The sequence below is a fragment of the Nonomuraea sp. NPDC049637 genome (assembly GCF_040675235.1).
Lineage (GTDB): Bacteria > Actinomycetota > Actinomycetes > Streptosporangiales > Streptosporangiaceae > Nonomuraea.
The window spans coordinates 1-54,993 of the sequence record NZ_JBFAOM010000012.1; the positions used below are offsets into that span (position 1 = coordinate 1).

Consider the following 54,993-nt stretch of genomic DNA (forward strand, 5'->3'; position numbering starts at 1 on the left):
CCGGTGGGCCCGCGCCGCGGGCCCACCGCCCGGTCACATGTCGGCGCCCGCCGAGAACATGATCGGCCGGACCTCGATCGCCAGGCCCTCGATCTGGCTGTCGGGGATCATCCCGGCCAGCTCGATCGCGCGCTCGCGGCTCTCGCAGTCGACGATGTAGTAGCCGCCCATGTACTCCTTGGCCTCCAGGAAGGGGCCGTCGGTCACGGCCGGCAGGCCGTTGCGGGTGCGGACGACGGCGCTGGTGGACGGGTCGCCGAGCGCCTGCGTGCCGATCATCTCGCCCGACTCCTGGATCGTCTTCATGAACGCGCCGTGGCCGCTCATGATCAGCTCGCGCTGCTCCTCGCTCAGGGTGTCCATGACCTGCTGGTTCACCTGCATGATCAACAGAAACTTCATCGTCTCTCCTCGTGGTCCGGCGGGTTCCGTCGTGCTGGGGTCGGAGCCGGTGCGTCCCTCTCGACATGCCCAGCGAAACTTTTCCGGAAAGCACGTCGAGCGCGCGAGCCGGGCTCCGACCTCCTGGTGAAACGGACGACACCAGGAGGCTCCCGACATGCCGCATCTCACCGAGACCGCCGCCGAGCCCAGGGCCGGGCGGCGCGAATGGGCCGGGCTGGCGGTGCTCGCCCTGCCCACTCTGCTCGTCGCGGTCGACATCAACGCGCTGTTCCTGGCGCTGCCCCGGCTGAGCGTGGAGCTGGGGGCGAGCGCCGTCCAGCAGTTGTGGATCATCGACATCTACGGGTTCATGGTCGCCGGGCTGGTGATCACGATGGGCGGGCTCGGCGACCGCATCGGCCGCCGCCGGCTCCTGCTGACCGGCGCGGCGGCCTTCGGCGTCGCCTCCCTCGTGGCGGCGTACGCGGTCAGCCCGGCCATGCTGATCGCCGCCCGTACGGTGCTGGGCGTCGCCGGCGCCACGCTCATGCCCTCCACGCTCGCGCTCATCACCAACATGTTCCGCGACGCCCGGCAGCGCGGCACGGCCATCGCCGTCTGGGCCACCTGCCAGTTCGCCGGGGCGGCGCTCGGGCCGGTCGTCGGCGGGCTGCTGCTGGAGCACTTCTGGTGGGGGTCGGTGTTCCTGATGGCCGTCCCCGTGATCGCGGTGCTGCTCGTGGGCGGCGTGCTGCTGCTGCCGGAGTTCCGCGACCCGGACGGCGGGCGCATGGACCTGGCCAGCGTCGCGCTGTCGTTGCTGGCGATCCTGCCGGTGGTCTGGGGCGTCAAGGAGCTGGCCGCCTCGTCGGCGTCGGCCGGGCCGGGCGTGCCGCTCGCGGCGATCGCGGTCGGTCTCGCGTTCGGGGCGGCGTTCGTACGGCGGCAGCTCACGCTCGACGCTCCCCTGCTCAACCTGCGCCTGTTCGCCCAGCGTCCGCTCACCCTGATCCTGACCGCGCTCGTGCTGGCGGGCATCGCCATGGCGGGCGCCGGGCTCCTGGTCACCCAGTACCTGCAGTCGGTGCTGGGGTACACCCCGGCGCAGTCGGCGCTGTGGTTCGCGCCCATGGGGCTCGGCGTCGCGCTGGGGACCACGCTGACCCCGGCCCTGACCCGCCGCGTCGCCCCCCGCGCCGCCGTCATGGGCGGCCTGGCGCTGTCGGCCGCCGGGGCGGCGCTGCTCACGCAGGCCGAGGCCGGGCTGCCGGTGGTGATCACCGCCATCACCGTGCTGGCGCTGGGCACCGGCCCGCTGTTCGCCCTGGGGACGGGGATCGTGGTCGGTTCGGTGCCGCCGGAGAAGGCCGGGTCGGCGGCCTCGCTGGCCGAGTCGGGCAACTTCCTGGGCGGGACGCTCGGCCTGGCCCTGCTCGGCACGGTCGCCGCGGCCGTCTACCACCACGCCCTGCCCGCGCACGTGCCCGACGCGGCCAGGGAGACCCTGGCGGGCGCGGCGGCCGTGGCCGGAAGGCTCGCCCCGGCGCAGGCCGCCGAGCTGCTGGCGGCCAGTCACGCCGCGTTCTTCAACGGGATCGTGGCGATCGGCCTGGCGGGCGCGGCCCTGTTCGTGCTGGCCGCGCTGCTGACCTCGCTGCTGCCCCGCGCGAACGCGGCGTGAGGGCCGGCTCAGGCCAGGCGGAACTGCAGGTCGATGTCCCAGTTGTTGAGGTCGGGCTCGACCCGCGGGTCCGTCTGGTAGAGCTCCAGCCGGCAGCCCCAGTGCTCGGTGCCGTCCTTCTCGGTCATGTCCCAGGTCAGGCCCTGTTCGGCGGCCCACGTCAGCACCGACTCGATGACGCCGGAGAGCTGGTCGGGGTGGCCGTGGTGGGACTCGGTGACGAAACGGCCCGCGGGCAGCGTGCCCGCGTGGAACTCGCCCTCGCCTTCCACCGGCTCGGTGACGGGCACGCCCGCCTCCACCACCAGCCGGTCCTGCGGCAGGTCGATGCTGTGGTACCGGAAGAACGGGGCGCCGGCCATCGTGTGCCCGCGCTCGGCGAGCCAGCCGATCATCTCGGCGATCCGGTCTCCGACGAGACCGAAACTGGTCATCGTGATGGTCTTCCTGATCCCGAGGTAGGGACGCTCGGGCAGTTCGACGATCTGTGGCATGTGTCTGTCCTCCTTCACCTGTCAGTACGGAACGGCTGCCCGAAACTCATCGGCAGGCCGAAAGCGGGCACGAGCCGGGGATCGAGAAAAGTGGTCACGCCGGTGACGACCCCGCCGCCGACCTCCAGGACTACCAGGGCGAACGCCTCCCCGTCCCGGTACTGGGCGAAGGCGGGCGAGCCGTTCGCCCAGGCCGGCAACACGCGCCCGTCGGGCGCCGGCCACACCCAGGCGTCCCCGGGCAGCGGATCGCCGAGCGGATCACCGGGACGCGCCGCCGGCCCGAGGTCCATCGCCCGCGCCCGCCGCTGCGGCCCGCGCAACATGTCGAGGCAGACGGACGTGGCGAGCCGGAACAACCACGGACGCAACAGCCCCCGCCCCGGCTCGTACGTGCGCCACGCCCTGACGAACGTCTCCTGCACCGCGTCCTCGGCCTCGAAGCCCGAGCCGAGCATCCGGTAGCAGTAGCCGGTCAGCTCGACCCGGTGGTGTTCCAGCTCGCTCGCCTCCACTAGACCGGGGCCACCTCGATCTGCAGCTCGTGCACCCATTCCGCGCGGTCCTGCGGGCAGTGCAGCGACACCTCTCTCGCCAGGGCGAGCGAGCGGTGGCCGTTCTCCTCGATCCAGTGGGCCAGCGCCTGGAAGGTCGGCCCGGCGGCCTCCATCGGGCCGTGGTGGATGATCGTGGCCGCCGTGCCGATCGCGGGCAGGTCCCTGATCTCGAAGTCGTGGCGGGGGTCCGGGTCCACGTTGACCGGCAGGCAGGCGTGGACCATGACCGAGCCGTCGTCCTCCTGGCGGTAGTAGGCCAGGCCGGGGCCGACCACCCGGACGTCCGCCCGCTCAACGCGGGCGCAGATCTCCTCGAACAGCGGCCCGATCACGGGGCCGACGTCCTTGCTCTCGTAGCTGGCCGCCCTGGCGCTGAGCTGCGCGGCCCGGACCGGGTCGACCTTCTTCAGCACGACTTCCGCGGTTCTCATGTGCCCCTCCGTCTCGATGCTGCGGAGTCTCGCCTCGACGCCGCGCAGCCGGGCCAGGTCGGCGCTGATCCGGGCCTCCAGCTGGGCGCGGCGCAGCCGTACCATGCCGTGCAGTTCCTCGGTGCTGACCTTCTCGTCCAGGATCGTCCGGACCTGTTCCAGCGTGAAGCCGAGGTCCTTGATGGCGACGATCCGGTTGAGCCTGGCCAGTTGCGCGGCCTGGTAGGACCGGTAGCCGGTGAGCGGGTCCACGTGCGCGGGGCGCAGCAGGCCGATGGCGTCGTAGTGGCGGAGCATGCGTACGGACACGAGCCCCAGCCGGGCGAAATCTCCGATGCTGAACATGTCCGGTCCAGAAGTAGGGGCTCACACGGTGTCAGAGTCAACCTATGGCGATTTCTAGGGACATGGGGTATTTTCCAGCCTAAGAAGCAACCGAACGTTCGTTAGGTCGCCATGGACGTGGACCCACTGCTCCGGATCAGGACGGCCGCGGTGCGGCTCTTCGCCCAGCAGGGTTACGCCGCCACCGGCATCAGGGACCTGGCCAGGGCGGTGAACCTGACCAACGCCGGCGTCTACCACCACGTCCACAGCAAGGAAGCCCTGCTGGCCGACCTCATGCGGACCGGCCTGCAAGGACTGATCGACTCGACCGCCCGCGTCCTGGCCGGGGCCACGCGTCCCGCCGACCGCCTCGCCCTGCTGATCACCTCGCTCACCGCCCTGCACGCGCTCACCCCCCTGACCAGCCGCGTCATGGACGGCGAGCTCCGCTCCCTGACCCCCGGCTCTCCCGCCCACACCGAGGTCATCGCCCTGCGGGACGCCTACGAGAGCCACTGGAAGAGCGCCCTGGCCGACGGCGTCGCCGAGGGCGTCTTCCACGTCGCCGACCAGAAGCTGACCCGTCTCGCCCTCATGTCCATGTGCACCGGCACCAGCGAGTGGTACCGCCCCGACGGGGACTCGACGCTGGAGCAGGTGTGCGCGGAGTTCGTCACGATCGGCCTGGCCGCCGTACGCGCCGCCGGCCCGGTCGTGGCGCCCCTCGATCGACGCCTGCTGCCCGTCTTCCCGTGGGAGCCGCCGGATGCACACCACGATCCCCGACCTGCTGAGGCACGCCGCTAGCACGTACGGCGAGCGCGAGTTCCTCCGTTTCCCCGCTTCCTCACCCGCCCTCCCGGCGACCTCGCTGAGCTTCGCCGAGGCCGACGCCGTCTCGGGCCGCCTGGCCCGTGCGCTGGCCGCCCAGGGGGTGCGCCCCGGCGACCGGGTGGCCGTCATGCTGGACAACGAGCCGTGGTGGCCGTTGAGCTGGTTCGCCGTGCTGAAGGCGGGGGCGGTCACCGTCCCCGTGAACGTGCGGTACCAGGCGGCCGACCTGGAGCACGTCCTGCGCGACTCCGGCGCGGTCGCCACCCTGACCGGCGCGGAGCCCGCCGCGCGCGTGCCGGGCGTGGTGCACCTCGTGGACGAGCTGACGGACGGCCCACCTCTCGACATATCCCTCAGCGCGGACAATGTCGCCAATTTTCAGTACACGTCGGGGACGACCGGCTTCCCCAAAGCCTGCCTGCTCACCCACGACTACTGGGTCAGGACCGCCCGCATCGTCGCCGACCTCGTCCGCCTGCGCGACGACGACGTCCTGCTGATCGCCCAGGCGTACTCGTACATGGACCCGCAGTGGACCACCCTGGTCTGCCTGCTCGGCGGCATCCCGCAGGTGGTGCTCCCCCGCTTCTCCGCCTCCGGCTTCTGGCCCGCCGTCCGGGAGCACGGCGCGACCCTCACGTACGTGCTGGGCACCATGCCCCTGCTGATGCACAAGCAGCCGCCGAGCCCCCTCGACCGCGACAACCGGATGCGGCTCGTGCTCTGCTCGGGCATCGCCCCCGGCCTGCACCGGGCGTTCGAGGAGCGCTGGGGCGCGCCCTGGCGCGAGCTGTACGGCTCCACCGAGAGCGGCTGCGACCTGATGGCCGACCCGGACGCCGACGACACCGTCGGCACCGGCGCGCTGGGCACACCGCCGCCCGGCAAGGAGGTCCGGCTCGACGAGGAGACAGGCGAGATCCTGGTCCGCGGCACACCCATGATGACCCGCTACTGGAACCACCCCGAGGCCACCGCGCACGCCTTCCGCGGCGGCTGGTACCACACCGGCGACCTCGGCGTCCGGGACGCGCGAGGCCGCATCCGGCACGCCGGGCGGCTGAAGGACATGGTCCGCAGGGGCGGTGAGAACATCTCGTGCGCCGAGGTCGAGAGCGTGCTCGCCGGGCATCCCGCGGTCCTGGCCGCGGCCCTGGTGCCCATCCCCGACGACCTCTTCGGCGAGCTGCCCAAGGCGTTCCTCCAGCTCCGCCCCGGTCACGCCGCCGACGCCCGCACGGCCGCCGCCGTCATCGCCCACGCCAGGGAACGCCTGGCCCGCTTCAAGGTCCCGGCGTACGTGGAGTTCGTGGAGTCGTTCACGCTCACCCCGTCCGCCCGCATCGAGAAGCGTCACCTGCTCCGCCCCGGCCGCGACCAGCGCGCCGCCCCCGCCATCCCCACGGAGGACCCGGCATGATCGACGTGACCGTACGCGACGAGGTGGCCCTGATCACCCTCGCCCGTCCCGAGAAGCTGAACGCCCTGACCGCGGGCATGCGCAAGGACCTGGCCGCGGCCGTCCGCGAGCACGGCCGCACCGCCAGGGGCATCGTGGTGACCGGCGCCGGCCGGGCGTTCTCGGCGGGCGAGGACATCGCCGAGGCGGCGGGCCGGCCGCTGGAGGCGGAGGTCGAGCTGTTCCACGACATGACCAGGGCCGTGCTGGAGACCCGGGTGCCGGTGGTGGCCGCGGTCAACGGCCTGGCCGTCGGCGGCGCCGCCGAGTGGACGCTCTGCTTCGACACCCGCATCGGCACGCCGGCCGCCGAGTACTTCTTCCCCGAGAACCACCTCGGCCTGTCGATCTCGAACGCCGCCAGCCACCTGCTGCCCCGGCTGGCCGGCGGCCGGGCGCTGCGGCTGGTGCTGGACTCGGCCCGGCTGAGCGCCGCCGACGCGCTGGCGGCCGGGCTGCTGGACGAGCTCGTGCCCGCCGAGGAGCTGGTGGAGGCGGCGATCGCGCGGGTGCGCCACTGGACCCGGCCGGGCACCGCCACCGCCGTGCACCTGGAGCTGCTGCGCCCGCCACTGGCCGAGGTCGAGCGCGCCTTCGAGGCCGAGACCGTGGCCGCCCGGCAGGTGGAGCAGGCGGGCCTGGCCCAGGCCGGCATGACCCGCTTCCTGACCCGCCGAACCCCCTGACCCACCGGCCCTGTCGTCTGCCGGCCCCTGCCCGCGGCCCTCGCCTTCGGGCCGGGGGGCGGTCAGGCGATGACGATGGCGGCGATGATCAGGGCGATCGCGACCACGAGGACGGCGATCGAGTCGTAGGACCAGGTGACCTTGACCGGTGCCGCCGGGACCGCCGGGGCCGCGCGGCGGTGGGCGGCCTCGGCGCGGTCGCGGATCTGGTCGCCCACGAAGTCGGCGTGGGTCTTGCCGGTGAACGCCTCGGCGGCGGCCTGCTCGGCCTTGCTGACCGTGGCCTCGACCCGGAACCGGCCACCCCGCTGGGGCTTGGGCACCCCGCGCCGCTGCGCCTTGGACCGCTCTCTGGCGCTGCTCATGGGCGTCCACAACCGCAGCACCCGCTCGTCGCCGCCCTCGCCGCCGTAACGGACGGCGATGGAGTGGGTGACCGTCACCTCGCCCACGGACGCCCACGGCAGGAACGTCGTGCGCAGCGGGTTGCGGGCCAGCAGCCCCTCCTCGCCGACCACGGTGGCGGGCCGGACCGCGATGGCGTACACGAGCGCCGTCATCGCCCCGAGCACGGCCAGCGCCACCATGGACGGCTTGCCGTTGTAGTGGGCCGTCAGGTCCCACACGTTGAACGCCACGAAGACCAGCCAGGCGCAGCCCAGCACGAACCCGGTCTTGGACCGGTAGGTGTGTTTCACGGCTGCCACTTGATCTGCGCGAACCCCGGCTTGATCACGCCGTTGATCAGCGCCAGCCGCTCGTCGAACGGGAGGAAGGCCGACTTCATCGCGTTGACCGTGAACCACTGCAGGTCGTCCCAGCCGTAGCCGAACGCCTCGACCAGCTTGGCGAACTCGGCGGACACGCTCGTCGAGCTCATCAGCCGGTTGTCGGTGTTGACGGTGACCCGGAAGTGCAGCCTGCGCAGCAGCCCGATGGGGTGCTCGGCGATCGAGTCGGCGGCCCCGGTCTGGAGGTTGGACGTGGGGCACATCTCCAGCGGGATGCGCTTGTCGCGCACGTACGCCGCCAGCCGCCCCAGCTTGGCCGACCCGTCGCCGGCCACGGTGATGTCGTCGATGATCCGGACGCCGTGGCCCAGCCGGTCGGCGCCGCACCACTGGATGGCCTGCCAGATCGACGGCAGCCCGAACGCCTCGCCGGCATGGATCGTGAAGTGCGCGTTCTCCCGCTGGAGGTATTCGAAGGCGTCGAGGTGCCGGGTGGGCGGGTAGCCGGCCTCGGCCCCGGCGATGTCGAACCCCACGACGCCGACGTCGCGATAGCGCACGGCCAGCTCGGCGATCTCCATCGAGCGCGCCATGTGGCGCATCGCGGTCAGCAGCGTGCCGACCCGGATGCCGCGCCCCTGCGAACCCAGCGTGAACCCTTCGAGCACCGCCTCCACCACCTGGTCGAGGCTCAGCCCCATGGTGGTGTGCTGCTCGGGCGCGAAGCGCACCTCGGCGTAGACCACGCCGTCGTCGGCGAGGTCGCGGGCGCACTCGGCGGCCACCCGGACCAGGGACTCGCGGGTCTGCATGACCGCGACCGTGTGGTCGAAGGTCTCCAGGTAGCGCTCCAGCGAGCCGGAGTCGGCGGCCTCCTCGAACCAGAGGCGCAGATTGTCGGGGTCGGTGGAGGGCAGCCGCCCGTAGTCGATCTCCCGTGCCAGCTCGACGATCGTCTCGGCGCGCAGCCCGCCGTCGAGGTGATCGTGCAACAACACCTTGGGAGCCTGCCGGATCTTGTCAAGCGTGGGGCTCATCTGGCCATGATATGAGCACACTCCTCCGCCGCCGCACACGTCGCGCCCGCCTGTGGACAACCCTCCCGGCACACCCGTGAGGCACGCCACGTCAGTGGCGACCGGTCAGTCGGGGCCGGTCAGTCGCGGCCGGCGCTCTCCGGCGTGAAGGCGGGCAGGCACACGGCGACGTACTCGGCGCCGTCGGGGCCCACGCTGTAGCGCACCTTCTCCCCCGGCGACGTCACCACCGACTGGCCGGCGCCCACCTCGACCGTGCCGCCGTCGTGCTCGACGAGCAGGCTGCCGCGCAGGACCACGGTGTACTCGGTGAACGACGGGGTCTGGGCGGGCTCGGCCCAGCCGGGCGGGGCGGTCATGTGGGCGATCGAGACCTGCTCGTCGCCGCTGTTGACGCGCCCCACGTGCTCATCGATGATCTTGCCGCCGGGGACGGGGATGCGGGTAGGGCCCTCGATCTTTCTCACCACGGGCTTCAGTGTGCCACGTCGAGCACCAGCCGGCTCGGCGCGGACTGCTCCTTCACCCGGAAGCCGGCCCGGCGGGCCAGCGCCAGGCCGACGCCCACGCGCCCCTCGAAGTCGCCGGTCCTGACGACGTGGGAGACGTTCCTGAGACCGGCCCGGTAGACGGGCCCGCCCTTCCAGGTGGGGTAGCCGTCGTCGTCGTGGGCGTTGGCGGGGAAGAGGGTGAGCTGCAGGTACGCGCCGCCCTGGACGCCCATGGGCTCGCCGGAGCCGTCCTGGAGGAATTCGTCGACCCATTTCACCTTGTATCCGGGGATGTCGCCCTTGAGGTCGATCACCATCCGGTCGTAGCCGTCGTGGGTCGCGTACCGGACGCCGGTCACCACGGCCGGGTCGAGGCCGTCGCGCTCGACGTCCACCTCGGCGGTGCTGGTGGGGACGTCCGAGGGGGCGCTGCGGGGCGTGGCGGTGCCGGGACCGGTGTCCGCGGGGGTGTCCAGCCGGGCGGTCTGCGAGGAGGTGCCGCACGCGGTCAGGACGGCGAGGCAGGCGAGCGGGACGGCGAGCCGAAGGCGCGACGACCGGTCGCCGGCCGGGGATGACGGGCGCATGCCCGGTAGATGCCCAGCCCACGGGCCTGCAAGCGGCTCGGCGGCGGATCGGAGCGGGTTTCCCCGGCACTTCCGCGGAGCCGGGACTGCCTCTACGCTGATCAACCTCCAAGGAGTCATACAAGTGAGCAAATCCCACGACTTATCAGCATTTCTGACGTCTTATGGGCCTTCTTTCGCTCGCACGGCCTACCTGCTGACGGGCGACGCGGACAAGGCGCGCGAGCTGGCCACCGCGGCCCTCGTCGCGTCCTGCCGCCGGTGGTCCGCGATCCGCTACCACCGCCCGGCCGACGCGGTGCTGCGCGACCTCTACGGGCGGTTCCTGGGCGCGACGGGCGCGCCCTGGCCGCTCCCGGAGGGCCATCTCCTCGCCGGGCTCGCCCCGCGGACCCGCGCGGCCGTCGTCGCCACCTTCCACGACGGGCTCAGCCTGCCGCACGCGGCCCAGGTCACCGGCCTGTGGACCGGCGCGCTGGACGACGAGCTGCGACGGGCCCGCACCCAGCTCCGCGCCACCCACCCGACCCTGTTCGAGAACCCCCCGGACTTGCCGAAGGACCTCGCGACCCCGACCGAGGACGGCGACCAGCCGGGGAACGGCGCGATGTCCCTCTTCCCCTGGACGCTCGGCCCCGCTCCCGAACCCACCTCCCCCTGGACGCTCGGCCCCGCTCCCGAGCCGCCCGCCCCGACGGCGGGCATTCACGACGCCGCCCCCGGGGATCCGGCCCTGCGGGCCGCCCTGCTCGGGCTGGCCGCCGGGATGCCGCGCGCCGACGTCGCCGGCCTCGCCGAGACCGTCCTGCGCCGGGTCACGGCGCGGCGCCGGATCCGGGCGTCGGTGTGGACGCTCGCCTCCCTCGGCCTGGTCGCCGCGATGGTCACGGCGATCGTCGCGGGGCTGTCCGCGGTGGCCGACCGCATGGACGAGGCGACGGACCGCTCCCCCTTCGCTCCCGGGACGCGGGCCCCCGCCCAGGAGATCCGCGACCCGCTGCCCGCCGCGCTCCCCGACCCGGTCCGCTTCGCCTACACGGGTTACTGCCGCGACGCCGAGGCCGACGTCCACGACCCGCAACCCTGCGGTCAATGGGTGCTCACGACCAGGTCGGGCGCGGAGTGGCGGCTGCCGGACGCGCGGGCCGGCTACGACCCGGCCACCGGCGAGTCCATGCCGCTGGCCCTCAGCCAGGACGGACACCGGCTCGTCTACCAGAACCCGCAGGGCCGTTACCTGGTCCACGACCTGCCCACGGGCGTGGTCAAGCGCATCGACGCCACGGCCGGGGACGGCGAGGCGCACATCAGCTCGTCCCGGGACGGCCGCTACTTCGCGCTGTCCTTCGGCGACGCGGACGACAGCGCGGTGCTCGACTTCCGCACGGGCGCGACCCGCACGGTACGCGGCGCGGACGTCGAGATCCTGGCCGTCCACGACGACGGCACCCGCGTGGTCGCCGAACGCCGGGACACCGGCAGCGTCCCCGGCCACGCCTCCGTCAGCACGCTGCGGCTGGACGGCGCGGGCACCCGTACGAAGGGCTTCCGGATCGACCCCGCCCTCATCGAGCACGGCGCCGCGCTCGCCCCGGACGGCCGCTCCCTGGCCCTGGTGACGGCCGACGACCGGCTGGTCACCATGGACGCCCGCACCGGCCGCGTCACCGGCCCCCGCCCCCGCCTGGACGCCGACGGCCTCGAAGTGATCAGGGTGGAGCGCTGGCTGAGCCGCGACAAGGTCCTCGTGCGCCTGTGGGACGAGGAGGACGTCCACCTGGTCCAGGTGGACGTCCGCACCGGCGAGAGCGCCGACCTCGGCGACTCGGCGACGGAGTGGATCGACTACTCCGACCCGCTCGGCGCCCTGGAGAAATGAGGAACCTGGAGAAACGAGGAAGAGGGCCCCGCCCCCGGCGGAACCCTCTTCCCGATCACAGGCAGGTCAGACGGTCTCGAAGACCTTCGCGTCCGCCGCCTCGACCGCGGCGGCCTTGCGCGAGCGCAGCCCGGTGGCCGAGATCACCAGCCCGACCAGGGCCAGCACCAGCGCGACCACGATCGCCGAGCGCAGCGCGCCGATCGACAGCGTCTCGCCGCCGGAGGTCAGCACGGCGGTCACCACGGCCAGCACGATCGCGCCGCCGACCTGGCCGGAGGTGTTGAGCAGCCCGGAGGCCAGGCCCTGCTCGTCGTCGTCCACGCCGGTGGTGGCCTGGATGTTCAGCGAGGGGAAGGACAGAGCGAACGCGATGCCCAGCAGGACCATGCCGGGGAGCACCATGCCGCCCAGGCTCGGCGTCTCGTCGATGCCCAGGAAGATCGCGTAACCGCCGGCCAGGGCCGCGGCGCCGATGACGATCAGCTTGCCGGTGCCGAACCTGTCGGCGAAGTCGCCCATCTTGGTCGAGCTGACCGCGACGAGCAGGCCGGCGGGCAGGAACGCCAGGGCGGTGCCGAGCGCCGACCAGTGGAGCAGGTTCTGGAAGTACTGCATGGCCACGAACTGGAAGGCCACGTACGAGCCCATCAGGATGAGCAGCCCCAGGTTGGCCCGGACGATGTGCCCCGAGCGCAGGATGCCGAGCCGCACCAGCGGGTGCTTCATCCGCAGCTCGGTGAAGACGAACAGGCCGAGCAGCACCGCGACGGCCACCAGCGAGCCGATCGTCTGGAACGAGGCCCAACCGGCCTCGGGAGCCTGCACGACGGTGAAGACCAGCAGCAGCATCGAGGCGGTGATCAGCACGGCGCCGACGAGGTCGTGGCCGCCCTCGGCCCGCTCCTCCCGGCCCTTCGGCAGCACCGCCAACGCGGCGACCAGCGCGATGACCGCGACCGGCACCGGCATGAGGAGCGTCCACCGCCAGCCGATCTCGGTCAGCAGGCCGGAGAGCACGAGGCCGAGCGAGTAGCCGCTCGCGCCGCAGGCGGTGAAGATGCTCAACGCCTTGTTGCGCTCCGGGCCCTCGGGAAACGTGGTGGTGATGATCGACAAAGCGGCGGGCGCGGTGAACGCGGCGGCCACACCCTTGACGAACCGGGCGGCGATCAGCAGGCCCCCGTCGTCCACGACACCACCCAGCAACGACGCGACGGCGAAGACGCCCAGAGCGACCAGGAACACCCTGCGCCGCCCGAGCAGGTCGGCGGTCCTGCCCCCGAGCAACAGAAGACCGCCGTAGCCGAGCACGTAGCCGCTGACCACCCACTGCAGGGAAGACGTGCTGAGGCCCAGATCGTGCTGGATGGCCGGCAGGGCGACACCGACCATGGAGACGTCAAGGGCGTCAAGGAAGATCACTGCACAGAGCACGGCGAGCGCGCCCCAACGGGATGAGGAAGAGGACATGGGTCAGAACAATACATGCACCAGCATCTAATGCAAGTGCATTTAATGCCGTTGCATGAATCTTCTCGAGATGGTAACCTCCGCGACATGGACGAGGAGTTCGTGGTCGAGACCTGGCATTACGTCCTGGCCAAACACGCGAAGGCCATGTGCGCGCTGGAACGGGAGCTGGGCGAGCAGCACGGGCTCGGGCCCAGCGAGTTCGAGGTGCTCGACCGGATCGTCCACCACGACAGGAAGCTGCGCATCCAGGAGCTCTGCGAAGAGGTCCACCTGAGCCAGAGCGCCCTGTCCAGGGTCGTGGCCAGGCTGGAGAAGAGCGGGCTCGTCACCCGCGGCACGTGCGACTCCGACCGCCGGGGCGTGTTCGTCTGCATCACCGACGAGGGGCGCGCCCGGTACACCGAGGCGCTGCCCACGCAGCGCGCCGTGCTCGCGGGCGTCTTCACCGACGTGCCCGAGGTCCCCGCCGTCACCACCTAGCCGGTACGCGGCCGGGGAGAAGCGGCGGCGGCCGTCCCCGGGCAGGGGTCCGGCCGCCGCGCAGAAGTGCTTCCGGTGGTCAGCCGATGCGGTCGATGACCAGGGGCAGCAGCTCGCGCCCCGACTCGGCGACCTCGTAGCCGCCGTCCAGCGCGTCCAGCGCCCGCTCGAACCTGGCCGTCTCGTCGGCGTGCAACGTCAGCAGCGGCTGGCCCTCGCGCACCAGGTCGCCGGGCTTGGCGTGCAGCACGATCCCGGCCCCGAACGACACCGGGTCCTCCTTGCGCGCCCGTCCGGCGCCGAGCCGCCAGGCGGCCAGCCCCACTGCGTACGCGTCGAGGTGGGCCAGCACGCCGGACGACGGCGCCGCCACCGTCATGCTCTCGGCCGCCCGCGGCAGGACCGCATCGGGATTGCCGCCCTGGGCGGAGATCATCCGCCGCCACGCGTCCATGGCCGAGCCGTCGCGCAGCGCGTCGGCCGGGTCCTTGCCGGAGACCCCGGCCGCCGCCAGCATCTCGCGCGCCAGCCGTACGGTCAGCTCGACCACGTCGGACGGCCCGCCGCCGGCCAGCACCTCGATCGACTCCTCGACCTCCAGCGCGTTGCCCACCGCCCGGCCGAGCGGCCGGTCCATGGCCGTCAGCAGGGCGACCGTGCGCACGCCCGCGTCGCTCCCGAGCGCGACCATGGTCTCGGCCAGCTCGCGGGCGCTCTCGGTCGTCTTCATGAACGCCCCGGAGCCCACCTTCACGTCGAGCACCAGCGAGCCGGTGCCCTCGGCGATCTTCTTCGACATGATCGACGAGGCGATCAGCGGGATCGACTCGACCGTGCCGGTGACGTCGCGCAGCGCGTAGAGCTTCTTGTCGGCCGGGGCCAGCCCGGAGCCCGCCGCGCAGACCACCGCGCCCGCCGTGCGCAGGACGTGCAGCATCTGGTCGTTGGAGAGCGAGGCCAGCCAGCCCGGGACGGACTCCAGCTTGTCCAGGGTGCCGCCGGTGTGCCCGAGCCCGCGCCCGGACAGCTGCGGCACGTACGCCCCGCACGCGGCCACCAGCGGCGCCAGCGGCAGCGTGATCTTGTCGCCGACGCCGCCCGTGGAGTGCTTGTCGGCCGTGGGCCGGTCGAGCATCGACCAGTCCATGCGCTCGCCTGACCGGATCATGGCCTGCGTCCAGTCGGCGATCTCGCGCCGGTTCATGCCGTTGAGCAGGATGGCCATGGCCAGGGCGGACATCTGCTCGTCGGCCACGTCACCGCGGGTGTAGGCGGCGATCACCCAGTCGATCTGGGCGGTGGTGAGCTCGCCGCCGTCGCGCTTGGCGCGGATGACCTCGATGGCGTCCATGGTCACGAGCTCCTGCTGAGGTCGTCGGGGCCGAACGCGTACGGCAGGATCTGCGCCATGCGCTTGGGGCCGTCGACGGTCTCGACCAGCAGGTTCTCCCCGCCGAACTCGTACAGGAGCTGACGGCAGCGCCCGCACGGCATGAGCAGCTCGCCGTGGCCGTCCACGCAGGTGAAGGCCACCAGCCGGCCGCCGCCCGACATCTGCAGCGCCGACACCAGGCCGCACTCGGCGCACAGGCCGAGCCCGTACGAGGCGTTCTCGACGTTGCAGCCGGTGACGATCCGGCCGTCGTCGACGACCGCCGCCGCCCCCACCGGGAACTTGGAGTACGGCGCGTAGGCGTTGCGCATGGCCGTCGCGGCCTCGGCGCGCAGGCCGTCCCAATCGATGTTCAATGTTGATCCCCCCGACGGAAGCGTACGCCGTCGGCCTTCGGCATCCGCAGACGCTGCGAGGCGACCAGGAGCACGAGCAGCGTGAGCACGTGTGGCGTGATGAAGACGAACTCGCCCGGCAGCGTCTCCACGGTCCGCCAGAGCCAGAACAGCAGGAGCGCGCCCACCGCCGCGGCGGCGATCACGGTGTAGTCCTTGACGCCCCTGGCCACGATCTCGGCCGGCTGGCTCGGCGCGACCAGCCTGCGGATCTGCAGCGCGAGGTAGACCACCAGCAGCAGCGCGCCGAACAGGAAGAACGTGGTGACCGCGTTGGTCTCGCCGGAGCTGCGCAGCTGCAGGCCGCTGGCGTAGCCGAACAGGGACGAGCCGGCCGCGAGCCCGCCGGGCCGCCAGTTGCCGAAGATCATGGCCGCCAGGCCGATGAAGCCGCGTCCCTGGGTCTGGCCCTCGACGTACTTGTTGGAGACGAACACCAGGAACACGCCGCCGAGCCCGGCGAACGCGCCGGAGATGACGACCGCCAGATACTTGATCCGGTAGACGTTCACGCCCAGCGACTCGGCCGCCCACGGGTTCTCCCCCGCCGACCGCAGCCGCAGCCCGAACGACGTGCGCCAGAGCACCAGGTACGTCACCGGCAGCAGCAGCACGGCCAGGATGACCAGCGCGTTCACGTCGTGGGTGAGCCCGCGCAGGATGCCGGCCAGGTCGGAGAGCAGGAACCAGTGGGTGCTCTCCAGCTTGCCGAGCAGGTCGGGACCGGACGACAACACGGGCAGGCTCACCTCGGGCGCACCCGAGCTGATCGCCGGCGAGGTGGTGATGCCGGCGCCCTTCGCGCTGGCCGAGGTGCCCTCGCCGTAGAGGACCTCGGACAGGAAGCGGGTGATGCCGGGGCCGAGCAGGTTGATGGCGACGCCGCTGATGATGTGGTCGACGCCGAACGTGACGGTCGCGATCGCGTGGATCAGCCCGCCGAGCGCGCCGCCGAGCAGCCCGGCGACCAGCGCGGCCACGGCGCCCCACTGGTATCCGGCCCAGCCGGCGAACCAGGTGCCGAGCACCATCATGCCTTCGAGGCCGATGTTGACCACGCCGGCCCGCTCGGCCCACAGGCCGCCCAGACCGGCCAGGCCGATCGGCACCGCGAGCAGCAGCGCCGCGTTGAACGTGCCGGAGGAGGTCAGGTCGTCCTGGCCGGAGATGATCCGCACCAGCGACAGCAGCAGGATGAGCGCGGCGACGCCGAGCAGCGCCAGATGGTATTTGCCGACCCTGCTCATGCTGCCACCTCAACCGGTCTGTTCGTGTCGAGCTGCCGGGCGGCCCGCTGCTCCTCAAGCCGCATGGCGATGCGGTTGGTCACCTCGTTCGCGATGACCACCAGCAGGACGATGACGCCCTGGATGATCGTGATGACCGACGACGGCACGTCCGCGATCTGCAGCGCGCCCTGCGCCCGGTCGAGGAAGGCGAACAGCAGCGCGGCGATCGCGATGCCGACGGGCTTGTTCCTGCCCAGCAGCGCCACCGCGATGCCGAGGAAGCCGAGACCGGCGGTGAAGTTGGAGTTGAAGGCGCCCTTGTCGCCGAGGATCTCGGGCAGGCCGATGAGCCCCGCGATCGCGCCGGACAGCACCATGGCCGCGATGACCATCTTCTTCGGGTTGACGCCCGAGGCGAAGGCGGCCGGCCCGTTGAGCCCGCTGGCCTTGACGTTGAAGCCGAAGCGGGTGCGCTCCAGCACGACCCAGACCACCATGCCGAGCACGGCGGCCACGAGCAGGAAGCCCCACACGCCGCCGCCGCGGGTGGGCGCCGGCAGCCCGAACCAGTCGAAGACGAAGTTCAGGTTGGGGAACATGGCCGACTCGGGCAGCTGCGGCGTGGTCGTGGTGAGCTGGCCGGCGGCCCGCTCACCCGTGAACGGGCCGCGGACCAGGTAGGAGGAGAGGGCGATCGCGATGTAGTTGAGCATGATCGTGGAGATGACCTCGTTGACGCCGCGGGTCACCTTCATGATCGCGGGGATCAGCGCGTACGCGCCGCCCACGACCGCCGCGACGACGATGATCACCAGGATCTGGATCGGCTTCGGCGCGGTGAACGTCGAGCCGATGAAGGCCGCGCAGATGGCCGCGATCCGGTACTGGCCCTCGACGCCGATGTTGAAGAGGTTCATGCGGAAGCCGACCGCCACCGCGAGACCCGCGATGAACAGCGGCACCGCCCTGTTGAGGAAGGTCGCGATGCTGTTGGACACCACGCGCTCGGTCGACCCGAAGTCGAAGAAGGCGGCGAACGCGTCGATCGGGCTGGCGCCCGCCGCGATGATCGCCACGCTGGAGATCGCGATCGCCAGGACGATGGCGACGACGGCGCCTGCGACGGTGAGCAGCGCCCGGTTGAGCCCGGCGGGCATCACGTCTCCTCAGTGCCGGCGATGGCGCCGGTCATGTAACCGCCAAGCCGCTCGGGCGTGACGTCGGAAGGATCGAGTTCGGCCACGAGCCGGCCGCGCAGGATGACCCTGAGCGTGTCGGACAGGCCGATCAGCTCGTCGAGGTCGGCCGAGATCAGCAGCACGGCCAGGCCGGCGGCCCGCGCGTTGCGCAGGTGGTCCCAGATGGCGGCCTGGGCGCCGACGTCCACGCCGCGGGTGGGGTGGGCGGCGATGAGGAACGAGGGCTCGCCGCTCATCTCGCGTCCGACGATCAGCTTCTGCTGGTTGCCGCCGGACAGGGCCAGGGCCAGGGTGTCCACGCTGGGGGTGCGCACGTCGTACTCCTTGACGATGCGCTCGGTGTCGGCCTTGGAGGCGCGGCGGTCGACCCAGATGCCGCTGCGCGCCGGGGGCCTGGTCTGGTGGCCGAGCACCCGGTTCTCCCACAGGGACGCCTCCAGCAGCAGGCCCTGCCGGTGACGGTCCTCGGGGATGTAGCCGATGCCGGCCTCCCTGCGCCTCAGCGTGGACCAGGCGCTGATGTCCACGCCGCCGAGGGTGATCGTGCCGTGGGCGGGACGCATGCCCATGATCGCCTCGATCAGCTCCGACTGCCCGTTGCCCTCGACGCCGGCGACGCCCAGGATCTGGCCCGCGTGGATGTCGAAGGAGACGTCGTCGAGGATCAGGCGCTTGCCCTCTTCGCGCAGCTTGTCGACGTACAGGTCGGCGGAGGTGCCCCGGGGGACGGGACGGAAGCCGTCGGCCTCCATCGTCAGCCGCGACACGCTCAGCGTGACGCTCTCGCGCACGGTGGACTCGCGGGTCTCCGGTGTGGGCAGCTCGCTGCCGACCATCAGCTCGGCGAGCCGGCGGGCGGTCACCTCGGCGGGGTGGACGCTGGCGACGGTGGTGCCGCGGCGGATCACGGTGATCGCGTCGGCGATGTTCAGCACCTCGTCGAGCTTGTGCGAGATGAAGATGACGGTCAGGCCCTCGGCCTTGAGCTCGCGCAGGTTCTCGAACAGCTCCTCGACCTCCTGCGGCACGAGGACCGCCGTCGGCTCGTCGAGGATGAGGATGCGGGCGCCGCGGTAGAGGACCTTGAGGATCTCCACCCGCTGGCGGTCGCCGACGCCGAGGTCCTCCACCAGCGCGTCGGGGTCGACGCGCAGGCCGTGGCTGCTGGCCAGCTCGGCGATGCGGGCCCGCGCCCTGCCGCTGTCGAGCAGGCCGGCCCTGGTGGGCTCGGCGCCGAGGACGATGTTCTCCAGCACGGTGAAGTTGTCGGCCAGCATGAAGTGCTGGTGGACCATGCCGATGCCGACGTCGATGGCGTCGCTGGGGGTGCGGAAGCTGACCTCCCGGCCGTTGACCCTGATCGTGCCCTCGTCCGGCTTCTGCATGCCGTAGAGGATCTTCATCAGGGTCGACTTGCCCGCGCCGTTCTCCCCGACGATCGCGTGGACCGTGCCGGGTTCGACGGTGATGCGGATGTCGTGGTTGGCGACGACGCCGGGGAAACGCTTGGTGATGCCCTCCAGCTCTACGGCGGGTTGCACCGCGGCGAGGGTGTCCGAGCTCATTTCGCCTCTCCTAGAGCATGGGGGGCGGACGGGGCGGATAGCCAGAAGGCCCGAAGTGGGGACTCCGGGCCCTCGGTCGTCCGTTCCTACCCAGATTACGGCTTGGACGGAACCGTGATTTTGCCGTCGACGATGTCCTTCTTGGCAGCGTCGAGCTTGTCCTTGATGTCGTCGATCTCGCCACCGGTGGTGGACAGGCCCACACCGTCGACCTTGAGGTCGTAGACGGTGTTGCTGCCGCCCTTGGCGCCGCCCTGGAAGGCCTTGACGAACTCGAAGACGCCGACGTCGACGCGCTTGAGCATCGAGGTCATGATGACCGACTGGAGGTCGGTCTCCTTGACCGTCTGGCGCTGGTCGGAGTCGACGCCGATGGCCTTCTTCTTGGCCGCGGCCGCCGCCTGGAACACGCCGAGGCCGGAGTCGCCGGCGGCGTGGTAGACGATGTCCGCGCCGTCCTGGTACATCTTCTCGGCCGCGACCTTGCCCTTGTCGGGGGCCTTGAAGCCGGAGAAGTCACCGTCGGGGGTGAGGTACTTGATGTCGATCTTGATGTCCGGCTTGACCGACTTGGCGCCCATCACGAAGCCCGCCTGGAACTTCTTGATCAGGTCGTTCTCGACGCCGCCCACGAAGCCGACGTGGCCGGCCTTCGACTTGGTCGCCGCGGCGACGCCCGCCAGGTAGGAGCCCTGCTCCTCGGCGAACAGCAGGCCGGTGACGTTCGGGGCGTTGGAGGCCGAGTCGACGATGGCGAACTGCACGTCGGGGTACTCGGCGGCGGTCTTCTTGACGTCGTCGCCGTAGGCGAAGCCGACGGCGACGATCGGGTTGTAGCCCGCGTCCGCGAGCTGGCGCAGCAGGTCGCCGCGGTTGGAGCCGTCGGCCGCCGGGCTGAGCTCCTTGATGTCGGCGTTCAGCTCCGTCTTGGCCTTCTCCAGGCCGGCGTAGGCGGCGTCGTTGAACGACTTGTCGCCGCGGCCGCCGACGTCGAACGTCAGGCCGACCTTCAGGCCGCCCTTGGGCGCCTCGCTGCCCGCGCCGGAGCTCGGCTGCGTGCTCGCCGAGGTGCCGCCACCATCGCCGCCGCCGCAGGCCGCGGCCGCCATGAGCATGACGCCGGCTACCGAGCCGACGGCAATCCTGCTGAATCGCTTGCCGAGCAAGGCGACTCCTTCCATTTCCTCCGCCGTCGAACTTCATCGCAGGCGCGAAGAAACGTACGGCACCTGCACGGAAGATAGTTGCTTGACCAGGGCAGACCAAACCGGCACACAGGGTCGCAACCGCTCCGTTATCGACATCAAGCGCGTCCGTGACCTGAATCTGGGTTCAGGCACTTGGGACGGCCTGCGGAAAGTTTTGCCCAAGTTTGGTATGGAAGGGGCCCTTGCCGAGCGGTCGATCATGGCAGAGATTCCGATCAACGGTGGAAATTTCGTATCGGAGCCCCGTATGCAGCCTTGGAAGACACTGGCCGTCCCGCTGGTCGCGATCCTCGCCGTGACCTTGGGCGGGCCCGCCCCGGCGACGGCCGCCACCCCTACCCTCAAGATCGAGAACCACGCCACCCAGCCCGTCTTCTCCCGCGCCGACGCCGTCAAGCAGACGGTCTTCGTCGAGGTGGCCGGGACCGACAGCGACGACGACGGGCAGCCCGACCGCGTCGCCATGGACATCCTGCGCCCCAAGGAGACCGACCAGGGCCTCAAGGTCCCGGTGATCATGGAGGCCAGCCCCTACTACGCCCCCGGCAACGACGTGCCCAACCACCCGGTGGACGTCGACGCGAACGGCAACCCGCTGCCCACCCTGAAGTCCCTGTCGAACAAGCTCGCCGGCGAGCCCTTCGACGGCTACTACGACAACTACTTCGTGCCCCGCGGCTACGCCATCGCCCTGGTCGAGAACGTCGGCAGCGCCCGTGCCACCGGCTGCCCGTCCACCGGCGACCGGAACGAGACCGCCGGCCCGAAGGCCGCCATCGACTGGCTGAACGGCCGCGCCCGCGGCTTCGACGCCGACGGCAACGAGGTCAGCGCCACCTGGTCCACCGGCAAGGTCGGCATGATCGGCGTCTCCTACAACGGCACCCTGCCCAACGCCGTCGCCTCGACCGGCGTCGAGGGCCTGAAGACGATCGTGCCGATCGCCGCCATCTCCAGCTGGTACGACTACTACCGGGCCAACGGCGGCGTCCTGGCCCCCGGCGGCTACCAGGGCGAGGACCTGGACGTCCTGGCCAAGTTCGTGCTGACCAGGGACCGCGGCTTCGAGGTCTGCGGCGCCAAGATGGACGCGCTGACCGCGAGCCAGGACCGGATCACCGGCGACTACGGCCCCCTCTGGGACGCCCGCAACTACCTCAACGACGTGGACAAGGTGAAGGCCAGCGTCTTCCTCGTGCACGGCCTCAACGACTGGAACGTCAAGACCAAGCAGTTCGCCCAATGGTGGTACGCCCTGGCCGAGCGGCACGTGCCGCGCAAGATCTGGCTGCACCAGGGCACCCACATGAACCCCTTCAACCTGCGCACCGCCGAGTGGCTGCGCCAGTTGCACGGCTGGTTCGACTACTGGCTGCAGGGCATCGACTCGGGCATCATGCGCGAGCCGCAGGCCGACGTGGAGATCGGCGTCGGCGAGTGGCAGCAGCACGCCTCCTGGCCGCTGCCCGGGGCCACCACGGTCGCGCTGCACCCGGCCGCCGGCGAACGGCTCGGCCTGCTGCCCCGGCCGCTGTCGCCCGCGGAGTCCTTCGTGGACCAGAGCGCGCGGACGGCCGAGCAACTGGTGGAGGCGACCGGGCCGGACCCGAACCGGCTGGCGTACCGGACCGGCGAGCTGCCCGCCGACGTGCGCATCTCCGGCACGCCGACGGTCTCCGTGCGGGCCTCGTTCAAGGACGGCGCCTCGCCGTACCTGACGGCCTTGCTGGTGGACTACGGCACCGACGTGCGCCCGGACGGCACCCTGCTGTCGACCGGCCAGAGCTACTGCTACGGCGAGGGCGTCCCGGGTGACACCGGCTGCACGACGCTCAGGCGGCTCGGCACGGCGACGACCGCGTACAAGATCGTCTCCAGGGGGTGGCTCGACGTGCGCAACCGCCACCGCGCCGACCGCACCGAACCGTTGCGCCCCGGCAAGGAGTACACCTTCACCTGGGACTTCCAGCCCAAGGACTACCTGTTCAAGAAGGGCCACCGGCTGGGCCTGGTGATCATCTCGACCGACCGCGACTACACCCTGCGTTATCCGGCGGGCACCCGGGTCACCGTGTCGCCGGGACACTCGTCCCTGCGGCTGCCGGTGGTGTTCGGCAGGCTCGGCTGACGTGCCGACGGCCCGCCGCGCGACGCGGCGGGCCGTCGGAGCGGCGCTCAGGCCATGGCGTTGCTGATGGAGTCGATCGGGCCGACGTCCCACAGCGCGGTCAGCGCGGTGGCGGCCATCACCCGCACGCCCATCGCGATCGCCTTCTCGTCGACGTCGAAGGTGCCCTGGTGGATGTCGTACGTGACGCCGTCGGGCGAGCGCGTGCCGAGCCGGGCGAAGGCGCCGGGGATCGACTCCAGGTACCAGGCGAAGTCCTCGCCGCCGAGCGACTGCTGGGTGGGCACCACCGCGCCGGCCCCGAGGGCCCGCTCGGCCGCCTCGGCCAGCATCTCGACGCTGACCTCGTCATTGACGACCGGCGGCACGCCGCGCGTGTAGTCCATGACGGCCTCGACGCCGTACGCGCCGGCGACGGACTCCAGCAGGGCCTTGATCAGGTCGGGGGCGGCGTGCCAGGCGTTCTCGTCGAGGCAGCGGATCGTGCCCTCGGCGATGCCGTCGTCGGGGATGGCGTTGGCCGCCGAGCCCGCCTCGACCCGGCCCCAGACGAGGCTGAGCGAGGAGCGCGGGTCGATCCGGCGGGAGAGCGCGGCGGGCAGCTCGGTGAGGATCTTGGCCAGGGCGAAGACCAGGTCGGCCGTCAGATGGGGACGGGCGGTGTGGCCGCCGGGACCGGAGACCCTGACCACGATCTTGTCGCAGGCCGAGGTGATCGGGCCGCTCCGCAGACCGAGCTGGCCGACGTCGACGCGCGGGTCGCAGTGGAGGCCGAAGATGCGGTCGACGCCGCTGATGCCGCCGTGGGCCATGACCTCAAGGGCGCCGCCGGGCAGTTCCTCGGCGGGCTGGAAGATCAGCCGCACCCGGCCGGGCAGCAGCCCGGCCGCGGCCTGCTGGGCCAGGAAGAGCGAGGTGCCGAGCAGAACGGTGGTGTGCACGTCGTGCCCGCAGGCGTGGCACGCGCCGGGGACGGTGGAGCGGTAGGGCACGTCCTTCTCGTCCTGGAGCGGCAGCGCGTCGATGTCGGCCCGCAGCGCGATGGTCGGCCCGTCGCCGCTGCCCACGTCGCAGATCAGACCGGTGCCGCGCGGCAGCACCGAGGGCGTCAGCCCTGCGGCGGTCAGCCGGTCGGCGATGCGCTGGGTCGTGCGGTATTCGGCGAAGGCCAGCTCAGGATGCATGTGAAGGTCGCGACGGAACGCCACCAGCTCCTGCTCGATCTCCGCCAGGAACGCGTCCAGCTCTCCCCGCAGCTCACGTCCCCGCATATGTCACCATCCATCCCGTCGAGGCCGCGCGTCCCACGCACGGACGGCGGCTCATGACGCTCTCGAAAAAGTCCATCCTGCGGCAGCCACCTGGTTGAGGCGGCCGTTCGGCGAAACAAAAGCCACACCCGTAGGTTTCGGTGCGAGATCGTCAGCACGGGCTTCGCGTTCATCGGTCGCAGCAGCCCGGGTGCACGACGGTAAGCCGCGAGCCCGGTGGCGATGCTTCTGACTTTATCGCTCCCGTGCGCCCTCGCGCCGACAGATACACCAAAAGTTGGCCGACGGCATGCCCGTAACCGCAGGTGGTCACGTTCCGCACATGCCTACCTGATCCGGAAAATAGTCACAAGGGATCATTAGATGGTGACCCGATGTCGCCACTTCCAAACGTGCTCACCGATTTCGAATCCTGTCACCTTCTGTCATGGTCATGACACTTTGGCGCTTGCTGCATTTGTGAAGAATGCGTGTTTCACTCGCTATATGATCACTAATATCCCGTTCGGGGAGAAGTATGCCGGGTTGAGCATCTTCGAGCCGAGCGAGGGGACCCTGGTGGTCGTACCCTCGCTCTCCCTGCCGCAGGACGAGCTGCGCCGCATCACGGCAGCCCGATCGTACGAGGAGCGCCTGCTCTTCCTCCTCCTGACGCTCCGGGAACCCGGGGTCAAGGTGATCTACCTCTCCTCCGCTCCGATCGATCCCGACATCATCGACTACTACCTCGGCTTCCTCCCTGACCCGGACGACGCCGCCAAGCGCCTGGAGCTCATCAGCCTCGACGAGCCCTGGTCGCAACCCCTCACCCGGACGCTGCTGCGCCGACCCGACGTCCTCGACCGGTTACGGTCGGCGATCGACGCCGACACCTGGCTGGTGCCGTTCGTCCTCAGCGAGACCGAGGAGGAGCTGGCCGCGTCACTCAACGTCCCCATCTACGGACCCGCCACCGCGCTGGCCTACTACGGCTCCAAGAGCGGCGCCCGCGAGGTCGGGCACGAGGCCGGCGTGCCCATGGCGCGCGGTTTCGGCGACGTGCACAGCATCATCGCGATCGACGAGGCCATCGACTCGCTCCCCGGCGAACGGGTGATCGTCAAGCTCAACGACGGCTACTCGGGCCTGGGCAACGCCATCGTCGACAAGGCCGACCGCTCGCTGACCCGATTTTCGGCGGCCGGGGAGACCTGGACGAGCTTCACGACGAAGATCAGGGAACGCGGCGCGGTGGTGGAGGAGTTCATCGAACATCGCCCGCTCTACTACCCGAGCGCCCTGGCCCGAATCACGCCCGGCGGGCACGCCGCCGTGCTGGCCACGCACGACCAGGTGCTCGGCGGCCCCAACAACGACGTCTACCAGGGCTGCACGTTCCCCGCCGCCCCCGAGTACCGGCACGAGGTGGGCGAGTCGGCCGAGCGCATCGCCGCCATCCTGGCCGAGCGGGGCGTGGTCGGCCTGTTCGGCATGGACTTCTTCGCCCTCAAGGCCGACGCCGGCTACGCCGCGCTGCTGTGCGAGATCAACCTGCGGATCGGCGGCACGACGCACCCGTACGGCGCGGTGGTGCTGACGACCGGGGCCAGGTACGACCCGGCCACCGGCCTCCTCATGGCCGGGGACCAGCCCAAGTACTACACCGCGACCGACAACTGCTCCTCCTCCTGCCTGCGTGGCCGCACGCCGGGCGAGGTCATGCGCACCGCCCGGCGGCTCGGCATCGGCTTCGACGCCGACCGGCGCACGGGCAACGTCTTCCACCTGCTCGGCGCCATCCCCGAGTACGGCAAGCTGGGCTTCACCTCCATCGGCGACTCACGCGAGGAGGCCGACGAGCTGCACGCGCTCACCCGCCGCCTTCTCTGCGACGCCTGATCCCCGCCTCACGCAGTCCGCGCCACCCGATCACCGCCAGCACCGCACCGAGGATCACGTTGACCCCGATCAGGATCCCGTGCACGACGTAGAAGCCGGTGGGATGTCCGTCGGCCAAGTTAAACCCGAGGTTGATCCACTCGACGATCATGAACACGCCGAGGATGACGAGGAAACCGGCGATCTTTGGTGACATGGTCATCTCTCCAGTATCGAAGGCGGATCATCCGGGGAATGTGTCGCCACATGGGCATTCACACGGAGCTACGCTGAGACCGCCATGTGGACGAAATTTGTGCCGGTTACGGCACTTCTCGCCGCGGTCACGCTCACGAGCGGGACCGCATCCGCCGCCCCGGCGACACCCGTCGGCGGTGACGCGCTGGGAAGCCGTGGGCTGGTGCAACCCAAGGGCGTCAAGGCGCCCCCTGAGAGCAAGGCTACTTCCTACGTCATCGCGGACGTGGAGACGGGTCAGGTGCTCGCCGCGAAGGACGCGCACGGCCGCTACCTGCCGGCGAGCACCCTCAAGACGCTCACGGCGCTGACGCTGCTGCCGAAGCTCGACAAGAACCGCAGGGTCCGGCCGAGCCAGAACGCCTGCAACCAGGAGGGCACGGCGGTCGGGCTGACGCCCAAGATGACGTACAAGGTCGACGACCTGTTCCGGGCGCTGATGATGTCCTCCGGCAACGACGCGGCCATGGCCCTGGCCGAGACGAACGGCGGCGTGGCCCAGACCATGCGCGACATGAACGCCGAGGCCAAGCGGCTGCAGGCGTACGACACGGTGGCCAAGACCCCGAGTGGCCTGGACAAACCCGGGCAGAGCAGCTCGGCGTACGACTTGGCACTCATCGCCCGCGCCGGCCTCGCAAACCCCGATTTCCGGCGATATATCAGTACAAAGGTTGCCAAGTTTCCGGCGCCCAAGGACTACTACGAGATCAGCAACCACAACAAGCTGCTCTGGCGCTACCAGGGCATGATCGGCGTCAAGAACGGCTGGACGTCCAAGGCGCAGGGCAGCTTCGTCGGCGCGGCCACCCGCGGCGGCCACACGATCCTCGTCACGATCATGCGGCACGAGGGTTACTTCTGGGACGAGGTGGCCAAGCTGCTCGACTGGGGCTTCACGGTCAGGGGGAAGGCGACCCCCGTCGGGCAGCTCGTCGAGCCGGTCCCCGACCAGGTGCGGGCCGCGCCGCAGGCGTCGGGGCCGGTGTCGCGGGTGACGCCGGCCGCCCAGCCGCCGCTGCTGGACACGGCGGCCTCCAAGCAGACCGACTCCACCCGGACGGTCGGCTCGGCCGTCATCGGCGGCGGCCTGCTGTTCGGGCTGGTCTGGCTCGGCTTCGGCATCCGCCGCAAGCGCAACAGGTCCCGCCTCTGACCCAACGGGTGGCGGGTCAGGGCCGGGTCAGGGCTCCGACGTCGGGTGCGGGGTCGTGCCCCGGCACTCGGGGCCGGCCGCCTGGCCCGGGTCGGACGCCGGCACCTCCAGCGGGTCGCCGAGCGACGGGATCGGCGACGGGGACGGCGGCGGGCACAACCCCGTGGTTGACGTCCACGCGGCGGCCAGCAGGACGAGCCTGGCCGAGAAGTTCATCCACACCAGCAGCCCCACGATGGCGGCGAACGCGCCGTAGACGGGGTTGCTGAGCGTGGTGCTGAGCAGCAGGCTCGCCACCTGCTTGAGCAGCCCGAACCCGATCGCGCCGAGCAGCGCGCCCCTGACGATGACCTTGAACGGCTCGGCCGGCTTGGCGACCCAGCCGAGCAGGATCACGAACAGCACCCAGTCGGCCACAACGCTCGCCACCACCACGAAGATCCGGAACGCCTCGGTGCTGAGCGGCGAGTCGGCGCCGAAGACGTGGTCGAGCACCTTGTCCGTGACCGTGGTGGCGGCCCCGGACACCAGCGTGGACACGACCAGCGTCGCCCCGAGCAGGATGACCGAGACCAGGTCGCGCAGTTTGCCGAGGAAGTAGTTGGGAGGCGGCACGGTGGTCATCGACATCTCGCGCAGCGCCGCGCGCAGCGCGTCCATCGCGCCGAGCCCGGCGTACAGGAGGCCGAGGAGGCCGATGATGCCCGCCGTCGTGCGGGCGCCGGCGATCTGCTCCAGGTTGAGGTCGGTCGCCATGCCGGGCAGCCGTTCGTTGATGGCGGTCTCCAGCGCCTCCCTGGTCGCGCTGCTGGCGTCGAGGGTGTAGCCGAGCACCGCGTACCCGAGCGCGAGCAGCGGGAAGAAGGACAGGAACGAGAAGTAGGTGACCGACCCGGCCAGCCGGTCGCCTCCCTGGAGCTGGTAGCGGCGCACGGCCCGGACCAGGTGGTCGATCCACAGCCTGCGCACCCGCCAGTGGTCGAGCGTCGTCCGGCCCCAGGCGCGCAGCGACGCGATCCGCTCGTTCAGACTCGCCATCACGCCCTCACCCCGCCCGCCGGAGACGAACGATCACCTGGTCACGGCGTCGGCCGATTCTGCCAGTGACGCGAGGACCGCCGCCAGATCCTGATGGAGCATCTGCCCATCCCGCTTGACGACACGCCCGCCGACCAGCACGGTTTCCACGACACTCGGGTCGGCGTTGAGCACGACGGCGCCGATCGGGTCGTGCGCCGCCGCCATGCCGAGGGTGTCGGTGCGCAGCAGTTGCAGGTCGGCCTGCTTGCCCGGCCGCAACGAGCCGACGACGTCGCCCAGCCCCACCACCTCGGCCCCCTCGACGGTGGCCATGCGCAGCACGTCGCGGGTGGTGAAGCCCATGCCGCCGCCGTCCGGCCGGCCGCGCTCCAGCAGGTACGCCGCCCGCATCAGGCTGAACATGTCACCCGGCGCGCAGCTCACCGTGTCGATGCCGAGACCGGTCGGGGCGCCCGCCGCCCTGGCCCGCCCGCTGACCGGGTAACCGAGGCCGAGCGTCATCTCGTCCACCGGCGAGACCGACACGTTGCCGCCGCTGGCCGCGACGCGCTTGAGGTCGTCGTCGGTGTAGCTGTTGGCGTGCACGTACGTGGTCCGCGGCCCGAGCAGGCCGTTCGCCTCCAGGAACGCCAGGCCGCGAGCGGCGCTGTCCGGGCCGCCGACGCCCATGTGCACGGTGACCGGCAGGTCGAGCTCGCGGGCCAGCCGCCATTCCGCCAGCGCGTGCTCCTCCGCCACGATCTCCGGCCCGAGCGCCGCGACGACCATGGTGACCAGGCCGCCGCCCGTGCCGAAGTGCTCCTCGTGCACCCGCAGCCCCTCGCGGACGAGATCGCCCGGCCGGCCCCCGTGGCACCAGCCGAGCACGGCCCTGATCCCCGACTCGCGCAGCGCCCGCACGGTGGCCTCGGTGTGGGCGGGCGAGAGCTGGATGTGGGACCAGTCGAGCAGCGTGGTGATGCCGGTGTCGAGGCACTCCAGCGCGCCGGCGAGGTTGGCCGCATGGACGTCGGCCGGGCGGTGGGCGGGGGCCAGCTCGCCGAGCACGCGGCTCAGGTAGCCGTCGAAGGCGACGTCGGGGGCGACCGCCCTGATGCCGGCCTGCCAGGTGTGCCGGTGGGTGTCGACGAACCCGGGCAGCACGATCCGCCCGGTCGCGTCGATCACCTCGGCGCCGGGGACGTCGGGCAGTCCGGGGCCCACCTCGGCGAGCACGCCGTCCTCGACGCGCACGTCCACCTGGCCGAGCACCACGGGCTCGGGCTCGGTGTCGATCACGGTGCCGTTCTTGATCAGCAGAGTCTTTGTCATGGCGAAAAGCTTAATGAGAAGCTTTTAAGAAAGCAATCTGCCGATGGGTATCCTCGATGGCGTGAAACCGGATGAGATCGACGCGATGGTGCCGCGCTGGGTGGAGTCCGGGCTGTCGTCGTCGCTGATCGCCGGTCTGGAGCTGAGCAAGCGCCTGTCCCGGTTGCACCTGGTCTTCGAGCAGGCGATCAAGGCGGAGCTGGCCGAGCTGGGGCTGACCTACGCCGAGTTCGACGTGCTGGCCGCGCTCGCCCGTACGCCGGCGCCGCACCGGATGAAGCCGAGCGAGCTGTCCAAGGCGCTGCTGCTCACCTCGGGGGGCACCAGCAACGTGCTCCAGCGCCTGACGGCGGCGGGTTACGTCGAGCGGGAGGCCAACGCGGGCGACGCGCGCAGCCGGTGGGTGCAGCTCACGGCCGAGGGGCACCGGGTGGCCCTGGCGGCCCTCGACGCCTCCTCGCGGGCCCACGAGGAGGTGCTGGCCGGGGTGCCGGAGCCGGACGTCAGAGCCGCCGCCGACGCCCTGCGCGAGGTGCTCACCCTCGTCGGCCGCCGCCGCTTCCGCTAGCCAGCCGTCTTCGCCGGTCCGCCGCTTGCGCCGGCCCGGCCGCTTGCGCCGGCCCGCGCACAGATCCGGCCGCCGGGCCGCCGGACGCACCCGTCAGTTCGCGCGCAGGGCGTGGCGGTCGGCCCAGGAGCGGATCGCCGCGGCGATGGCCTCCGGCTGGTCCTCCGGGGCGTGGTGACCCGCCGGGCCCAGGTGCTCGATCTCCAGGGCCGAGATGGTGCGGGCGCACCAGTCGAGCACCTCGCCCTGGATCAGCAGGGTCGGCGAGGAGTCGAAGGTGAGCAGCAGCTTGGGCACGTCGGCGCTGTTCGCCAGCCACTTGTCGTAGCGCTCGACGGCCTGCGCCACGTCGGCCGGGTCGCCGTCGAGCGGGATCGAGCGCGCCCACTGCAGCAGCGGCCGGCGGCTCTCCCTGGTCGCGTACGCCTCCAGGTACGGCCGCAGCTCCTCCTCGCCCAGCGGGTTCAGCACCCCGCCCGTGTACGCCGTGCGCACCAGGAAGTCGTCGTCGAGCACCAGCCGCTCTCCCGCCTCGCTCCTGATCAGCTCGCTGCGGGCGCGCGGCCCCTCGCCAAGCTCGCTCCAGCTCATCGGCCGCACGATGGTCTCGAAGAAGGCCACCCCGCGCACCCGGCCCGGATGCCGCGCCGCCCAGTCGAAGGCCAGCGCGCCGCCCCAGTCGTGGCCGACCAGCACGACGTCCTCCAGGCCGAGCTCGTCGAACCAGGCGTCGAGGTAGCGGGCGTGGTCGGTGAAGCTGTAGTCGAGGTCGGGCCGCCCCGAGCGGCCCATGCCGATCAGGTCGGGCGCGAGCAACCGGCCGGCCCCCACCCCGGGCAGCACGTTGCGCCACAGGTGGGAGGAGTTGGGGTTGCCGTGCAGGAAGACGATCGGCACGCCCTCCCCCCGGTCCTCGTAGTACATGGTCGAGTCCAGCACCTGGGCAACAGGCATGACACGCCTCTTTCGTTCGTCGCACTAACGTTTATGACGCTAACGAAGTTACATCGTTAGTGCGACTAACGCAACGGGATAGGATCGCCGGCATGAGCCACGACATGTCCGACGCCGCCGACCGGGCCGCCCCCGACCGCCTGCGCGGCCTGCCGAGCCGGCTGCTGGCCCACGTCGCGATGCAGGCCGACCGGCTGGTCAGCGACCGGCTCGCGGGCGCCGACGCGCGCAAGTGGCACTACGCGGTGCTCGTCGCGCTGCGCGAGTCCGGCCCGGCCAGCCAGGCCGAGCTGAGCCGGCTCACCGGCATCTACCGCAGCGACATGGTGGCGCTGCTCAACGAGCTGGCCGACCGCGGCCTCGTCGAGCGCGCGCCCGACCCGGCCGACCGCCGGCGCAACGTCATCTCCATGACCGAGCGCGGCCGCGACCGGCTCACCCGGCTCGACGGGCTGGTGGACGACGTCCAGGACGAGCTGCTGGCGCCCCTGACCGGCCCCGAGCGCGACCAGCTCGTCGGGCTGCTCGGACGGCTGCGCGACCATCACTCCGGATCACCCCAATAGTGGGCAAACCCTGGTGAAAGCCAAGGCGTGGGAGCTTGCCGACATACCTCCTGACCAGGGGGAACGCATGGCAGGGCCGCTCCGCTGACCCTAGCCTGTGCTGTGTTGGGACCAAGCCAGGAGGCGTCACGCCCATGACCGAAATCAGCACCGGGCAGATGGTGCGACTCCAGCGCGAACGAAGGGGCATGAGCACGACCGCGCTGGCGACCCAGTCCGGCTGCACCACCCGGCACATCGAACTGATCGAACACGGAAAACGCACCCCCTCGCTGCCCCTTCTCCGCGAGATCGCCAAGGTGCTCGGCGTACGCACCGCCGTGCTCCTGGGCGAGACCCCCCGCGACTCCCACGAACCCAGCAGGCCGCAGATCCGCGACATCGAGCGCGCCCTGTTCGCCTGCCGCGCCGGCGAGCCCGACCTCGAACCGCCCGACGCCGAGCAGCTGACCGAACGCGTGGCGGCGGCGCGCAACGCCTGGTTCACCTCGGCCCGCCGGTACTCGATCCTGATGGCCGCGCTGCCCTCGCTGGTCTCCGACGCCGAGAGCCTGGCGGCCGAGCGCACCCCCGCGGCCTACCGGACGGCGACCGACGCGTACATGCTGGCCAGAGGGGTGCTCAAGCACCTCCAGCGGGTGGATCTCGCGCACCTGGCGGCCGACCGGGCCATGCGTTACGCCGAGGAGTCGGCCGACCCGCTCATGCTCGCCTGGGCCCACTGGAACCTCGGCCAGTCGATGCTCTCCGACGACATGCACCAGATCGCCCACGACGTGGCCCGGCGCGGCATCGAGATCCTCGAACCCCATGTGGCCGGCGGCGACGTACGGCACATCAAGGCGCTCGGCGCGCTGCACCTGCTGGCCGCCATCAGCGCGGCCAGGGGCGGCGACGACGAGCAGGCCAGGGAGACCGTGCGCGGCACCGCCGCCCGGCTCGCCGACCGCGCCGACGACCACTCCGACGCCTACGACCTGGCCTTCTTCGGCCCGACCAACGTCGCCATCCACATGGCCAGCATCGAGAACGACACCGGTCACCCCGAAGCCGTGCTGCGCCTGGCCGACGACATCGACATCCGCAGGACCCCGTCCATCGAGCGGCGCACCACGCACCTGTGCCACGTCGCCCGCGCCTGCGAAGACCTGGGCGACGACGCCGCGAGCCTGGTCTACCTGCTGCGGATCGAGCGCGAGAGCCCCGAGGAGCTCGACCACAAGCTGCTGTTGCGGGAGATGGTGCGCTCGCTGGTGCGCCGCGCGCGGCCGTCGTGGGCGCCGGAGGTGCGATTCCTCGCCGAACGCCACAACATCGACGTGTGAGGCCGCCCACCGAACTCCGAGTTCGGTCCGGCCGAACGGGGAGATCTGTCGCCGCGGTTCGTCACCGAGCGGGTCCGGGGTGGCACTGTGCGTCCATGACCACAACGCCGAGTGCCGACGTCGTCATGGAACGCCTGCTGGAAGAGGCCATGCGCGAGTTCCCCGGCTGGGCGTTCAGCCGGGGACGGTCGGGGTGGACCGCCGTGTCGGGCGGTGTGCGGCTGACCGGCCGGAGCCTGGCCGCGCTCCGCGCCCGCCTGCGTGTACGCCCGCTCGACCGGCGCCCGTGACGACCGGAAGAAGGGCGGCAGGCCGGCCGCCCTTCTCGCGTCACAGCTTGGGCAGGAAGCCCACCCGGTCGCGGACCTCGGCCATCGTCCGCCGGGCCACGGCGGCGGCGCGCTCGGCGCCGACGGCCAGCAGGCGGTCGAGCTCGGCCTCGTCGGCCAGCAGCTTCTCCGTGCGCTCGCGGATCGGCGTGAACGTCTCCACGACCGCCTCGGCGACGTCCTTCTTGAACGTGCCGTAGCCCTGGCCCGCGTAACGGGCGACCAGGTCGGGGATGGGCGTGCCGGTCAGCGCCGACTGGATGCGCAGCAGGTTGGAGATGCCCGGCTTGTTCTCCTCGTCGAACAACACCTCCGAGCCCGTGTCGGTCACCGCGCGCATGACCTTCTTGCGCAGCGGCCCCGGCTGCTCCAGGACGTCGAGGATGCCCGCCGGGCTGGAGGAGGACTTCGACATCTTCGCCGTCGGGTCCTGGAGGTCGGTGATCTTCTCGACCTCCTTGAGGATGTACGGGTCGGGCAGCGTGAACGTGTCGCCGAAGCGGTGGTTGAAGCGCTGGCCCAGGTCGCGGGTGAGCTCCAGGTGCTGCTTCTGGTCGGCCCCCACCGGGACGGCGTTGGCCTGGTAGAGCAGGATGTCGGCGGCCTGCAGGATCGGGTAGGTGAACAGCCCGACGCTGGCCGCGCTCTCGCCGAACTTGGCCGACTTGTCCTTGAACTGCGTCATCCGGGCGGCCTCGCCCATGCCGGTGAGGCAGATCAGGATCCAGGCGAGCTCGGTGTGCTCGCGCACGTGCGACTGCACGAAGACGGTCGAGCGCTCGGCGTCGAGGCCGGCGGCGAAGAGCTGCGCGGCGGCCACCCGGCTGCGCCTGCGCAACGCGGCGGGCTCGGTCGGCACGGTGATCGCGTGCAGATCGACCACGCAGTAGAAGGCGTCGTGGGTCTCCTGCATGGTGACCCACTGACGGACCGCACCCAGGTAGTTGCCCAGGTGGAATGAGTCCGCGGTGGGCTGGATGCCGGAGAGAACACGAGGTCTGGCCATAGCAGGCAATTGTGTCAGGAATCCTGGTCGGGGGGCGACTCGGCGGCGGCCCGGCGTTTCACCCTGACCCGCGCGATCCGGCGGCCGTCCAGCTCGGTGACGGTCAGCTCGAAGCCCTGGATCTCCACCTGCTCACCGACCGCGGGCAGGTGCCCCAGCATGGCCATCACGAACCCGCCCAGCGTCTCGTACGGGCCGTCGGGCAGCCGTACGCCGGTCTCGGTGGCGAAGTCGTTGAGGTTGGTCAGGCCGTCGATCTCGATCTCGCCGGCGGGCAGGACGACGACGTCCTCCTCGACGTCGTACTCGTCCCTGATGTCGCCGATCAGCTCCTCGACCAGGTCCTCCATGGTGACGATGCCGGCGGTGCCGCCGTACTCGTCGACCACGATGGCCAGGTGCTGGCCCTCGTCGCGCATCTCGTTCAGGGTGCTCAGCAGGCGCTTGGAGGCGGGCACGAACTTGGCGGGCCGGATCGGCACGACCGCGCTGATGGGCTCCGTACGGCCGATCAGCTGGGGGTCGAGCAGGTCGCGCACGTGCACGAAACCGATGACCTCGTCGTATGAGTCGCGGTACACGGGGAAGCGGGAGTGCGGGAGCGCGGCGGCCAGGTTCGCGGCCTCGGCCAGCGGCGTCTCGGCGTCCATGAACTCGACCTCGGTGCGGGGCAGCATGACCTCGCGGAGCTGGCGCTTGCCGGCGGCGAACACCTCGGCGATGAGCTTGCGCTCGTCGGCGGTGAGCTCGGCGTGCCCGACGACCATGTCGCGCAGTTCCTCGGTGGTGACCTCCTCCCGGTCGGCCTCCGGGTTGCCGCCGAGCAGCCGGACGACCAGGTCGGTCGACTTCGACAACATCCAGATGATCGGGCGCGACAGGGCGGCGATCCGGTCGAGGAAGGGCGCGACGAACAACGACAGTCCCTCGGTGCGCTGCAGGGCCAGCCGCTTGGGGGCCAGCTCGCCGAGCACCAGCGAGACGTACGAGATGGCCAGCGTCACCAGCACGAGCCCGAGCACGGGCGCGACCGCGTGCGGCACCCCCCAGCGTTCGAGCACAGGGACGAGCTCCATCCCGAGCCGGTCGGCGCCGAAGGCGGCCGAGAGCATCGTGGCGACGGTCACCCCGATCTGCACCGCCGACAGGAACCGGTTGGGGTCGCGGGCGAGCTTGGCCACGCGCTCGCCCCTCCGGCCGCGCTCGGCCAGCTTGCGGACCTGGCTCTCGCGCAGGGAGACCATCGCGATCTCCGCGCCCGCGAAGAACCCGCCGACCAGGATGAAGAGCAGGACCAGGGCGATGTTCGCCGCGAGGGTGTCAAACATGGTGGTTGGCAGCGTACTCGGCGGGTTTCCCGCGTATGCTGAACGGCAAGCCGTACAAAATCAAACATATGTAAACAGGAGTACACATGAGGCTGTTGGTCACCGGAGGCGCCGGGTACGTCGGCAGCGTCGTCGCCGCGCAGCTCGTGGAGGCGGGGCACGAGGTGACCGTGCTCGACGACCTGTCCACGGGCCACGAGGACGCGGTGCCCGAGGGCGCCGCATTCGTGCGCGAGTCGATCACGAACGCCCACGACGCGCTCGACGGCATGGACGCCGTGCTGCACTTCGCGGCCAAGTCCCTGGTGGGCGAGTCGGTGCAGCAGCCCGGCCGCTATTGGGCGAGCAACCTGGGCGGCACGCTGGCCCTGCTCGACGCGATGCGCGACAAGGGCGTGCGCCGGATCGTCTTCTCCTCCACGGCGGCCACGTACGGCGAGCCCGAGCGCTCCCCCATCGAGGAGGACGACCCCACGCGCCCGACCAACCCCTACGGCGCCTCGAAGCTGGCCGTGGACACCGCCCTGAGCGCCTACGCGGGCGTCCGCGGGCTCGGCGCGGTGAGCCTGCGCTACTTCAACGTGGCCGGCGCCTACGGCCGCTTCCGCGAGCGCCACACGGTCGAGACCCATCTCATCCCGAACGTGCTCAAGGTGGCCACCGGCGAGCGCGACTCGGTGAGCGTCTTCGGCACCGACTACCCCACCGCCGACGGCACCTGCGTGCGCGACTACATCCACGTCGGCGACCTGGCGCGGGCGCACCTGCTGGCGCTGGAGGCGGTCGCCGAGGGCGAGCACAAGATCTACAACCTGGGCAGCGGCACCGGGTTCAGCGTGCAGGAGGTGATCTCGGTCTGCCGCGAGGTCACCGGCCACGAGATCCCGGTCGTCGTCGGCGACCGGCGGCCCGGGGACCCGGCCGTCCTGGTGGCCTCGTCCGCGCGCATCCAGCGCGACCTGGGGTGGAAGGCGGAGCGGGCGGCGCTGCGCGACATCGTCTCCGACGCGTGGACGGCACTTTCCGCGAACGCCTGATGGGGGCGCCGTTTATATGCTGTGATACCGAAATGTGAGGAGCTTTTCACCAAGGGTCACGAAGCTGCTCTTTGGTGCCCTCATCCTGCTGGGCAGCCTCGCCGCGGCGGCCGGGGTGCTCTACGCGACCTCCCAGCCCGCGCCGGCCGCCCAGCCCGTCCCCTCCTGTCCGGGGGCGGACGAGAAGGACCTTTCCCGGCACCAGTAGCCTGATCCGCCGTGTCACTCCTCCCCGAGAGCGGGCCCGTGCGCGCGCTCACGTACGCCACCCTCCTGCGTTCCCTCGGCCGCGGCCTGTTCGTCACGGTGAGCGTGCTGTTCTTCAAGCTGTCGGTCGGACTGTCGGACGGCGAGATCGGGCTGGGGATGACGATCGCCGCGGCCGTCGGGCTCGCCGCCGGGCTGCCCGCCGGGCGGCTGTCCGACGTGGTCGGCCCGCGCGGGGTGGCGATGGCCTTCGCCGCCGCGGGCGGGCTGCTCGTGCCGGTGTACGCGCTGGTGTCGGGGTTCGCCGGGTTCGTCGCGGTGGCCACCCTGGTGACGTTCGCCGAGGCCGGCGAGGGCACCGCGCGAGCGGCGCTGGTCGGGGGCGCGGTGCCGGCGTCCGACCGGGTGCGGGTGCGCGCGTACCTGCGGGCCGTGACCAACGTCGGCTGGTCGGTCGGCGGGCTCGGGGCGGGCGCGGCGCTGCACTTCGACAGCCGTCCCGTGTACCTGGGGATGATCTTCGGGTGCGCGCTCTGCTACCTCGGCAGCGCGGCGCTGACGTACCGCGTGCCGCCCGTCGCGCCGGTCCGGCGCAAGGCGGGCGAGCCGGTCTGGATCGTGCTGCGCGACCGGCCGTACGCGGTGCTGGCACTGCTCAACGCGGTGCTGTTCATGCAGAACGGACTGCTCACCATCGCGATCCCGCTCTGGGTGGCCGGCCGGACCGCGGCGCCCACGTGGACGGTGGCCGCCGTCGCCATGATCAACACGGTCACCGTCACGATCCTTCAGGTGCGGCTCAGCCGCGGCACCGACGACGCGGCCGGCGCGGCCCGCGCCCAGCGCCGCTCGGGCGTGTTCCTGCTGCTGGCCTGCGTGCTGCTGGCCCTGGCCGCCGGGCAGCCGGCCTGGGTGGCGGTCGTCGCCCTGTTCGGCGGCGCGCTGCTGCACGTCTTCGGGGAGCTGCTGCAGGCCGCCGGCTCCTGGGGGTTGTCGTACGAGCTGGCCCCGCCGCACGCCATCGGCCAGTACCAGGGCCTGTACGGGATGGGCCAGCAAGTGTCCAACATCGTCGTGCCCGCCGTCATGACCACGGTCATCGTGGGCTGGGGGCTGCCGGGCTGGCTGCTGTTCGGCGGGGTCTTCCTGGCGGCCGGGCTCGCCGTGCCGCCGGTGACCCGCTGGGCCGAGCGCACCCGCGGGGCCGCGCTGCCCCGCACGACGGCGGACGCGCGCCCCCGCTGAGCCGGGGACGCGCGTCCGGAGGTGTCGCGCCCGGGTTCAGATGAGACCGAGCTCGCGGACGGCGTCGCGCTCCTCGGTCAGCTCGCGCACGCTGGCGTCGATGCGCTCGCGGGAGAAGGAGTCGATCTCCAGGCCCTGGATGATCTCGTACCGGCCGCCGACCGAACGCACCGGGAAGGACGAGATGAGCCCCTCGGGCACGCCGTACGAGCCGTCGGAGACGACGGCGGCCGAGGTCCACTCGGTGCCGTTGACCCAGTCGTGGACGTGGTCGATCGCGGCGTTGGCGGCCGAGGCGGCCGAGGAGGCGCCACGGGCCTCGATGATGGCGGCGCCGCGCTTGGCGACCGTCGGGATGAACGTCTCGCGCAGCCACTCGCCCTCGACCTGCTCGGCCGCGATCTTGCCGCCGACCTCGGCGTGGAACAGGTCGGGGTACTGGGTGGCGGAGTGGTTGCCCCAGATGGTCATCTTCTTGATCTCGGTGACCGGGACCTGGAGCTTGGCGGCGAGCTGGGACAGCGCGCGGTTGTGGTCGAGGCGGGTCATCGCGGTGAAGCGCTCGGCCGGGACGTCGGGCGCGTGCTGCTGGGCGATGAGCGCGTTGGTGTTGGCCGGGTTGCCCACGACCAGGACGCGGATGTCGTCGGCGGCGTGCTCGTTGATCGCCTTGCCCTGGGGGCCGAAGATGCCGCCGTTGGCGCCGAGCAGGTCGCCGCGCTCCATGCCGGCCTTGCGCGGCATGGCGCCGACCAGCAGGGCGACGTTGGCGCCGGCGAAGGCCACGTTGGCGTCGTCGGTGATCTCGATGCCGGACAGCAGCGGGAACGCGCAGTCGTCGAGCTCCATGGCGGTGCCCTCGGCCGCCTTCACCGCCTGGGGGATCTCCAGCAGGCTCAGCTTGACCGGGACGTCAGCGCCGAGCAGCTGCCCCGACGCGATGCGGAACAGCAGTGCGTAGCCGATCTGACCGGCGGCCCCGGTGACGGTTACCTTGACGGGCGTGGCCATGGCCTTCCCCTAACTCACTGGATGAATTCGTTGGACTTTCGGATGTTACCGCTCGTCATCCGCAGGGCTCCATCGCGGGCACCTTCAGCTCGGGCTGAAAGTCGACCTTCTCGAAGTGGCTGTCCAGGAGCTTCTTGATGGTGCCCTTGCGGTAGAGGTCGGCGATGACCCCCTTGACGGCGGCGCAGGTCTTGGTGTCGCCCCCGCGGATGCCGACCGCGTACCGCTCGTTGTCCAGCTTGGCGCCGATGATCTTGTAGCGCATGTTCTCCCGGCTGGCGAACCCGGCCAGGATCAGGTCCTCGCCGGGCACCGCGTCGACCTTGCCGTTCCTGAGCAGGTCCATGCAGGCCGCGTAGTTGCCGGCGGTCACGGGCTCGACCTTCACCCTGTCCTGCACCTCGCCGACCGTCGGGGTGTCGAGCGCGCAGATCTTCTTGCCCTTGAGGTCGTCGAGCGAGTCGATGCCGGTGCCGGCGCGTACCAGCACGTCGCGGTGGGCCACGTAGTACGGCCCGGCGAACCTGGTCTCGCTCTTGTCCACCGAGTACGTGGCGACGACCAGGTCGACCCTGCCGTCGGCCAGCGCGGCCGCCCGGTCGTTCCGGCCGACCCGGGCGAACCTGGTCTCCTCCGCCCCGAGCGCCGCGGCCACCAGCTTGGCCACCTCGACGTCGAACCCGGTGAAGTCGTCGCCGTTCTGCAGGCCGACGCCCGGCAGGTCGCCCTTGACGCCGACGACGATCTTTCCGGTCTGGGCGACCTTGTCCACCACCGAGGCGAACATGGGGGGCCGCGAGTTCTTCTTCCCCGTCGGCGCGGGGGTCACGACCTCGCCCTTGAACGCCAGCGGCGACCAGCCGTTCGCCATCGCCGCGACGGCCACGACCGCCAGCATGACGAGCGCGGCGGCCAGCGCCAGCCACACCTTGAGCCGCCGCCGGCCGCCGGACGGCACGGGCTCGCCGAGGGGCCTGACCGCCGGGCCCCGGCCTTGGTCCTGACCCTGATCCTGGCCCTGGCCCCGGTTCTGGCCGGACTGCACGGTCTCCGCACGCCCGGAGACACCGGTCCCGGTGCCGGTCGTGTGCGGGGTGCCGGTCGGATGCGCGGTGCCGGACCCGGTCGTGTGCGGCGTCCCGGTGCCGGTCGAATGCGCTGATCCGGTGCCGGTCGGGTGCGCTGATCCGGTGCCGGTCGTGGCCGGGTGGGCGGGGGTCGTGCCGGACGGGGGGCGGGTGGGGTGGCCGGTGGCCTGCGTGGCGGGACGTTCGGTGATGGACGTGGCCGACACCCGCGTGAACGGCGTCGTGTCGTCGCCGGCCACCTGCACGCCCCTGGTGAGCACCGCCGTCGAGGCCCCGGCCGCCGTGCCGGTCTGCCCGAGCAGGCGCAGCAGGAGCTGGTCGGCCGAGGGACGCTCGTCGGGCGACTTGGCCAGCGCCGAACGCACCACGCCCCGCAGCGGCTCGTGCATCACGTCGACGTCGACCTGGTGGTTCAGGATGCGGTTGAGCACCACGGCGATCGACTTGCCCTCGAAGGCCGCCTTCCCGGTGGCGGCGAAGGCCATGGTCGCGCCCCAGGCGAACACGTCCGTGAAGGGCCCGATGTCGTCGCCGGCGATCTGCTCGGGCGCCATGTAGGCGGGCGTGCCGATCGCGCGGCTGGTGATCGTGCCGGTCGAGTCGATGATGCGGGCGATGCCGAAGTCGACCACGCGCGGCCCGTCGGCGGCGATGAGCACGTTGTCGGGCTTGAAGTCCCGGTGGACGATCGAGGCGTGGTGGATGGCGGTGAGCGCGGTGGCCGTGCCGATGGCCAGCCGGTCGAGCACCGTGCCGCTGAGCGGGCCGTCGGTCTCGACGATGTCGCGCAGCGCCCGCCCGTCGATGTACTCGCTGGCGATGTACGGCGTGTCGCCGTCGAGGTCGGCCTCCATCACCCGCGCGGTGCAGAAGGAGGCCACCCGCTGGGCCGCCTTGAGCTCCCTGGCGAAGCGCGACCTGGCGATCGTGTCACCGCTGAACTTCACGTGCAGCAGCTTGATCGCGGCCCGCTCGCCCTGCTCGTTGACGCCCAGGTAGACGATCCCCTGGCCGCCCTCGCCGATCCGTCCGGACAGCCGGAACGATCCCAGCAGCGCTGGATCGCCGGCCACCAGCGGCGCGATCTGCGGCATTCGTCTTTCCCCACGTTCACTGAACCCCAACCACGCAAACTTTACGACGCTCAGCAACTTCCCAGGGATCCGTTAACCGTTCGTGACTCACCGGTTTTTGCACAAAGCCCGTACACAGCGTCCATTCGGACCCTGTAACAGCGGTCTTGACTGGTTGGTCGCAGATCACGGGTCGGGTCTTCGACGACCTCCTCGCCGCCGCGGACATCAGAGTGCAATCAGGAAATCCTCCTTCCAACCTGGCGTCCCAACTCCGCCGGTCGCTACGGTTGATCAACATGAGCCGGTCACCGGCAGTCCAGGTCCACCGCGTGGTACAGGTCGCCTCTGATCTCCGGCCGCACGGCGACGCGCCCCCACCAGCGATCGACCTCCAGCACCACACGGGAACCCGTGGAGGCGGCGGCCGCGCAGTCCGTGACGACCACGCCGAGGCTCAAGGACACGCCCTGCCCGGCGGGGATCGTCAGGGGCAGGGCGCGGCCGTCCTCGCCCCGCGCCGACGTCATCCTCAGCCCCGCTCCCTCCACGCCCACCCCGGTGACCGTCACGGGGAAGTGGCCCTGGTTGTGGAGGTACCGGCTCACCGTGCCCTGGAGACCGGTCGGCCGGCCGAGCTCGTCCTGGGACCTCCTTACGGAGCTGTTGCCTCCCAGCTCCTCGACGCGCGGGAACAGGGCGCCGCTGGACCAGCCGGCCAGGACGAGGAGCGCCGTCGCCGCGCCGGCGGCGGCCGCCGCCCGCCAGCGCCACGCCTGCCGGCGGGTGAGCATGCCCGCCCGGTGGTTGAGCCGTTCCCAGATCTCCGGAGAAACCACGCCAGCCCCTTCCGTCCCGGAAAGGCGTATTGTGCCCCCTTCCTGGATGGGCCGGAAGAGGCCTCTTCATGGTGATCGCGATCGTCGTCGCCGTCGCGGTGCTGTCGGCGGCGACAGCGGCGCTCGTCGTGAACAGGCCGATGAGCCGGGCCGCCGCGGACCGGTTCTCGGCCCGGCAGCAGGTGGCCTTCACCGCGTTCAACGGCCCGGCGATGCTGCGCCACATGCAGGTCACCCGGCGGTTCCGGTGGGCGGGGGCGAGTGCGGGAACGGTTCTCATGGCGCTGCCGCCGGTCTCGGACGACCTCGGCCTCCGCCTCTTCCTGCCGGTGGGCGGCTGGACCCTCGGAGTGCTGGCCGGCGAGCTGTCCAAGGGCAGCGGGCCGAGACCACGGACGCTCCGCGCGCCTAGGCTGGGCCTCGGGTCACGACCGCTCGTCATCGTCTGGCGCATCTGCGCCGCCCTCTCCTGCGGCGTCGCGCTCCACGTGGTGGCACGTTCCTTCCTGGGTGACGTCGGATTCGCCGAACGCGCCGCCGCCGCGTGGACGCTCGCCGTCGTGGTGATCGTCCAGGCCGTGCTGCACGATCTGGGCCGCCCCCTCGCGCAGGGGCCCGCCGATCTGGTCGCCGCCGAGGCGGCCATGAGGTCGGACACGGCCCGGATGCTGATGGCGGGCGGGAGCGCGGCAGCGCTGTGGGCGGCGCCGCTCTCCGAGCTGCCCGGCCTCCACGACGACCTGCTTCTCCTCAGCCACGTGGCGGTTCGGGGACTGCCCCTGGTCGCCTGGATCCTCTCCGGACGTCCCCGGCCCGGTGTGCCGGGCCGGTGGCGGGTGCCCTGGCGCGCCGTGTCGGCGGCGCTGGTCACCGTCTGCCTGATCATGGCCTGGAACGGCCTCGTGGTCTGGCGCGGCGCCTCGCCGCCTGCTCCCGCGGCGCTCACCGGGCCGCTCCCCGCGCCGATCGGCTACGCCGACCAGAGCAGCCACCACCGCTGGCGGTTGCACCTGAGACGCGCCGGCTCATGGCAGACGGTCGCCCTTCCCCAGGCCCGCGCGGTGATGCCGATCAGCAATCGGCGGGCGCCGCTCGTGATCAGCGGCGACGGCTACCGCCTGATCTACCTGGACGCGGCGACCGGCCGTCTCATGCTGCACGACCTGTCCGCCGAGAACGCCCCGCGCCCGCTGACCGGCCCCGGCGAAGGCGTGCCCGACGCGGCCTTCGGCCAGGACGACCGGCACGTCATCCTGACCTGGCCCGACGGAGTGGACCTGGTGGACGCCGTCACCGGGGCCCGGAGGCGGCTGCCCGGCATCGGCCGCGTGATCGGCGTCGTGCCCGGCAAGGTGGTGGCCACCACCGGCCGGCGTGCCCTGGAGGGCGCCCCCGACACCGAGCTGGTCACGCTCGACGCGCGGGGGGCCGTACGCACCAGGACGCCCTTCGACCCGGCGTTGCAGGCGCTGCTCACGCCCGACGGCGACCGCCTGGTCCTCTTCTCGGAAAACGAGGTGCTGACCATGGATCCGCACACCGGCGGCCGGGTGCGGGCGCGCGCGACGCTGGGCGGGCCGGGCGTCGAGGCCGAGCTGGTGCGGTGGACGGAGGACGGGCGCCTGCTCGTCATGCTCGGCTGGGACGATCCCGTCCTGTACCTCGTGGACCTGGAGACGGGGAAGAGCCGCCAGGTGAAGAACGTCCCCTCCCGCCTTGGCGAGGTCGTCGTCGGCAGGCTGGCGTGACGCGCCGCCGGAGGCTTCCTTGGCGGGCGGGGGCCGCCGCCCTGAGCGTGGTGCTGGCCGCCGCGTGGGTCGCCGCGCCCCTGCCGGCGGAGCCCGGCGTGCGGTTCGTCCGCTCCCAGCCGGTCACTGCGACCAAGACGGCCGAGAAGCCGGTGAAGCCCGCGAAGCGCACGAAGTACGCCACCCCGATCCGCTACGCGTACGTCCCGAGCTGCGACGAGTGCGCGCACATGATCCTCGTCGGGGACGGCGCGGAGCGCGGCCGCCTGCCGTACAGCTTCGACGAGACGATGTTCGCCCTCAGCCGGGACGGCCGGCGTGCCGCCTTCCTGCGGGACAGCGACAACACCTACGTCGTGGCCGACCTGCGGACGGGAGCCGTCGAACGCCTCCCCGTCAGACAGCCGCGCGGGACCGTCACGGCGTTCTTCGGAGCTCAGCCACCGCTGTTCTCCCTGGACGGCCGCCACGTGCTCGTCCAGCCCGACCATCTGACCAAGGACAAGGAGGTGACGCTGGAGCCGCCCGTGATCGTGGACGTCGCCCGCGGCACGGCCGTCCGCCTCCCGGACCGCGGGCAGGTCGCCGGATGGACGACGGAAGGTCTCGTCATGAGGAGCGGCGAGCCCTCCCGCCGCTCCCCGGGCCACCTCAGGTCGGTGTGGTACGCCGTCTACTCCCCCAAGGGCGACCTGTTGCGCAGCTACACCATGCCGGGCAACGTGGAGTGGGCCGTCGAGCCGTCCCCCTCCGGCCGCCTGATCGCGTCACGGCACCGGGAGCTCACCCCCGGCGGCGTGCTCCAGCAGGGCGTCGCCCTGTTCGACACGAAGACGGGCGGACACGTGCGCACGGTCGCGCCGCGGCTGGCCACCGGCTGGTGGCTGGCCGCCCTGCTGCGCTGGGAGGACGAGCACACCCTCGCGGTCCGGGCGAAGGGCCCGCTGGGCGAGACCTCCTACCTGGTGCTGGACCTGCGCACCGGGGCCGTCCGCCCGATCGACGTCACCGGCGAGGTGGCCGACTTCATGCTGCAGCCCGCCGAGCTGAGCGTGGTGCTCGGGCGCGTCCGTCAGTAGGGCAGGCTCCAGGTGGTGAAGGACTTGCGCAGGTACGGGTTCTTGAACTTCGGGTACGCGACCGTGCTGACGTCACCGTCCGAGGTGTAGCGCATGTCCGGGTTGTTCTTGAGCCAGTCGAGCCAGGCCGCCGAGCAGAACTGCGCGCAGTCGCCCTTCTTCTCCATGACCCGGATGCGCGGGATGCCGCCCGGGTCGAACGCCTTGCTGAACGGCGACGGCGCGGGCGTGTACCCGGCCAGGAACGCGCCGGCGTGGTTGTAGAGCTTGCCGTGCAGCGCCCACTCCTTCTTGCGCGGCTGGTTGCCGTACGGCAGGGCGATGGAGTTGGGCTTGACCTTGGTCAGGTCGTCGATCTGCTTGGCGATGCCGCCGATCTGGTCCTCCACCTCCTTCTCCGAGCGTCCGTGCAGGTTGACGTGGTCACGGGTGTGGTTGCCGATGTCGAAGCCGTTGTCCTTGAGCCAGCCCAGCGTCTGGGCCTGCTCCTCGCGCACGGTCTTGCCGAACATGTCGCGGGTGACGTAGAAGGTGGCGGCCGGCCGGAAGCCCGGGTGCTTGGCGGCCACCTCGCGCAGGATCGCCACGGCGGTGTCCGGCTGCGGGACGCCCATCTCGTTCAGGGTGAGCTGCGAGGGCGAGGAGTCGTCGAACGTCAGGACCACGGGATGCTTGCCCGCCGGGACGTTGATCTTCCCGGTCACCATCTCCGACGCGCTGATCGGGACGTAGTCCTCCTTGACCAGCCGTTCGAGGTCCGAGCGGAACTGCTGCGGCGTCCTGTCGTCGGTGGTGGCCGGGTTCTTGATGACCCGGTGGAACATCAGCACCGGGATCTGGCCCAGCTCGTTCGCCTTCACCTTGCGCGCAAGCGCGATCTTGGCCGCCTTGCTCTGCTTCAGTTTGGCCGCGGCCTCGGCCTTGCTGTCGGTGATCTTGGCAGTGTCGGGCGGCGAGTCGCACCCGGTCAGGACGACGGCGGCCGCGAGCAGCCCCGCTCCTGTCAAAATACCCAGTCGCATCCGAACCCCCCGAGACGCGTACGACTGTTACAGGTTGGGCCTTACCCAGGTGATCAACTGCGCCACGCCGCGACCTCGTCAAAGAAGGGTCAGGGATTACGAAAAGCGTCATCTGCCGCCGAGGCCGAACCGGCGGGCGACCCGGGCCATCAGCTGCGACATCCGGGACGGGAACGCGTCCGGCTCCGGGACGGTGACCGGCCGGACCCGGCCGTTGTGGATGGCGCCGATGCGCCAGCCATCGCCCGTCCGCACCACGACGACGGTCTGCCGGGACAGCCGCCGCCTGGGCAGCGTGGACCGCCAGGGCATCAGGACGGAGGCCGTGCCGTGCGCCACCGCCACGTCGGGGGTGAGGAAGCGCACCGACTCCAGGTCGCCGACGAGCGCCGAGCCGGCCAGGACGCCGCGGAAGAGCTTGTCGTGGTTGAGCTCGTGCGCCGGGCGGCCGCGGGCGATCGTGCCGTCGTAGGAGACGTAGTCGGAGTCGTCGGTGAACAGGGCGCCGAACGCGCGGGCGTCCCCGGCGGTCCAGGCCGCCATGAAGTCGGCGAACAGGCGCTGGATCGCGGCGGTGTCGGCGGTGTCGGGCGAGGCGAGGGTGGTCGAACGCATGGCGCTGCCTCCGGAGGTGATATCGTCATTTCGACTGACGAAAAGTACGATACCAGAAAGGTTCGAATGTCGAAACGTGCCGTCATCGGAGAGATCGCCATGGAGCTCCGGCAGCTGCAGCAGAGCTTCGACGCCTTCGACGAGGCCGCCGCGGCCCGGCTCGGCCTCAATCGCACCGACCTGCGCTGCCTCGACGTCGTCCTGGCCGAGGGCCCGGTCGCCGCGGGCGCGCTCAGCCTCGCGCTGAAGCTCAGCCCGGCGGCCGTCACCACCGTCATCGACCGGCTGGAACGCGCGGGCATGGTGACCCGTGCGCCCGATCCGGGCAACCGCCGCCGCGTCCTGGTCGCCGCCACCGACGCCGCCCGCGCCGCCGAGGCCGAGATCTTCGTCCCGGTCGGCCAGGCCGGCGCGCGGGCGCTGGCGGGCTACGGGCAAGACGAGCTGGCCGTGATCCTGGACTTCCTGCGCACCGCCCGCAGGGTCCAGGAGGAACAGGCGGCCCGGGTCAGAGATTCGTCCTGAATTCCGGAAAACACGACACAGGGTGTCGGGTTTCCGGGCGAGCATGGTCCCACCGGCCGGCGCCGACCGCGGGCCGGTACGCACGTACAGACAAGGACCTCAATGCGCGAAACCCCGCAGGAGCTCGAAGAGCTCCAGGCGCTCCTCGACGCCTCGCTCTCCCGCTCCAACTCGCACCTGCGCTCGATCGTCACCGAGCGCACCCTGAACGCCGAGCAGCTCACCGGGCTTCTGACCGGCATGCGCGTGCTCGCCGTGTCCACCGTGACGGCGAAGGGCGAGCCGCGGATCAGCGGCGTCGACGGCCACTTCCTGCACGGCAAGTGGCTCTTCGGCACGGCCCGCGGCGCCGCCAAGGCACGCCACCTCGCCGCCCGCCCGGCGGCCAGCGTCGCCCACATGCGCGGGGAGGACCTGGGCGTGTTCACCCACGGCACGGTGGAGATCCTCAACCCGCAGGACGGCGAGCCGGCCGCCGACTGGCCGGCCCTGCTCGCCTACCTCAAGGACTTCTACGGCGCGGACGCCTTCGACTGGGAGAACGACGTGGTCTACTTCCGGCTGCACCCGAGCTGGATGACCGCCTACGCCCCCGACCCGGCCAAGCTCACGCCCTGACCGCCCACGCCCCGACCCGGTTAAGGCTCACGCCCTGACCGCCGGCGCGGGTTCGCGGCCGCGTCACAGGTAGAGCCGCAGCAGGTCCTCCTCGCTCTCGCGGCGGACGATGACCCGCGCCTGCCCGTCGCGCACCGCGACGACCGGCGGCCTGGGCACGTGGTTGTAGTTGCTGGCCATCGAGCGCTGGTAGGCGCCCGACACCGGGACGGCGAGCAGGTCGCCGGGCCGCACGTCGCCGGGCAGCGCGATGTCCCTGACCAGCACGTCCCCGCTCTCGCAGTGCTTGCCGACCACGGTGAACACTCCGGCGGGGGCGTCGGAGGCGCGGTTGGCCAGGGTTGCGGTGTAGGCGGCGCCGTACATGCCGGGGCGGGGGTTGTCGCTCATGCCGCCGTTCACGCTCACGTACCGGCCCTTGATCGTGCCGATCTCGTACAGGGCGACCGTGGACGGCCCGGCGATCGACCTGCCGGGCTCGACGGCCAGGTGCAGGCCCGCGGTCTCCTTCCTGAGCACGGCGAGCAGCTCGGCGGGCGTGGGCGGGGTGGGGTCGTCCGGCGTGTAGCCGATGCCGAGGCCGCCGCCCAGGTCGAGCCTGGTGACGCCGGTCTCGGCGGCGAAGGCGGCCATCCTGGCGGCGGCGGTGCCGAAGCCGTCCAGCTCGAAGATCTGCGAGCCGATGTGGGAGTGCAGGCCGTACAGCTCCAGCGCGGGCTCGGCGGTCACCTGCGCCACCGCGAGCGCGGCGGCGCCGGCGCTCAGCGAGAAGCCGAACTTGGAGTCCTCGCCGCCGGTGGCGATGAAGGCGTGGGTGTGGGGGTCCACGCCCGGCGTCACCCTGATCATCACCCGCTGCCGGACGCCCAGGGAGGCGGCGATCTCGGCGAGCCTGGCGATCTCGGTGAAGGAGTCGACGACCACGCACCCGATGCCCCAGGCCACGGCCCGGCGCAGCTCGTCGGCCGACTTGTTGTTGCCGTGGAAGACGACCCGCTCCGGCGGCATCCCGCCGGCCATGGCCACCGCCAGCTCGCCGCCCGTGCAGACGTCGAGGGACAGGCCCAGCCGGTCCAGCCAGCGCACCACCTCGGGGCAGAGGAACGCCTTGCCGCCGTAGTGCACGTCGCCGTCGGGCAGCGCGTCCAGCCAGGCGCGGGCGCGGGCGGTGAAGTCGGCCTCGTCCAGCACGTACGCGGGCGTGCCGTGCACCCGGGCCAGTTCGACCGCGCCGATCCCGCCGAGCCGCAGCTCCCCGTCATGCCATGTGGCGGTCTGGGGCCAGATGTCCAAACTCATGAGGGGCGAGCGTAAACAACCGCGAGGGCCCGGAGGGTCGAGCATCGACGGATTCGTTGCTCAGGGTCGCATGCCTTCACGAGGCTTGGTGCCGCCTGATGGCCTGGCCACGATGACATGCCATGCGAACACACCTGGTCATCGCCCTGGTGGCGGCCTGCGCGCTCGGCGCGGGATGCGGGAGGTCCACTTCGGGTACGGCGGCGGCCCCCACGCCGCCCTCCTCGGCCGGCAAGAGCGCCAAGGACCTCGTCCCGGAATCCGTACGGAAGTCCGGCGAGCTGCGCATGGCGACCTCGGAAGGCTATCCCCCGATGGAGATGTACAAGCCGGGCACCCAGGAGATGACCGGCGTCGACGCCGACCTGGCCGTGGCGGTCGGAGAGCGGCTCGGGCTGAAGACCCGGATCATCAACGCCTCCTTCGACGGTCTCATCCCCGGCCTGCAGGGCGGCCGGTGGGACATCGCCATGGCCGCGCTCAGCGACCTCGAACAGCGCCGCAAGGCCGTCGACTTCGTCGACTACTTCAACGCCGGCGGCTCGATCATGGTCAAGAAGGGCAACCCCGAGGGCATCAAGACCCTTGAGGACCTGTGCGGCAAGAAGGTCGTCCTGGCCAAGGGCAGCTCCAACCTGGAGATCGGCAAGCGCCAGAACGAGAAGTGCGCCCAGAAGATGGAGATCATGCAGAGCGAGGACGCCCCCACCGGCCTGCTCACCATCGACTCCGGCCGTACCGTCGCCACGATCGTCGACTCCCCCGTGGCCGCCATGTACGCCAAGGAGACCGGCAAGTACGAGGTCCTGGCCGAGCAGTACGACGCCGGCCCCTGGGGCATCGCGATCGACAAGAAGCAGACCGGCCTGCGCGACGCCGTCGCCAAGGCGCTCCAGGAGCTGATCGACAGCGGCGAGTACGGCAAGATCCTGGAGAAGTACGGCACGACGGCCAACGCCGTGCCCAAGGTCACGATCAACACCGGCGCATGATGGAACTCCCGATCGATGCGGTGAAGCCGCCCAGGCCCGGGCGGCTCGTCGCGGCGGTGGTCGCGGCCCTGGTGATGGCGTGGCTGGCCTACACCGTCATCGTCAACCCCAACCTCCACTGGGACGTCATCGCCGAGTTCCTGCTGGACGGCCGCGTGCTCGGCGGCCTGTGGATCACGATCGCGCTCACCGCGCTGTCCATGGTCATCGGCGTCGCCCTCGGCGTGGTCGCCGCCGTCATGCAGTTGTCGGACAGCCCGGTGCTGCGCGGCGCGGCCGGCCTCTACACCTGGTTCTTCCGCGGCACGCCGCTGCTGGTGCAGCTCATCTTCTGGTTCAACATCGGCCTGGTCTTCCCCGAGATCGGGCTCGGCGTGCCGTTCGGCGGCCCGATGTTCCTCCAGTGGCCGGCCAACGAGCTGATCACGCCGTTCACGGCGGCGCTGCTCGGGCTGACCATCAACGAGGGCGCGTACATGGCCGAGATCGTCCGCGCGGGCATCCGTTCGGTGGATCCCGGGCAGCGGGAGGCGGCCGAGTCGCTGGGCATGACGCACCGGCAGATCCTGCGCAGGGTCGTGCTGCCGCAGGCGATGCGGGTGATCATCCCGCCGACCGGCAACCAGTTCATCTCCATGCTGAAGACCACCTCGATGGTCTCGGTCATCTCCGGCGCGGAGCTGCTGACCGTCTCCCAGCGCATCTACCTGGACAACTTCGAGGTGATCGCGCTGCTGGTGGTCGCCTCCACCTGGTACCTGCTGCTCACCACCGTGGCCACCTTCGGCCAGCGCTCCCTGGAGAGGAGGTTCAGCCGTGGCCACTAGCATGGTGAAGATCGAATCGGTCAGGAAGCGCTTCGGCCAGCTGGAGGTGCTGAAGGGCGTCAGCCTCGACGTGCCGGCCGGCGCGGTGGTCTGCGTGGTGGGCCCGTCCGGGTCCGGCAAGTCGACGCTGTTGCGCTGCGTCAACCGGCTGGAGACGATCGACGCGGGCCGGGTGTGGGTCGACGGCAAGCTCATGGGCTTCAGCGAGCAGGGCGGCAAGCTGCACCTGCTGCGGCCCGACGAGCTGTGCCGCCAGCGCCAGGAGATCGGCATGGTCTTCCAGCGCTTCCACCTGTTCCCGCACATGACCGCGCTGGAGAACGTCATGGAGGGCCCGTGCACGGTCAAGCGCCTGTCGAAGGCGAAGGCGGCCGAGCGCGCGAGGACGCTGCTCGACCGGGTGGGGCTGGCCGACCGGGCCGGCCACTACCCCAGGCAGCTGTCCGGCGGCCAGCAGCAGCGGGTCGCGATCGCGCGCAGCCTGGCCATGAACCCCAAGCTCATGCTGTTCGACGAGCCGACCAGCGCGCTCGACCCCGAGCTGGTGCAGGAGGTGCTGCAGGTCATGCGCGACCTGGCGGCCAGCGGGATGACGATGATCGTGGTGACCCACGAGATGGGCTTCGCCAGAGAGGCGGGCGACCACCTGGTGTTCATCGACGACGGCGTGATCGTGGAGGAGGGGCCGCCGCGCGAGGTGCTGTCCGCGCCGCGTCACGAGCGCACCCGCGCCTTCCTCGGGCAGGTGCTGTGAACGGCTCGCTTCTCAGGGAGGGTTCGGCCACGTGAGCCTCGACATGCTGATCAGCGGTGGCCTCGTGGCCGACGGGACGGGCGCGCCGCTGCGCCGGGCCGACGTCGGCGTCCGCGGTGACCGCCTCGTCCTGCTGCCCGGGGGCGGCCCGTCCGACGGCGGCGGGGGGCGGGTGATCGACGCCGCCGGGCTGGTGGTCGCGCCCGGGTTCATCGACGTGCACACCCACTCCGACGCGGTCACCCTGCTCGGGGAGGCGGGCCGGGAGCTGGCCGCCGCGCCCGTGCTCATGGGCGTCACGGTGGAGATCTGCGGCAACTGCGGGTCGAGCCTGTTCCCGGCGCTGCCCGAGCGGGTGCCGGCGCTGCGCCGGTCGAGCCGGGCCGGCTTCGGCGGCGACATCCCGATTTTTGAGGACTACGACGGGTTCGTCGCGGCGCACGAGCGGGCCCCCCGGTCGAACCACCTGACCTCCCTCGTCGGCCACGGCACCCTGCGGGCCGGCGTGCTCGGCTACGAGGACCGCCCGGCCACCCCCGCCGAGCTCGCCGCCATGTGCGCGCTGCTCGACGACGCGCTGGCCGCCGGCGCCGCCGGGCTGTCCACCGGCCTCATTTACACCCCCGGCACGTACGGCGACACCGCCGAGGTGGTCGCGCTGGCCCGCGTCGCGGCCAAGCACGGCAAGCCGTACGTCACCCACCTGCGGGACGAGATGTCCCGCGTCGAGGAGGCGCTGGAGGAGGCCGTCGAGATCGCCCGCACGAGCGGGGCCGCGCTGCACGTCAGCCACCACAAGACGGCCGGCAGGCACGCCTGGGGCAAGACCCTGCGCACGCTCCCCCGCATCGCCGCGCTGCGCGCCCAGGGCATGGACCTCACCTGCGACGTCTACCCCTACACCGAGGGCAGCACGTCGCTGTCGGCGATGTTCCCCCCGTGGGCCAACGACGGCGGCACCGAGGCGCTGCTCGACCGGCTGCGCGACCCCGGCCAGCGCGACCGGATGCGCGCGGCCATCGAGACGGGCGTGCCGGGCTGGGAGAACACGGTCGGCAACGGCGGCTGGGACCGCATCTCGGTCGCCTGCGCCACCCGTCACCCCGAGGCCGAGGGCCGCACGATCGCCGAGCTGGGCGGCGACCCGGTGGACGCGGCGGCCGAGCTGCTGCTCGCCGAGGACGGCGAGGTGACGATCATCAGCCACTCCATGCGCGAGGACGACGTCCAGCGGGTCCTGGCCAGCGAGTTCGCCATGATCGGCTCGGACGGCGTGCCCAAGCCGGGCCATCCGCACCCCCGGCTGGCCGGCACCTTCCCCCGGGTGCTCGGCCGCTACTCCCGCGAGCAGGGGCTGTTCCCGGTGGAGACCGCCGTCCACAAGATGACCGGCATGGCGGCCGAGCGGTTCGGCCTGGCGGACCGGGGCGTCGTGCGCGACGGAGCGCACGCCGACCTGGTGCTCTTCGACCCCGCGACGGTGGCCGACGGCGCGACCTACGCCGACCCGCTGCTGCCCCCCGCCGGCCTCAGGGCCGTCGTCGTGGCCGGACGGCTCGCCGTGGAGGACAACGAACTCACCGAGGACAGACCAGGAAGGATCATCGGGCGGTGAACGACATCACGCTCGCCGTCGCGACGCGGGATCTGGTGACGGGCGAGTTCCACGGCGTCAACGAGGACGCCGAGCTGCCGCTGGCCAGCGTCGGCAAGCTGCTGCTGCTGGCCGAGGTGGCGATGAGCGTCGAGGGCGGCATCCTGGCCCCCGACACGCCCGTGACGCTGCACGACGACGACTACTGCGGCGGCTCCGGGCTGCTCATGTCGCTGTCCGCGCGTGCCTGGACGATCGGCGACCTCGCCCTGCTGACGGCCGCCGTCAGCGACAACACCGCCACGAACGCGCTGCTGCGCACGATCGGCCTGGATCGGGTCAACGCGGCCGCCGCGGCCCTCGGGCTGTCGCGGACCAGGCTGCTCGACCGCATCAGGGAACCGCGCACCCCGCAGGACCCGCCGACGTTCGCGATCGGCACCGCGGCCGAGCTGTCCGGCCTGGCCGCGCTCCTGGCCGGTCCGGGCGGCTGGCAGGCGCTCATGCGCGGCTGGATGCACCGGAACACCGACCACGGTCTCGTCCCCGCCCTGGTCAGGCACGACCCCGAGGGCGACTGGCTGGCCAACAAGACCGGCACCGACGAGGGCGTCCGGTCCGACGTCGGCATCATGGACGGCCGCATCGCCTACGCCGTCCTCGCCCATGGCCCCGCGGGCAGCGAGCACGACCTGACCTCCGCCGTACGGCGGGCCGGCCTGGACGTCGCCGCCCGCCTCAGCGCAGCGACGGCTCCAGCGAGTTCCTGAGCTGGGCCGAGGCCGTACGCAGGTAGGCCAGGAACGACCGGGCGGCCGGGTTGGGATTGGTCGGCCGCCTGGCCACGCCGATCCTGCGGAACAGGTTCGGCGTGGTCAGCCGGCAGGTGTGCAGCCCGGTCGCGCCCTGCAGGCCGAGGCTCGGCACCAGCGCGACGCCGAGCCCGGCCCGTACCAGGCCGATCGTCACCTCGTAGTGGTCGCTGCGGCAGCGGATCTGCGGCGAGAAGCCCTCCAGCATGCTGGCCCGCTCAAGGATCGACACCGGGTGCTCGGCGCCGAACGTGGTGATCCACGGCTCCTCGGCCAGGTCCGCCAGCCGCACCTTGGGCCGCTGGGCGGCGACGTGGCCGGTGGGCAGGACCAGCAGCTGCGGCTCGTCGAACAGGTGGACGACCTCCACCCCTTCCGGGCACTGCCACGGGTCCAGCGCGTGCTCGAAGACCACCAGCACGTCGAGCGCGCCGCGCTCCAGATCGGGCAGCAGCTCGTACGGCTGGCCCTCCACCAGGTCGAGCGCCACCTTGGGATACCGGGAGGCGAAGCGCGACAGCGCCAGCGGCAGCAGCCGGTAGCCGGCGGAGGCGAAGAAGCCGATGCGCAGCTCGCCGGCGTCCACCCTGGCCTGGGCGAGCAGGTCCTTCTCGGCCGCCTCGATGATGTCGACGACCTCCTGGGCGCGGATGGCCAGGCGGCGTCCCGCCTCGGTCAGCCGCAGGCTCTGGGCGTTGCGCTCGACCAGCCCGACCCCAGCCTCCTGTTCCAGCCGGGACAGCTGGTGCGACACGGCGGACGGCGACAACTTCAGCACCCTGGCCGCACCGGCGATGCTGCCCGTCCTGAACACCTCAAGCAGGACACGCAGCCGGTTACTACTCAACACGGGACCAAGAGTACGAGCTCCCCCACCTCGCTCCGCGCATACGATGTCACCGGTGACCGACTCCACCCCTTTGCCGGCGGCCGAGCTGCGGACCGAGCGCCTCCTGCTGCGGCCCTGGCGCCCCGCCGACCGAGAGC

The 54,993-nt window shown here is 71.4% G+C and carries 54 protein-coding genes (1 of these 54 only partly in view); 25 read left to right on the top strand and 29 right to left on the bottom strand.

Annotation, left to right across the window (positions count from 1 at the left end):
• Nucleotides 1-33: 33 nt before the first annotated feature.
• Nucleotides 34-402, bottom strand: a complete 369-nt coding sequence (locus tag AB0J71_RS18295; protein WP_352324881.1) for a YciI family protein — start codon at nt 400-402, stop codon at nt 34-36.
• 157 nt (nt 403-559) lie between these two features.
• Between AB0J71_RS18295 and AB0J71_RS18300 the strand changes: the two genes are divergently transcribed.
• Nucleotides 560-2,065: an MFS transporter gene (locus AB0J71_RS18300; RefSeq protein ID WP_364415083.1), complete on the top strand. Its 1,506-nt coding sequence runs from the start codon at nt 560-562 to the stop codon at nt 2,063-2,065.
• Between the two features lie 8 nt (nt 2,066-2,073).
• On the opposite strand, the gene AB0J71_RS18305 is transcribed toward AB0J71_RS18300, so the two are convergent.
• The 3 genes from AB0J71_RS18305 to AB0J71_RS18315 are packed head-to-tail and all read right to left on the bottom strand — an operon-like array spanning nt 2,074 to nt 3,892.
• Nucleotides 2,074-2,559 (bottom strand): GyrI-like domain-containing protein, encoded by a 486-nt coding sequence (locus AB0J71_RS18305; protein ID WP_364415085.1) that lies wholly within the window; start codon nt 2,557-2,559, stop codon nt 2,074-2,076.
• 14 nt (nt 2,560-2,573) lie between these two features.
• Nucleotides 2,574-3,074, bottom strand: a complete 501-nt coding sequence (locus AB0J71_RS18310; protein WP_364415087.1) for a sigma factor — start codon at nt 3,072-3,074, stop codon at nt 2,574-2,576.
• Entirely contained in the window at nt 3,074-3,892 is an 819-nt protein-coding gene (locus AB0J71_RS18315; protein WP_364415089.1) for a MerR family transcriptional regulator, read from the bottom strand. Before AB0J71_RS18315 ends, AB0J71_RS18310 begins: the two co-directional genes overlap by 1 nt.
• Nucleotides 3,893-4,003: 111 nt before the next feature.
• On the opposite strand from AB0J71_RS18315, the gene AB0J71_RS18320 reads away from it, so the two are divergent.
• Genes AB0J71_RS18320 through AB0J71_RS18330 form a run of 3 tightly spaced genes read left to right on the top strand, consistent with a single transcriptional unit; the run spans nt 4,004 to nt 6,853 of the window.
• Entirely contained in the window at nt 4,004-4,681 is a 678-nt protein-coding gene (locus tag AB0J71_RS18320; RefSeq protein ID WP_352324876.1) for a TetR/AcrR family transcriptional regulator, read from the top strand.
• Entirely contained in the window at nt 4,641-6,128 is a 1,488-nt protein-coding gene (locus AB0J71_RS18325; protein ID WP_364415091.1) for an AMP-binding protein, read from the top strand. The genes AB0J71_RS18320 and AB0J71_RS18325 overlap by 41 nt, the downstream gene beginning before the upstream one ends.
• Nucleotides 6,125-6,853, top strand: a complete 729-nt coding sequence (locus tag AB0J71_RS18330) for an enoyl-CoA hydratase/isomerase family protein (RefSeq protein WP_352324874.1) — start codon at nt 6,125-6,127, stop codon at nt 6,851-6,853. Before AB0J71_RS18325 ends, AB0J71_RS18330 begins: the two co-directional genes overlap by 4 nt.
• A 62-nt stretch (nt 6,854-6,915) precedes the next feature.
• On the opposite strand, the gene AB0J71_RS18335 is transcribed toward AB0J71_RS18330, so the two are convergent.
• The 4 genes from AB0J71_RS18335 to AB0J71_RS18350 form a co-directional block, all read right to left on the bottom strand.
• A complete protein-coding gene (locus tag AB0J71_RS18335) occupies nt 6,916-7,551 on the bottom strand; it encodes a PH domain-containing protein (protein WP_364415092.1) in 636 nt (211 codons plus the stop codon).
• On the bottom strand, nt 7,548-8,621 hold the full coding sequence (locus tag AB0J71_RS18340) for an adenosine deaminase (protein ID WP_352324872.1): 1,074 nt from the start codon (nt 8,619-8,621) through the stop codon (nt 7,548-7,550). Before AB0J71_RS18340 ends, AB0J71_RS18335 begins: the two co-directional genes overlap by 4 nt.
• 119 nt (nt 8,622-8,740) lie before the next feature.
• Nucleotides 8,741-9,091, bottom strand: coding sequence for a cupin domain-containing protein (locus AB0J71_RS18345; RefSeq protein WP_352324870.1), 351 nt, complete (start codon nt 9,089-9,091; stop codon nt 8,741-8,743).
• A gap of 5 nt (nt 9,092-9,096) precedes the next feature.
• The gene (locus AB0J71_RS18350; RefSeq protein ID WP_364415094.1) at nt 9,097-9,699 is read right to left on the bottom strand and encodes a hypothetical protein; all 603 of its coding nucleotides are present in this window, start codon (nt 9,697-9,699) and stop codon (nt 9,097-9,099) included.
• Between the two features lie 124 nt (nt 9,700-9,823).
• Between AB0J71_RS18350 and AB0J71_RS18355 the strand changes: the two genes are divergently transcribed.
• A complete protein-coding gene (locus AB0J71_RS18355; RefSeq protein ID WP_364415096.1) occupies nt 9,824-11,578 on the top strand; it encodes a hypothetical protein in 1,755 nt (584 codons plus the stop codon).
• 66 nt (nt 11,579-11,644) lie between these two features.
• On the opposite strand, the gene AB0J71_RS18360 is transcribed toward AB0J71_RS18355, so the two are convergent.
• A complete protein-coding gene (locus AB0J71_RS18360) occupies nt 11,645-13,003 on the bottom strand; it encodes an MFS transporter (protein ID WP_352324866.1) in 1,359 nt (452 codons plus the stop codon).
• A 135-nt stretch (nt 13,004-13,138) separates the two neighbouring features.
• On the opposite strand from AB0J71_RS18360, the gene AB0J71_RS18365 reads away from it, so the two are divergent.
• A complete protein-coding gene (locus AB0J71_RS18365) occupies nt 13,139-13,534 on the top strand; it encodes a MarR family transcriptional regulator (RefSeq protein WP_352324865.1) in 396 nt (131 codons plus the stop codon).
• Nucleotides 13,535-13,613: 79 nt separating this feature from the next.
• Here AB0J71_RS18365 and AB0J71_RS18370 read toward each other — a convergent pair whose 3' ends face one another.
• The 6 genes from AB0J71_RS18370 to AB0J71_RS18395 form a co-directional block, all read right to left on the bottom strand.
• Nucleotides 13,614-14,885, bottom strand: a complete 1,272-nt coding sequence (locus AB0J71_RS18370) for a thymidine phosphorylase (RefSeq protein WP_352324864.1) — start codon at nt 14,883-14,885, stop codon at nt 13,614-13,616.
• 2 nt (nt 14,886-14,887) lie between these two features.
• The gene (locus AB0J71_RS18375; RefSeq protein ID WP_352324863.1) at nt 14,888-15,283 is read right to left on the bottom strand and encodes a cytidine deaminase; all 396 of its coding nucleotides are present in this window, start codon (nt 15,281-15,283) and stop codon (nt 14,888-14,890) included.
• The gene (locus AB0J71_RS18380; protein ID WP_352324862.1) at nt 15,280-16,569 is read right to left on the bottom strand and encodes an ABC transporter permease; all 1,290 of its coding nucleotides are present in this window, start codon (nt 16,567-16,569) and stop codon (nt 15,280-15,282) included. The genes AB0J71_RS18375 and AB0J71_RS18380 overlap by 4 nt, the downstream gene beginning before the upstream one ends.
• Entirely contained in the window at nt 16,566-17,708 is a 1,143-nt protein-coding gene (locus AB0J71_RS18385; RefSeq protein WP_364415098.1) for an ABC transporter permease, read from the bottom strand. Before AB0J71_RS18385 ends, AB0J71_RS18380 begins: the two co-directional genes overlap by 4 nt.
• Nucleotides 17,708-19,315 (bottom strand): ABC transporter ATP-binding protein, encoded by a 1,608-nt coding sequence (locus AB0J71_RS18390; protein ID WP_364415100.1) that lies wholly within the window; start codon nt 19,313-19,315, stop codon nt 17,708-17,710. Before AB0J71_RS18390 ends, AB0J71_RS18385 begins: the two co-directional genes overlap by 1 nt.
• A gap of 95 nt (nt 19,316-19,410) precedes the next feature.
• On the bottom strand, nt 19,411-20,481 hold the full coding sequence (locus AB0J71_RS18395; protein WP_352324858.1) for a BMP family ABC transporter substrate-binding protein: 1,071 nt from the start codon (nt 20,479-20,481) through the stop codon (nt 19,411-19,413).
• Between the two features lie 289 nt (nt 20,482-20,770).
• On the opposite strand from AB0J71_RS18395, the gene AB0J71_RS18400 reads away from it, so the two are divergent.
• Nucleotides 20,771-22,651, top strand: coding sequence for a Xaa-Pro dipeptidyl-peptidase (locus AB0J71_RS18400; RefSeq protein ID WP_352324857.1), 1,881 nt, complete (start codon nt 20,771-20,773; stop codon nt 22,649-22,651).
• 47 nt (nt 22,652-22,698) lie between these two features.
• Here the strand turns inward: AB0J71_RS18400 and AB0J71_RS18405 are convergent, their stop codons facing one another.
• Nucleotides 22,699-23,922 carry a M20 family metallopeptidase gene (locus tag AB0J71_RS18405; protein ID WP_364389280.1) on the bottom strand — a complete coding sequence of 408 codons (1,224 nt, stop codon included), beginning with the start codon at nt 23,920-23,922 and terminating at the stop codon, nt 22,699-22,701.
• 486 nt (nt 23,923-24,408) lie between these two features.
• On the opposite strand from AB0J71_RS18405, the gene AB0J71_RS18410 reads away from it, so the two are divergent.
• Nucleotides 24,409-25,800 carry a peptide ligase PGM1-related protein gene (locus AB0J71_RS18410; RefSeq protein ID WP_364338258.1) on the top strand — a complete coding sequence of 464 codons (1,392 nt, stop codon included), beginning with the start codon at nt 24,409-24,411 and terminating at the stop codon, nt 25,798-25,800.
• Here the strand turns inward: AB0J71_RS18410 and AB0J71_RS18415 are convergent.
• Nucleotides 25,772-26,002, bottom strand: a complete 231-nt coding sequence (locus AB0J71_RS18415; RefSeq protein WP_352326812.1) for an SCO4848 family membrane protein — start codon at nt 26,000-26,002, stop codon at nt 25,772-25,774. The two genes, AB0J71_RS18410 and AB0J71_RS18415, sit on opposite strands and share 29 nt — an antisense overlap.
• 198 nt (nt 26,003-26,200) lie before the next feature.
• On the opposite strand from AB0J71_RS18415, the gene AB0J71_RS18420 reads away from it, so the two are divergent.
• Nucleotides 26,201-27,193, top strand: coding sequence for a D-alanyl-D-alanine carboxypeptidase (locus tag AB0J71_RS18420; protein WP_352326813.1), 993 nt, complete (start codon nt 26,201-26,203; stop codon nt 27,191-27,193).
• A 27-nt stretch (nt 27,194-27,220) separates the two neighbouring features.
• Here the strand turns inward: AB0J71_RS18420 and AB0J71_RS18425 are convergent, their stop codons facing one another.
• Complete coding sequence (locus AB0J71_RS18425; RefSeq protein ID WP_352326814.1) at nt 27,221-28,231, bottom strand: YihY/virulence factor BrkB family protein; 1,011 nt, start codon at nt 28,229-28,231, stop codon at nt 27,221-27,223.
• A gap of 33 nt (nt 28,232-28,264) precedes the next feature.
• Nucleotides 28,265-29,545, bottom strand: a complete 1,281-nt coding sequence (locus AB0J71_RS18430) for an amidohydrolase family protein (RefSeq protein WP_352326815.1) — start codon at nt 29,543-29,545, stop codon at nt 28,265-28,267.
• Nucleotides 29,546-29,606: 61 nt separating this feature from the next.
• Between AB0J71_RS18430 and AB0J71_RS18435 the strand changes: the two genes are divergently transcribed.
• Nucleotides 29,607-30,113 (top strand): MarR family transcriptional regulator, encoded by a 507-nt coding sequence (locus AB0J71_RS18435; protein WP_352326816.1) that lies wholly within the window; start codon nt 29,607-29,609, stop codon nt 30,111-30,113.
• A 93-nt stretch (nt 30,114-30,206) separates the two neighbouring features.
• Here AB0J71_RS18435 and AB0J71_RS18440 read toward each other — a convergent pair whose 3' ends face one another.
• Nucleotides 30,207-31,067 carry a haloalkane dehalogenase gene (locus tag AB0J71_RS18440; protein ID WP_352326817.1) on the bottom strand — a complete coding sequence of 287 codons (861 nt, stop codon included), beginning with the start codon at nt 31,065-31,067 and terminating at the stop codon, nt 30,207-30,209.
• A 92-nt stretch (nt 31,068-31,159) separates the two neighbouring features.
• On the opposite strand from AB0J71_RS18440, the gene AB0J71_RS18445 reads away from it, so the two are divergent.
• The 3 genes from AB0J71_RS18445 to AB0J71_RS18455 all read left to right on the top strand — a co-directional run bounded on the left by AB0J71_RS18445 (nt 31,160) and on the right by AB0J71_RS18455 (nt 33,248).
• Nucleotides 31,160-31,633, top strand: coding sequence for a MarR family transcriptional regulator (locus tag AB0J71_RS18445; RefSeq protein WP_352326818.1), 474 nt, complete (start codon nt 31,160-31,162; stop codon nt 31,631-31,633).
• A 134-nt stretch (nt 31,634-31,767) separates the two neighbouring features.
• The gene (locus AB0J71_RS18450; RefSeq protein WP_352326819.1) at nt 31,768-32,958 is read left to right on the top strand and encodes a helix-turn-helix transcriptional regulator; all 1,191 of its coding nucleotides are present in this window, start codon (nt 31,768-31,770) and stop codon (nt 32,956-32,958) included.
• Between the two features lie 95 nt (nt 32,959-33,053).
• Entirely contained in the window at nt 33,054-33,248 is a 195-nt protein-coding gene (locus tag AB0J71_RS18455; protein WP_352326820.1) for a hypothetical protein, read from the top strand.
• 40 nt (nt 33,249-33,288) lie between these two features.
• On the opposite strand, the gene trpS is transcribed toward AB0J71_RS18455, so the two are convergent.
• Both trpS and AB0J71_RS18465 read right to left on the bottom strand, forming a co-directional pair.
• A complete protein-coding gene (trpS, locus tag AB0J71_RS18460) occupies nt 33,289-34,293 on the bottom strand; it encodes a tryptophan--tRNA ligase (RefSeq protein ID WP_364415102.1) in 1,005 nt (334 codons plus the stop codon).
• Between the two features lie 14 nt (nt 34,294-34,307).
• The gene (locus tag AB0J71_RS18465) at nt 34,308-35,621 is read right to left on the bottom strand and encodes a hemolysin family protein (RefSeq protein ID WP_352326822.1); all 1,314 of its coding nucleotides are present in this window, start codon (nt 35,619-35,621) and stop codon (nt 34,308-34,310) included.
• Between the two features lie 86 nt (nt 35,622-35,707).
• Here AB0J71_RS18465 and galE point away from each other — a divergent pair, with 86 nt between their 5' ends.
• Nucleotides 35,708-36,658, top strand: coding sequence for a UDP-glucose 4-epimerase GalE (gene galE / locus AB0J71_RS18470; protein WP_364415104.1), 951 nt, complete (start codon nt 35,708-35,710; stop codon nt 36,656-36,658).
• A gap of 219 nt (nt 36,659-36,877) precedes the next feature.
• On the top strand, nt 36,878-38,110 hold the full coding sequence (locus AB0J71_RS18475) for an MFS transporter (RefSeq protein WP_364389285.1): 1,233 nt from the start codon (nt 36,878-36,880) through the stop codon (nt 38,108-38,110).
• A 36-nt stretch (nt 38,111-38,146) separates the two neighbouring features.
• On the opposite strand, the gene AB0J71_RS18480 is transcribed toward AB0J71_RS18475, so the two are convergent.
• The 3 genes from AB0J71_RS18480 to AB0J71_RS18490 form a co-directional block, all read right to left on the bottom strand.
• A complete protein-coding gene (locus AB0J71_RS18480) occupies nt 38,147-39,121 on the bottom strand; it encodes a malate dehydrogenase (RefSeq protein WP_352325491.1) in 975 nt (324 codons plus the stop codon).
• A 55-nt stretch (nt 39,122-39,176) separates the two neighbouring features.
• Complete coding sequence (locus tag AB0J71_RS18485; RefSeq protein WP_364415106.1) at nt 39,177-41,303, bottom strand: serine/threonine-protein kinase; 2,127 nt, start codon at nt 41,301-41,303, stop codon at nt 39,177-39,179.
• Between the two features lie 287 nt (nt 41,304-41,590).
• Entirely contained in the window at nt 41,591-42,121 is a 531-nt protein-coding gene (locus AB0J71_RS18490; protein ID WP_364415108.1) for a hypothetical protein, read from the bottom strand.
• Nucleotides 42,122-42,189: 68 nt separating this feature from the next.
• Between AB0J71_RS18490 and AB0J71_RS18495 the strand changes: the two genes are divergently transcribed.
• Nucleotides 42,190-43,869, top strand: coding sequence for a hypothetical protein (locus AB0J71_RS18495; protein ID WP_364415110.1), 1,680 nt, complete (start codon nt 42,190-42,192; stop codon nt 43,867-43,869).
• Nucleotides 43,866-44,948, top strand: coding sequence for a hypothetical protein (locus AB0J71_RS18500; RefSeq protein ID WP_352325497.1), 1,083 nt, complete (start codon nt 43,866-43,868; stop codon nt 44,946-44,948). The genes AB0J71_RS18495 and AB0J71_RS18500 overlap by 4 nt, the downstream gene beginning before the upstream one ends.
• Here the strand turns inward: AB0J71_RS18500 and AB0J71_RS18505 are convergent.
• The gene (locus AB0J71_RS18505; protein WP_352325498.1) at nt 44,942-45,970 is read right to left on the bottom strand and encodes a polysaccharide deacetylase family protein; all 1,029 of its coding nucleotides are present in this window, start codon (nt 45,968-45,970) and stop codon (nt 44,942-44,944) included. The genes AB0J71_RS18500 and AB0J71_RS18505 overlap by 7 nt on opposite strands.
• 108 nt (nt 45,971-46,078) lie before the next feature.
• Nucleotides 46,079-46,585, bottom strand: a complete 507-nt coding sequence (locus tag AB0J71_RS18510; protein WP_364415112.1) for an SgcJ/EcaC family oxidoreductase — start codon at nt 46,583-46,585, stop codon at nt 46,079-46,081.
• Between the two features lie 66 nt (nt 46,586-46,651).
• Here AB0J71_RS18510 and AB0J71_RS18515 point away from each other — a divergent pair, with 66 nt between their 5' ends.
• The gene (locus tag AB0J71_RS18515) at nt 46,652-47,110 is read left to right on the top strand and encodes a MarR family transcriptional regulator (RefSeq protein ID WP_364415114.1); all 459 of its coding nucleotides are present in this window, start codon (nt 46,652-46,654) and stop codon (nt 47,108-47,110) included.
• Nucleotides 47,111-47,212: 102 nt separating this feature from the next.
• Nucleotides 47,213-47,728, top strand: a complete 516-nt coding sequence (locus AB0J71_RS18520) for a pyridoxamine 5'-phosphate oxidase family protein (protein ID WP_352325502.1) — start codon at nt 47,213-47,215, stop codon at nt 47,726-47,728.
• Nucleotides 47,729-47,791: 63 nt separating this feature from the next.
• Here the strand turns inward: AB0J71_RS18520 and lysA are convergent, their stop codons facing one another.
• A complete protein-coding gene (gene lysA, locus AB0J71_RS18525) occupies nt 47,792-49,027 on the bottom strand; it encodes a diaminopimelate decarboxylase (RefSeq protein ID WP_364415116.1) in 1,236 nt (411 codons plus the stop codon).
• A 122-nt stretch (nt 49,028-49,149) separates the two neighbouring features.
• Between lysA and AB0J71_RS18530 the strand changes: the two genes are divergently transcribed.
• Genes AB0J71_RS18530 through AB0J71_RS18550 form a run of 5 tightly spaced genes read left to right on the top strand, consistent with a single transcriptional unit; the run spans nt 49,150 to nt 53,964 of the window.
• Complete coding sequence (locus tag AB0J71_RS18530; protein ID WP_352325504.1) at nt 49,150-50,019, top strand: ABC transporter substrate-binding protein; 870 nt, start codon at nt 49,150-49,152, stop codon at nt 50,017-50,019.
• A complete protein-coding gene (locus AB0J71_RS18535) occupies nt 50,016-50,846 on the top strand; it encodes an amino acid ABC transporter permease (protein WP_352325505.1) in 831 nt (276 codons plus the stop codon). The genes AB0J71_RS18530 and AB0J71_RS18535 overlap by 4 nt, the downstream gene beginning before the upstream one ends.
• 1 nt (nt 50,847) lies before the next feature.
• A complete protein-coding gene (locus AB0J71_RS18540) occupies nt 50,848-51,600 on the top strand; it encodes an amino acid ABC transporter ATP-binding protein (protein ID WP_364415238.1) in 753 nt (250 codons plus the stop codon).
• A 31-nt stretch (nt 51,601-51,631) separates the two neighbouring features.
• A complete protein-coding gene (locus AB0J71_RS18545; RefSeq protein WP_364415118.1) occupies nt 51,632-53,215 on the top strand; it encodes a D-aminoacylase in 1,584 nt (527 codons plus the stop codon).
• Nucleotides 53,212-53,964 (top strand): serine hydrolase, encoded by a 753-nt coding sequence (locus tag AB0J71_RS18550; protein WP_364415120.1) that lies wholly within the window; start codon nt 53,212-53,214, stop codon nt 53,962-53,964. The genes AB0J71_RS18545 and AB0J71_RS18550 overlap by 4 nt, the downstream gene beginning before the upstream one ends.
• On the opposite strand, the gene AB0J71_RS18555 is transcribed toward AB0J71_RS18550, so the two are convergent.
• Entirely contained in the window at nt 53,933-54,856 is a 924-nt protein-coding gene (locus tag AB0J71_RS18555) for a LysR substrate-binding domain-containing protein (protein ID WP_364415122.1), read from the bottom strand. The genes AB0J71_RS18550 and AB0J71_RS18555 overlap by 32 nt on opposite strands.
• A 52-nt stretch (nt 54,857-54,908) precedes the next feature.
• Between AB0J71_RS18555 and AB0J71_RS18560 the strand changes: the two genes are divergently transcribed.
• Nucleotides 54,909-54,993, top strand: partial view of a GNAT family N-acetyltransferase gene (locus AB0J71_RS18560; RefSeq protein WP_364415124.1) — the 5' end (the start) only. It continues 497 nt past the right edge of the window; 85 of the gene's 582 nt are visible here — the first part of the coding sequence; the start codon lies at nt 54,909-54,911; its stop codon lies beyond the right edge, outside the window.

Excerpts from the sequence above, each read along its gene's own strand:
- AB0J71_RS18295 (WP_352324881.1), bottom strand. The coding sequence starts at position 402 with ATGAAGTTTCTGTTGATCATGCAGGTGAACCAGCAGGTCATGGACACC.
- AB0J71_RS18300 (WP_364415083.1), top strand. The coding sequence starts at position 560 with ATGCCGCATCTCACCGAGACCGCCGCCGAGCCCAGGGCCGGGCGGCGC.
- AB0J71_RS18305 (WP_364415085.1), bottom strand. The coding sequence starts at position 2,559 with ATGCCACAGATCGTCGAACTGCCCGAGCGTCCCTACCTCGGGATCAGG.
- AB0J71_RS18315 (WP_364415089.1), bottom strand. The coding sequence starts at position 3,892 with ATGTTCAGCATCGGAGATTTCGCCCGGCTGGGGCTCGTGTCCGTACGC.
- AB0J71_RS18320 (WP_352324876.1), top strand. The coding sequence starts at position 4,004 with ATGGACGTGGACCCACTGCTCCGGATCAGGACGGCCGCGGTGCGGCTC.
- AB0J71_RS18325 (WP_364415091.1), top strand. The coding sequence starts at position 4,641 with ATGCACACCACGATCCCCGACCTGCTGAGGCACGCCGCTAGCACGTAC.
- AB0J71_RS18330 (WP_352324874.1), top strand. The coding sequence starts at position 6,125 with ATGATCGACGTGACCGTACGCGACGAGGTGGCCCTGATCACCCTCGCC.
- AB0J71_RS18340 (WP_352324872.1), bottom strand. The coding sequence starts at position 8,621 with ATGAGCCCCACGCTTGACAAGATCCGGCAGGCTCCCAAGGTGTTGTTG.
- AB0J71_RS18350 (WP_364415094.1), bottom strand. The coding sequence starts at position 9,699 with ATGCGCCCGTCATCCCCGGCCGGCGACCGGTCGTCGCGCCTTCGGCTC.
- AB0J71_RS18365 (WP_352324865.1), top strand. The coding sequence starts at position 13,139 with ATGGACGAGGAGTTCGTGGTCGAGACCTGGCATTACGTCCTGGCCAAA.
- AB0J71_RS18370 (WP_352324864.1), bottom strand. The coding sequence starts at position 14,885 with ATGGACGCCATCGAGGTCATCCGCGCCAAGCGCGACGGCGGCGAGCTC.
- AB0J71_RS18380 (WP_352324862.1), bottom strand. The coding sequence starts at position 16,569 with ATGAGCAGGGTCGGCAAATACCATCTGGCGCTGCTCGGCGTCGCCGCG.
- AB0J71_RS18385 (WP_364415098.1), bottom strand. The coding sequence starts at position 17,708 with ATGCCCGCCGGGCTCAACCGGGCGCTGCTCACCGTCGCAGGCGCCGTC.
- AB0J71_RS18390 (WP_364415100.1), bottom strand. The coding sequence starts at position 19,315 with ATGAGCTCGGACACCCTCGCCGCGGTGCAACCCGCCGTAGAGCTGGAG.
- AB0J71_RS18400 (WP_352324857.1), top strand. The coding sequence starts at position 20,771 with ATGCAGCCTTGGAAGACACTGGCCGTCCCGCTGGTCGCGATCCTCGCC.
- AB0J71_RS18405 (WP_364389280.1), bottom strand. The coding sequence starts at position 23,922 with ATGCGGGGACGTGAGCTGCGGGGAGAGCTGGACGCGTTCCTGGCGGAG.
- AB0J71_RS18410 (WP_364338258.1), top strand. The coding sequence starts at position 24,409 with ATGATCACTAATATCCCGTTCGGGGAGAAGTATGCCGGGTTGAGCATC.
- AB0J71_RS18415 (WP_352326812.1), bottom strand. The coding sequence starts at position 26,002 with ATGACCATGTCACCAAAGATCGCCGGTTTCCTCGTCATCCTCGGCGTG.
- AB0J71_RS18425 (WP_352326814.1), bottom strand. The coding sequence starts at position 28,231 with ATGGCGAGTCTGAACGAGCGGATCGCGTCGCTGCGCGCCTGGGGCCGG.
- AB0J71_RS18430 (WP_352326815.1), bottom strand. The coding sequence starts at position 29,545 with ATGACAAAGACTCTGCTGATCAAGAACGGCACCGTGATCGACACCGAG.
- AB0J71_RS18440 (WP_352326817.1), bottom strand. The coding sequence starts at position 31,067 with ATGCCTGTTGCCCAGGTGCTGGACTCGACCATGTACTACGAGGACCGG.
- AB0J71_RS18445 (WP_352326818.1), top strand. The coding sequence starts at position 31,160 with ATGAGCCACGACATGTCCGACGCCGCCGACCGGGCCGCCCCCGACCGC.
- AB0J71_RS18450 (WP_352326819.1), top strand. The coding sequence starts at position 31,768 with ATGACCGAAATCAGCACCGGGCAGATGGTGCGACTCCAGCGCGAACGA.
- AB0J71_RS18455 (WP_352326820.1), top strand. The coding sequence starts at position 33,054 with ATGACCACAACGCCGAGTGCCGACGTCGTCATGGAACGCCTGCTGGAA.
- trpS (WP_364415102.1), bottom strand. The coding sequence starts at position 34,293 with ATGGCCAGACCTCGTGTTCTCTCCGGCATCCAGCCCACCGCGGACTCA.
- AB0J71_RS18465 (WP_352326822.1), bottom strand. The coding sequence starts at position 35,621 with ATGTTTGACACCCTCGCGGCGAACATCGCCCTGGTCCTGCTCTTCATC.
- galE (WP_364415104.1), top strand. The coding sequence starts at position 35,708 with ATGAGGCTGTTGGTCACCGGAGGCGCCGGGTACGTCGGCAGCGTCGTC.
- AB0J71_RS18480 (WP_352325491.1), bottom strand. The coding sequence starts at position 39,121 with ATGGCCACGCCCGTCAAGGTAACCGTCACCGGGGCCGCCGGTCAGATC.
- AB0J71_RS18485 (WP_364415106.1), bottom strand. The coding sequence starts at position 41,303 with ATGCCGCAGATCGCGCCGCTGGTGGCCGGCGATCCAGCGCTGCTGGGA.
- AB0J71_RS18495 (WP_364415110.1), top strand. The coding sequence starts at position 42,190 with ATGGTGATCGCGATCGTCGTCGCCGTCGCGGTGCTGTCGGCGGCGACA.
- AB0J71_RS18505 (WP_352325498.1), bottom strand. The coding sequence starts at position 45,970 with ATGCGACTGGGTATTTTGACAGGAGCGGGGCTGCTCGCGGCCGCCGTC.
- AB0J71_RS18510 (WP_364415112.1), bottom strand. The coding sequence starts at position 46,585 with ATGCGTTCGACCACCCTCGCCTCGCCCGACACCGCCGACACCGCCGCG.
- AB0J71_RS18515 (WP_364415114.1), top strand. The coding sequence starts at position 46,652 with ATGTCGAAACGTGCCGTCATCGGAGAGATCGCCATGGAGCTCCGGCAG.
- AB0J71_RS18520 (WP_352325502.1), top strand. The coding sequence starts at position 47,213 with ATGCGCGAAACCCCGCAGGAGCTCGAAGAGCTCCAGGCGCTCCTCGAC.
- lysA (WP_364415116.1), bottom strand. The coding sequence starts at position 49,027 with ATGAGTTTGGACATCTGGCCCCAGACCGCCACATGGCATGACGGGGAG.
- AB0J71_RS18530 (WP_352325504.1), top strand. The coding sequence starts at position 49,150 with ATGCGAACACACCTGGTCATCGCCCTGGTGGCGGCCTGCGCGCTCGGC.
- AB0J71_RS18535 (WP_352325505.1), top strand. The coding sequence starts at position 50,016 with ATGATGGAACTCCCGATCGATGCGGTGAAGCCGCCCAGGCCCGGGCGG.
- AB0J71_RS18540 (WP_364415238.1), top strand. The coding sequence starts at position 50,848 with ATGGTGAAGATCGAATCGGTCAGGAAGCGCTTCGGCCAGCTGGAGGTG.